Annotated in this window: 47 protein-coding genes, 15 tRNA genes, 2 pseudogenes and 1 riboswitch (1 of these 65 running past the window's edge); of the genes and pseudogenes, 53 read left to right on the forward strand and 11 right to left on the reverse strand. The window is 38.6% G+C overall.

The window, feature by feature from the left end; all coding sequences use genetic code 11:
* The 16 genes from IGL24_RS05165 to IGL24_RS05240 all read left to right on the forward strand — a co-directional run.
* Positions 1-52, forward strand: a tRNA-Asn gene (locus IGL24_RS05165); it begins 22 nt to the left of the window's first position.
* A gap of 39 nt (positions 53-91) precedes the next feature.
* Positions 92-180: transfer RNA gene (locus IGL24_RS05170), tRNA-Ser, on the forward strand.
* A gap of 16 nt (positions 181-196) precedes the next feature.
* Positions 197-268 (forward strand) — tRNA-Glu (locus IGL24_RS05175).
* Positions 269-283: 15 nt separating this feature from the next.
* Positions 284-356: transfer RNA gene (locus IGL24_RS05180), tRNA-Val, on the forward strand.
* Between the two features lie 9 nt (positions 357-365).
* Positions 366-438: transfer RNA gene (locus IGL24_RS05185), tRNA-Asp, on the forward strand.
* Positions 439-483: 45 nt separating this feature from the next.
* Positions 484-559: transfer RNA gene (locus IGL24_RS05190), tRNA-Phe, on the forward strand.
* A gap of 1 nt (position 560) precedes the next feature.
* Positions 561-641, forward strand: a tRNA-Tyr gene (locus tag IGL24_RS05195).
* 6 nt (positions 642-647) lie between these two features.
* Positions 648-721, forward strand: a tRNA-Trp gene (locus IGL24_RS05200).
* Positions 722-723: 2 nt separating this feature from the next.
* Positions 724-796 (forward strand) — tRNA-His (locus tag IGL24_RS05205).
* A 9-nt stretch (positions 797-805) separates the two neighbouring features.
* Positions 806-877: transfer RNA gene (locus IGL24_RS05210), tRNA-Gln, on the forward strand.
* Positions 878-915: 38 nt separating this feature from the next.
* Positions 916-986, forward strand: a tRNA-Cys gene (locus IGL24_RS05215).
* 16 nt (positions 987-1002) lie between these two features.
* Positions 1003-1087: transfer RNA gene (locus tag IGL24_RS05220), tRNA-Leu, on the forward strand.
* A 64-nt stretch (positions 1088-1151) separates the two neighbouring features.
* Positions 1152-1224: transfer RNA gene (locus tag IGL24_RS05225), tRNA-His, on the forward strand.
* A 9-nt stretch (positions 1225-1233) separates the two neighbouring features.
* A tRNA-Gln gene (locus tag IGL24_RS05230) sits at positions 1234-1305 on the forward strand.
* Between the two features lie 12 nt (positions 1306-1317).
* Positions 1318-1401, forward strand: a tRNA-Leu gene (locus IGL24_RS05235).
* Positions 1402-2263: 862 nt separating this feature from the next.
* Positions 2264-3262 (forward strand): hypothetical protein, encoded by a 999-nt coding sequence (locus tag IGL24_RS05240; RefSeq protein WP_207700457.1) that lies wholly within the window; start codon positions 2264-2266, stop codon positions 3260-3262.
* Positions 3263-3582: 320 nt separating this feature from the next.
* Here the strand turns inward: IGL24_RS05240 and IGL24_RS05245 are convergent, their stop codons facing one another.
* Positions 3583-5094 (reverse strand): helix-turn-helix domain-containing protein, encoded by a 1512-nt coding sequence (locus IGL24_RS05245; RefSeq protein WP_429968405.1) that lies wholly within the window; start codon positions 5092-5094, stop codon positions 3583-3585.
* Between the two features lie 700 nt (positions 5095-5794).
* Between IGL24_RS05245 and IGL24_RS05250 the strand changes: the two genes are divergently transcribed.
* A complete protein-coding gene (locus IGL24_RS05250; protein ID WP_207700269.1) occupies positions 5795-6643 on the forward strand; it encodes a discoidin domain-containing protein in 849 nt (282 codons plus the stop codon).
* A 3-nt stretch (positions 6644-6646) separates the two neighbouring features.
* Positions 6647-8320, forward strand: a complete 1674-nt coding sequence (locus IGL24_RS05255; RefSeq protein ID WP_207700268.1) for a heparinase II/III domain-containing protein — start codon at positions 6647-6649, stop codon at positions 8318-8320.
* A 132-nt stretch (positions 8321-8452) separates the two neighbouring features.
* Here IGL24_RS05255 and IGL24_RS05260 read toward each other — a convergent pair whose 3' ends face one another.
* Positions 8453-9508 carry a LacI family DNA-binding transcriptional regulator gene (locus IGL24_RS05260; RefSeq protein WP_207700267.1) on the reverse strand — a complete coding sequence of 352 codons (1056 nt, stop codon included), beginning with the start codon at positions 9506-9508 and terminating at the stop codon, positions 8453-8455.
* Positions 9509-9708: 200 nt separating this feature from the next.
* Here IGL24_RS05260 and IGL24_RS05265 point away from each other — a divergent pair, with 200 nt between their 5' ends.
* The 7 genes from IGL24_RS05265 (at position 9709) to IGL24_RS05295 (ending at position 16917) form a co-directional block, all read left to right on the forward strand.
* Positions 9709-10137: a hypothetical protein gene (locus IGL24_RS05265; RefSeq protein WP_207700266.1), complete on the forward strand. Its 429-nt coding sequence runs from the start codon at positions 9709-9711 to the stop codon at positions 10135-10137.
* Positions 10055-11842: a DUF2264 domain-containing protein gene (locus IGL24_RS05270; RefSeq protein ID WP_207700265.1), complete on the forward strand. Its 1788-nt coding sequence runs from the start codon at positions 10055-10057 to the stop codon at positions 11840-11842. Before IGL24_RS05265 ends, IGL24_RS05270 begins: the two co-directional genes overlap by 83 nt.
* An 11-nt stretch (positions 11843-11853) precedes the next feature.
* The gene (locus IGL24_RS05275) at positions 11854-12987 is read left to right on the forward strand and encodes a glycoside hydrolase family 88 protein (protein ID WP_207700264.1); all 1134 of its coding nucleotides are present in this window, start codon (positions 11854-11856) and stop codon (positions 12985-12987) included.
* Positions 12988-13022: 35 nt separating this feature from the next.
* A complete protein-coding gene (locus IGL24_RS05280) occupies positions 13023-14288 on the forward strand; it encodes an ABC transporter substrate-binding protein (protein WP_207700263.1) in 1266 nt (421 codons plus the stop codon).
* A gap of 207 nt (positions 14289-14495) precedes the next feature.
* Positions 14496-15392, forward strand: a complete 897-nt coding sequence (locus tag IGL24_RS05285; protein WP_206856399.1) for a carbohydrate ABC transporter permease — start codon at positions 14496-14498, stop codon at positions 15390-15392.
* 109 nt (positions 15393-15501) lie between these two features.
* Positions 15502-16242, forward strand: coding sequence for a carbohydrate ABC transporter permease (locus tag IGL24_RS05290; protein ID WP_422392102.1), 741 nt, complete (start codon positions 15502-15504; stop codon positions 16240-16242).
* A gap of 12 nt (positions 16243-16254) precedes the next feature.
* A complete protein-coding gene (locus IGL24_RS05295) occupies positions 16255-16917 on the forward strand; it encodes a DUF624 domain-containing protein (protein WP_207700262.1) in 663 nt (220 codons plus the stop codon).
* Between the two features lie 118 nt (positions 16918-17035).
* On the opposite strand, the gene IGL24_RS05300 is transcribed toward IGL24_RS05295, so the two are convergent.
* Positions 17036-18256: an MFS transporter gene (locus tag IGL24_RS05300; RefSeq protein WP_207700261.1), complete on the reverse strand. Its 1221-nt coding sequence runs from the start codon at positions 18254-18256 to the stop codon at positions 17036-17038.
* A gap of 465 nt (positions 18257-18721) precedes the next feature.
* On the opposite strand from IGL24_RS05300, the gene IGL24_RS05305 reads away from it, so the two are divergent.
* The 8 genes and pseudogenes from IGL24_RS05305 to IGL24_RS05340 all read left to right on the forward strand — a co-directional run bounded on the left by IGL24_RS05305 (position 18722) and on the right by IGL24_RS05340 (position 23200).
* On the forward strand, positions 18722-19129 hold the full coding sequence (locus IGL24_RS05305) for a hypothetical protein (protein WP_207700260.1): 408 nt from the start codon (positions 18722-18724) through the stop codon (positions 19127-19129).
* Positions 19130-19369: 240 nt separating this feature from the next.
* A complete protein-coding gene (locus IGL24_RS05310) occupies positions 19370-19777 on the forward strand; it encodes a hypothetical protein (protein ID WP_206856407.1) in 408 nt (135 codons plus the stop codon).
* Between the two features lie 55 nt (positions 19778-19832).
* On the forward strand, positions 19833-20240 hold the full coding sequence (locus tag IGL24_RS05315) for a hypothetical protein (RefSeq protein ID WP_206856410.1): 408 nt from the start codon (positions 19833-19835) through the stop codon (positions 20238-20240).
* Positions 20237-20517, forward strand: a pseudogene (locus IGL24_RS05320) (lipase); the annotation flags it as partial. The gene IGL24_RS05315 and the pseudogene IGL24_RS05320, both read left to right, overlap by 4 nt.
* A 74-nt stretch (positions 20518-20591) precedes the next feature.
* Positions 20592-20999, forward strand: coding sequence for a hypothetical protein (locus IGL24_RS05325; RefSeq protein ID WP_206856413.1), 408 nt, complete (start codon positions 20592-20594; stop codon positions 20997-20999).
* Positions 20996-22240 (forward strand): lipase, encoded by a 1245-nt coding sequence (locus tag IGL24_RS05330; RefSeq protein WP_207700259.1) that lies wholly within the window; start codon positions 20996-20998, stop codon positions 22238-22240. The genes IGL24_RS05325 and IGL24_RS05330 overlap by 4 nt, the downstream gene beginning before the upstream one ends.
* Before the next feature lie 9 nt (positions 22241-22249).
* Complete coding sequence (locus IGL24_RS05335; protein ID WP_206856417.1) at positions 22250-22555, forward strand: hypothetical protein; 306 nt, start codon at positions 22250-22252, stop codon at positions 22553-22555.
* Between the two features lie 381 nt (positions 22556-22936).
* On the forward strand, positions 22937-23200 hold the full coding sequence (locus IGL24_RS05340; protein WP_429968406.1) for a hypothetical protein: 264 nt from the start codon (positions 22937-22939) through the stop codon (positions 23198-23200).
* A 235-nt stretch (positions 23201-23435) separates the two neighbouring features.
* On the opposite strand, the gene IGL24_RS05345 is transcribed toward IGL24_RS05340, so the two are convergent.
* From IGL24_RS05345 to IGL24_RS05355, 3 genes are all read right to left on the reverse strand, one after another.
* On the reverse strand, positions 23436-24038 hold the full coding sequence (locus tag IGL24_RS05345; protein ID WP_207700258.1) for an alpha/beta hydrolase: 603 nt from the start codon (positions 24036-24038) through the stop codon (positions 23436-23438).
* Positions 24039-24052: 14 nt separating this feature from the next.
* Positions 24053-25033: a ring-cleaving dioxygenase gene (locus tag IGL24_RS05350; protein WP_207700257.1), complete on the reverse strand. Its 981-nt coding sequence runs from the start codon at positions 25031-25033 to the stop codon at positions 24053-24055.
* A 293-nt stretch (positions 25034-25326) separates the two neighbouring features.
* Entirely contained in the window at positions 25327-26049 is a 723-nt protein-coding gene (locus tag IGL24_RS05355) for a UTRA domain-containing protein (protein ID WP_206856428.1), read from the reverse strand.
* A 653-nt stretch (positions 26050-26702) separates the two neighbouring features.
* On the opposite strand from IGL24_RS05355, the gene IGL24_RS05360 reads away from it, so the two are divergent.
* From IGL24_RS05360 to IGL24_RS05385, 6 genes are all read left to right on the forward strand, one after another.
* A complete protein-coding gene (locus IGL24_RS05360) occupies positions 26703-28259 on the forward strand; it encodes an ABC transporter substrate-binding protein (RefSeq protein WP_207699923.1) in 1557 nt (518 codons plus the stop codon).
* Positions 28260-28449: 190 nt separating this feature from the next.
* Positions 28450-29379 carry an ABC transporter permease gene (locus IGL24_RS05365; RefSeq protein ID WP_206856431.1) on the forward strand — a complete coding sequence of 310 codons (930 nt, stop codon included), beginning with the start codon at positions 28450-28452 and terminating at the stop codon, positions 29377-29379.
* Between the two features lie 11 nt (positions 29380-29390).
* Positions 29391-30287 carry an ABC transporter permease gene (locus IGL24_RS05370; RefSeq protein WP_207699924.1) on the forward strand — a complete coding sequence of 299 codons (897 nt, stop codon included), beginning with the start codon at positions 29391-29393 and terminating at the stop codon, positions 30285-30287.
* A 6-nt stretch (positions 30288-30293) separates the two neighbouring features.
* Complete coding sequence (locus tag IGL24_RS05375; protein ID WP_207699925.1) at positions 30294-31721, forward strand: ATP-binding cassette domain-containing protein; 1428 nt, start codon at positions 30294-30296, stop codon at positions 31719-31721.
* 109 nt (positions 31722-31830) lie between these two features.
* Entirely contained in the window at positions 31831-32766 is a 936-nt protein-coding gene (locus tag IGL24_RS05380) for an ABC transporter ATP-binding protein (protein ID WP_207699926.1), read from the forward strand.
* Between the two features lie 321 nt (positions 32767-33087).
* Positions 33088-33582 carry a GNAT family N-acetyltransferase gene (locus tag IGL24_RS05385; RefSeq protein WP_207699927.1) on the forward strand — a complete coding sequence of 165 codons (495 nt, stop codon included), beginning with the start codon at positions 33088-33090 and terminating at the stop codon, positions 33580-33582.
* 105 nt (positions 33583-33687) lie between these two features.
* Here the strand turns inward: IGL24_RS05385 and IGL24_RS05390 are convergent, their stop codons facing one another.
* Entirely contained in the window at positions 33688-34341 is a 654-nt protein-coding gene (locus IGL24_RS05390) for a GntR family transcriptional regulator (protein ID WP_207699928.1), read from the reverse strand.
* 142 nt (positions 34342-34483) lie between these two features.
* On the opposite strand from IGL24_RS05390, the gene IGL24_RS05395 reads away from it, so the two are divergent.
* From IGL24_RS05395 to IGL24_RS05415, 5 genes are read left to right on the forward strand one after another with little or no spacing between them, the layout of a single operon-like run.
* Positions 34484-35404, forward strand: a complete 921-nt coding sequence (locus IGL24_RS05395) for a phosphate/phosphite/phosphonate ABC transporter substrate-binding protein (protein ID WP_207699929.1) — start codon at positions 34484-34486, stop codon at positions 35402-35404.
* Positions 35405-35406: 2 nt separating this feature from the next.
* The gene (gene phnC / locus IGL24_RS05400; RefSeq protein WP_207699930.1) at positions 35407-36225 is read left to right on the forward strand and encodes a phosphonate ABC transporter ATP-binding protein; all 819 of its coding nucleotides are present in this window, start codon (positions 35407-35409) and stop codon (positions 36223-36225) included.
* Positions 36212-37006, forward strand: a complete 795-nt coding sequence (gene phnE / locus IGL24_RS05405) for a phosphonate ABC transporter, permease protein PhnE (protein ID WP_207699931.1) — start codon at positions 36212-36214, stop codon at positions 37004-37006. Before phnC ends, phnE begins: the two co-directional genes overlap by 14 nt.
* A gap of 15 nt (positions 37007-37021) precedes the next feature.
* Entirely contained in the window at positions 37022-37807 is a 786-nt protein-coding gene (locus tag IGL24_RS05410; RefSeq protein ID WP_207699932.1) for a PhnE/PtxC family ABC transporter permease, read from the forward strand.
* A gap of 14 nt (positions 37808-37821) precedes the next feature.
* Positions 37822-38538 carry a tyrosine-protein phosphatase gene (locus IGL24_RS05415; protein WP_207699933.1) on the forward strand — a complete coding sequence of 239 codons (717 nt, stop codon included), beginning with the start codon at positions 37822-37824 and terminating at the stop codon, positions 38536-38538.
* Positions 38539-38776: 238 nt separating this feature from the next.
* On the opposite strand, the gene celB is transcribed toward IGL24_RS05415, so the two are convergent.
* The gene (gene celB, locus IGL24_RS05420) at positions 38777-40048 is read right to left on the reverse strand and encodes a PTS cellobiose transporter subunit IIC (protein WP_019723475.1); all 1272 of its coding nucleotides are present in this window, start codon (positions 40046-40048) and stop codon (positions 38777-38779) included.
* A gap of 153 nt (positions 40049-40201) precedes the next feature.
* Between celB and IGL24_RS05425 the strand changes: the two genes are divergently transcribed.
* The 3 genes from IGL24_RS05425 (at position 40202) to thiD (ending at position 43220) form a co-directional block, all read left to right on the forward strand.
* Positions 40202-41599, forward strand: a complete 1398-nt coding sequence (locus tag IGL24_RS05425; RefSeq protein ID WP_207699934.1) for a glycoside hydrolase family 1 protein — start codon at positions 40202-40204, stop codon at positions 41597-41599.
* A 192-nt stretch (positions 41600-41791) separates the two neighbouring features.
* The gene (locus IGL24_RS05430; RefSeq protein ID WP_206856444.1) at positions 41792-42232 is read left to right on the forward strand and encodes a universal stress protein; all 441 of its coding nucleotides are present in this window, start codon (positions 41792-41794) and stop codon (positions 42230-42232) included.
* Between the two features lie 172 nt (positions 42233-42404).
* Positions 42405-43220, forward strand: a complete 816-nt coding sequence (thiD, locus tag IGL24_RS05435; protein WP_207699935.1) for a bifunctional hydroxymethylpyrimidine kinase/phosphomethylpyrimidine kinase — start codon at positions 42405-42407, stop codon at positions 43218-43220.
* A gap of 82 nt (positions 43221-43302) precedes the next feature.
* On the opposite strand, the gene cls is transcribed toward thiD, so the two are convergent.
* The gene (gene cls / locus IGL24_RS05440; protein WP_206857695.1) at positions 43303-44754 is read right to left on the reverse strand and encodes a cardiolipin synthase; all 1452 of its coding nucleotides are present in this window, start codon (positions 44752-44754) and stop codon (positions 43303-43305) included.
* Between the two features lie 337 nt (positions 44755-45091).
* Here cls and IGL24_RS05445 point away from each other — a divergent pair, with 337 nt between their 5' ends.
* Positions 45092-47758: a cation-translocating P-type ATPase gene (locus IGL24_RS05445; protein WP_207699936.1), complete on the forward strand. Its 2667-nt coding sequence runs from the start codon at positions 45092-45094 to the stop codon at positions 47756-47758.
* 198 nt (positions 47759-47956) lie between these two features.
* Positions 47957-48679: a class I SAM-dependent methyltransferase gene (locus IGL24_RS05450; protein ID WP_207699937.1), complete on the forward strand. Its 723-nt coding sequence runs from the start codon at positions 47957-47959 to the stop codon at positions 48677-48679.
* Positions 48680-48711: 32 nt separating this feature from the next.
* Here the strand turns inward: IGL24_RS05450 and IGL24_RS05455 are convergent, their stop codons facing one another.
* On the reverse strand, positions 48712-49869 hold the full coding sequence (locus IGL24_RS05455) for a hydroxymethylglutaryl-CoA synthase (protein WP_429968407.1): 1158 nt from the start codon (positions 49867-49869) through the stop codon (positions 48712-48714).
* Positions 49870-50323: 454 nt separating this feature from the next.
* Here IGL24_RS05455 and IGL24_RS05460 point away from each other — a divergent pair, with 454 nt between their 5' ends.
* The 4 genes from IGL24_RS05460 to IGL24_RS05475 all read left to right on the forward strand — a co-directional run bounded on the left by IGL24_RS05460 (position 50324) and on the right by IGL24_RS05475 (position 57303).
* On the forward strand, positions 50324-52762 hold the full coding sequence (locus IGL24_RS05460) for a hydroxymethylglutaryl-CoA reductase, degradative (RefSeq protein ID WP_207699939.1): 2439 nt from the start codon (positions 50324-50326) through the stop codon (positions 52760-52762).
* A gap of 389 nt (positions 52763-53151) precedes the next feature.
* Positions 53152-53319, forward strand: a riboswitch (M-box (ykoK) riboswitch).
* A gap of 84 nt (positions 53320-53403) precedes the next feature.
* Positions 53404-54549, forward strand: coding sequence for an FtsW/RodA/SpoVE family cell cycle protein (locus tag IGL24_RS05465; RefSeq protein ID WP_206858819.1), 1146 nt, complete (start codon positions 53404-53406; stop codon positions 54547-54549).
* The gene (locus IGL24_RS05470; RefSeq protein ID WP_206858821.1) at positions 54539-55678 is read left to right on the forward strand and encodes an FtsW/RodA/SpoVE family cell cycle protein; all 1140 of its coding nucleotides are present in this window, start codon (positions 54539-54541) and stop codon (positions 55676-55678) included. Before IGL24_RS05465 ends, IGL24_RS05470 begins: the two co-directional genes overlap by 11 nt.
* A 20-nt stretch (positions 55679-55698) precedes the next feature.
* Complete coding sequence (locus IGL24_RS05475; protein WP_207115415.1) at positions 55699-57303, forward strand: phosphatase PAP2/LCP family protein; 1605 nt, start codon at positions 55699-55701, stop codon at positions 57301-57303.
* Between the two features lie 94 nt (positions 57304-57397).
* Here IGL24_RS05475 and IGL24_RS05480 read toward each other — a convergent pair.
* Positions 57398-57655, reverse strand: a pseudogene (locus IGL24_RS05480) (hypothetical protein); the annotation flags it as partial.
* Between the last annotated feature and the right edge of the window lie 16 nt (positions 57656-57671).

Genomic DNA, 57671 nt, shown 5'->3' on the forward strand with positions numbered 1-57671 from the left:
TAGCGCATGACTGTTAATCATGATGTCGTAGGTTCGAGTCCTACTGCCGGAGTTCTCATTTATGAGAAGAGTAATGAGCTTCTTTCACTCTGGAGAGTTGTCCGAGAGGCCGAAGGAGCATGATTGGAAATCATGTAGATGGTGCAAACTGTCTCAAGGGTTCGAATCCCTTACTCTCCGTAATTGATTTTTTACTGGCCCGTTGGTCAAGCGGTTAAGACACCGCCCTTTCACGGCGGTAACACGGGTTCGAATCCCGTACGGGTCATTAATTGGATACATTGGAGGTTTAGCTCAGCTGGGAGAGCATCTGCCTTACAAGCAGAGGGTCAGCGGTTCGATCCCGTTAACCTCCATAATGATTTGGTTCCGTGGTGTAGGGGTTAACATGCCTGCCTGTCACGCAGGAGATCGCGGGTTCGATTCCCGTCGGGACCGTCATTTCTATTCAATTAACAAACAATTTATTAATTTATTCTTTATGGCGCGGTAGCTCAGTTGGTAGAGCAACGGATTGAAGCTCCGTGTGTCGGCAGTTCGATTCTGTCCCGCGCCACCATGGAGGAGTAGCGAAGTGGCTAAACGCGACGGACTGTAAATCCGTTCCTTAGGGTTCAGTGGTTCGAATCCACTCTCCTCCATTTTATAGGGGCATAGTTTAAAGGTAGAACAGCGGTCTCCAAAACCGTTAGTGTGGGTTCAATTCCTGCTGCCCCTGCCATGGCGGATGTGGCGAAGTGGTTAACGCATCGGATTGTGGCTCCGACATTCGTGGGTTCGATTCCCATCATTCGCCTTTTTTCATTGGGGTATAGCCAAGCGGTAAGGCAAGGGACTTTGACTCCCTCATGCGTTGGTTCGAATCCAGCTACCCCAGTCCTATAAATATTAATTTATAGCTAAAAATAGTATAATGGCGGTATAGCCAAGTGGTAAGGCAGAGGTCTGCAAAACCTTCATCACCGGTTCAAATCCGGTTACCGCCTTAGTACTAATTACATTGCCGGCGTGGCGGAATTGGCAGACGCGCTGGACTCAAAATCCAGTGCCCGTTGAGGGCGTGCCGGTTCGACCCCGGCCGCCGGTATTAACTAAGATGACCACATCTTAGTTTTTTATTCGCAAATTAAATAACAGATTATTTTATCATGGCGGATGTGGCGAAGTGGTTAACGCATCGGATTGTGGCTCCGACACTCGTGGGTTCGATTCCCATCATTCGCCCTTTTTCATTGGGGTATAGCCAAGCGGTAAGGCAAGGGACTTTGACTCCCTCATGCGTTGGTTCGAATCCAGCTACCCCAGTTTCATCTATTTGCCGGCGTGGCGGAATTGGCAGACGCGCTGGACTCAAAATCCAGTGATCTCACGATCGTGCCGGTTCGACCCCGGCCGCCGGTATCACAATAACCTTTTAGTGTAGGTATATCTTACATTAAGAGGTTCTTTTTTTATATCAAAATGATAGTACCTATGTTGTAATACCATGTAAAAGTTGTATCTCTATTATAGGAGAAAGAAGTGGGCTTCAATTTTACTTAATCTTCTGTTATTCTCTTTTTAACGTAATTAGGAAGAAAGCTATCTAAAGCTATTAGCTTAGTCAGAAATCCCACCAAGAAGCAAGCGTACGCCATGTGTATTTCTAAGGATAAAAGTCTAGATTTCAAGTTTGTAGGATAGAAAGAACAAGCGGGAAATTACTCTCTAATGGAGAAAGCGGAGTAACTTGAAGAAAATCAGTGATTCTTCTGTTGGCGCAGAAAACCATCTGCTTGATGAAAAGAATCTGGTTTGCTACAGTGGCTAGTAGCCAAAACGAAAAAATAATTTCTGATTGATAACTTTTCGGAGTGATGCTGGCTGTTTCAAAGAGCCGAAAAAAACAGTTACCTGGGGCACGTTTTACACGACATCGAACCTTAGACATTCCTAGCATCTATATATAGTGAAAGTCAGTTTGAACCATTCATCGAATCAATGGGAGTACAAAATAGTATAGTGTTTACAACTAGTGGAAACTCATTTAAAATCATACATATAAACAGTTCTTATTTATCAAGAGCGAGTATCTAGTTGGTGTTTTTAGGTATTTATATACTTTATTTCATTTATTCAAAATTGAGTACAATTGATGGCTAAATGTTACTAAACAAGCTAGAGAAAAGCTATTAATAAAGGAGATGATGAAATTTTTTTAGTTTTAGTGTGGTTGCTCCCCATTGTTTATCTATGTATCGCTATAGTGCAATGGATCATTACTATGGTTTTACACGATATTATCATAAAAATACATATATATGATGTACTTGAGGGGATACATAAAAAATTTGATCTTAAAAAAAGCTGGAGAATCGTTGTTGCTTTAGGTTCAACTGCTATTCTTGCTCTTGGAACCGCTCAGGTGGCTCAATTTTATTTATTGAGTGGAGCATATTTTTGGTTTGTTTACTTGTCATTCGGGTTGTATTTGCTTGTATTCTTACTGCCATGGTTAAATCTACTATTACCTTATCAAAAGAATTTAAAGTCAAAATCTATGTTCTTTTTCAATATGAGTACTGGGACAGTACTACTTTGGATTATCGTATTAATCAACTCTTCAGCTATTATCTACTTAGATGAAGGGAGCGTAAATTCAAGGCCAGCAAATGTTCCTTTAAAGTTTGTTACTATCGGATTGTTGATCATCTATTATATTTTATCACTAATATTCATGATTTTGGCGAATCACATATACATACTTGATGAGGAGAGAACAGTCGTTAGTTTATATCGAATAGTCAAAGATATAAAAATTCTAAAAGTGAGTAATTGGACTAAAGGTGGATTAGGTTATCAGAAGAGTGCTGTAGTCATCTCGATCATTCCAACAATATTCTTACTGCTAGTTTTATCAATTGAAAATCTAGTTAAGTATGATAGTATTATGCAGTTTATTGATATTATACTGCTATTTGCTACTATTATAACAATAGTTGGTGGATTGATAAGCTTACTATTTTTAGGAAATCACAACAAATGGATCAAGCTCACTTCACTAATTGCTTATACGGTTGTTGTATTATTTAATTTGATGATAACATTCATGTATACTCAATCTGGTTTTACTCTTTTATTTGAGATGATAGGTGAAGGCCTACATTATGTTCCATTATATTTAATCGCAATAAAGCGGATAGTTGTACTTTTGTTAAATAGTTTAGCTTGTATAGTTCCATACGTATTGCTGTATAGAAAAAAGAAAAAATCCGTCGATTGATCTAGAGTAAAACGTATTTTAGGTCATTCATCTATGGTGGAAATAAATCATGTAATCAAACCTATCAAAGTAGATACAAGGGTGGCGATCATCTAAGTAAAACAAAAGGTTTTTAGCAAAACAAGAGTGCTCAAACTCAAAATCTACTCATCTCAGGATCGTGCTGTTTTATCCTGGATGCTGGTATTTTCTTATCAAACGTTGTCGGCATCGATACATACAAACAAACCAATAAGTTGAGCCACGAAGAATACCCAGTGAATTATTTGAGATCTCAAAATAATTCACTGGGTATTCTTCTATAAATAAAAATAAAGTGCCTAAAAATAACCTGTATTGTTTGCTGTAGAAGTAGCTGAATTTAAATAAGTGATTTTATCCATTAGAAGCGTCCAATCCTCTTTTGAAGGGATATTAGGTAGGCGGTGGATTGGACAAGGTAAATCTTCATTTAAGTGCAAATCATAGTTGCAGATGATCAGACTGGCTTGATGATCGTTGATCTCTTTTATAGTTACTGGTTGCTCAATCAAAAATTTGACAGAGATTTGTCGCAAGAAGAGTAATTCTGCTTCTTGAATGATGTAGTCATCCATCGATGGACAGCTTTGCAGCGCTACAATGACTCTAAGGGGTTGCTGTGACTTTATACGTAAAATCGTTGCATGAAACGTAGTCAAACTAGCAGCTAAGTGATCAAGATGAGTGAACTCAAATAGTGGATTTGCTTTTAAACGCTCTAATTGGCGAAACCAAAGCTGATAAATCTCTGGATATTTTTCTTTCATTAAATCGATCAAAGCAACGGAAGTCATTTCATAAGACGTACTCATATTTGAAAGTAATCTTGTATTGATCAAAAAGGCCTCCATTTTTTCTAAAGAGCCGTCATCTAGCATCTGCTTAGGGAAAACCTGTAATAAAAAACGGTGAACTGCTGCAACGACTGGCGCACTTTCTTCTCGGCGAAAAGCATATACTCGCTCTTCGTCTAAGCCTTGCCATTTTGAGTAAGAGACACAATGTAAAAACGCGAGATAGAGCCATAAAGATTCTGATTCAGGGATTGCTAGCTTGAATAGTGAGGAATAATATAAGGCAATCAATGGTTCGATGACTTGATATCCCCGATTCTTTTTAACTAATTCGGCTGTACTTTCCTTCAAATAGCAAAATTTTTTAGCTTGCCCTCTTACTTTAGCGATGGATAACCAAAGAGTGAAACGAAAATGACTAAAATGAAGAAAAGTGATCCCACTTTTTCGACCATGTTCAATAATCGTTTGTGCATGGTGATTACTATCAGAATCAATGATCTGACTATCGCCAAAACTAGAATAAAATGAAAAGAGTAAAAAGCGAATATCTTCTTCTTTACCAATAAAGGTTAGTGGACCTGTTGCGATCGATACGCGGTATTCTTTTAGCACTTCATTCATATGGCGTATAATGTTAAAAATCGAGCTGCGAGAAATCATTAAGTGTTCGGATAATTCTTCTGTAGTGTAGGCTTTATCATGGAGCAATAAATCCATCATACGATAAATCGTCGTGTCTTTTGCTAACCGAGTGATCACTGAATCGACAGAGATTTCTTGTTGAGTGATTTGTAAGAAACCTTGGTCATTGTAGGTTAATTGAAAATCGTTCGTAGGCAAAGAACTATTGATAATGTCGATATCTTTTCGTAAAGTTGGCTTTGATGTACCTAATTCCTGAGATAGATCACTAAGCGTTAAATTTTTATTCTGGTGCGTACGTATAAACTGTAACAAGTTATACTGTCGTTTGAATTGATTATCTAATTGTAATGTCATAGGTAAATTATTCATACTGGCAGCCTTTCTTTTTAGACAATGATAGGAGAAAAAAATAATTACATTTTTTTTAAATAAGAATTTAGTTATTACTATTAGTGTATTCGTTATTTAAAATTTAATCAATGTTTTTATCATTATTTTCACATTTTTATTTAACTTTTTTGCAAATCAAATATTTTTTGATGATTTTGATATATATACTATTCCTTTTTCCATGATTATCAGTATGTATTTGCAATATCATTTAGTTTTAATTTAGTAAGATATATTATTTTAATATGAAAAAACGTTATGTTGAATACGCTTTCTATTATAGTTTATAAAAGTGATAATTAGATAAATGTGATTTTAATTAGTTTTTAAAGGTTATTTATTTGTTTTTATCTAATTTTTCGAAATAAAAGAATATTCTCAGGGCGATAAATAGTAAAGTTCCATCCGATTGAAAAGGTACTGGGATACTAGCTTTTTTTAAAAGAGTAATTGGTGTTTAAAAAAATGGAAAGATATGAAGGGCTTGGCTCATTAGCTAACGTGTGGCTCCTGAAATGGATATTATGAAAAACGATTTTCAATTCTCTATCTTATTATTGAGGTCAAAACGCTTCTTTCATGTGTTTCAATTAAATTACTAAATATTTAGTAAAATAAATCGTTTTCTTTTCTTGCTAGTCACGTTATAATAGATAAAAATGCTCGTAGGAGGTAGAAAATGACCAAGTTAACAGTCGCAATTTATGATAATGAGGGTGTGCCAAGAAAGCATCTTCAAGGAGAAGAGGAAATCGAGAAAGACCTGGTGGAATCTGCGGAAAATTTTGTGCATTTGTCCATGAGAAAATTTGAGTACCAAGAAGGGGACCAGATCGTTGTTGAAACGGAAGAGTCAGGAAGTTATTTATGGGTTAAATTAGATGAAACGTTAGAACCTTCGCTTGTGTATTTACCAGAAAATAAATGGACGTATGAAGTTTCGTTTCAGTCGAATCGTATCAAAGCTAGACCGGAGACTCGTTTTTCTGGAGGACGTCATTACATCAGTGTTCGCTGTGCTTCTGAGGATGAGGTCAAAATGTATCGTAATTTAGCGCTGAATCCGCATGATCAAAAAGAAGAATCTGGGGCTTATCCTCATGCAAGTGCGAATGTGGAAACGAGGAATGATGCAACTTTCTTTGCTTGCAACGCAATCGATGGTGTTTATGCCAATCACTCTCATGGCTCATATCCGTTTCAATCTTGGGGGATCAATCAGCAAGCTGATGCAGCTTTGACGATCGATTTTGGGCGAGATGTCCAGTTGGATAAAGTTGTTTTCACATGGCGTGCAGATTTTCCGCATGATAGTTACTGGACGAATGTAACGATCGAGTTTGACGATGGTACAAGTGAAACATTTGCAACAGAGAAAACTGCTCATCCACAACATTTTTCATTTGTTCAGAAAAAGACCAGAACTGTACGTTTTTGTAAGTTGATCCAAGCAGAAGATCCATCACCGTTTCCGGCACTAACGCAAATTGAATTTTGGGGTAAGAATGATCAGCCAATGAAGGGATAGATAATGAAAAAGCGCTTTTTGATGCAATTATTAGAAGCAAAAAAAGAATATCTTGTGAATCCAACAGTACCTAATTTGCCAGTTTCGGGCTATAGGGATTTCTTACGGACTGGTGAGCGATTGTCTTTTGAGACTGCCTACTTTGCCAGACGTAAACAAGTAAGTGTCTTGACATTGTCCTTATTACAACAAAAAGAAGTAGAAGTTATTGAAAAATTGGAACAAGTCCTATGGGAAATCTGTAACGAATATAGTTGGAGTTTACCCGCTCATTTACCGATCGAGGGCGATCACTTTCGTTTAGATGCCGCCACATGGATCGATTTATTTGCTGCCGAGACGGGGCAAATGCTAGCAGAAATCGTCAGTCTTTTTTCGACAGAATTGTCTGAAACGTTGACTTTTCGAATCAGGACAGAAGTTGCTCAACGTTTATTTGTTCCTTTGATAAAAGAGACATGGTCGTTTGAATCATTGGAAAACAATTGGAGTGCGGTAATCGGTGGTTCGATCGGAATGGCGGCATTGGATTTATTAGAAAGAAATGCTGAGTTACAAAAAGAAATATTAGTGAAGGTTGATCGCTGTGTCCAATCTTATCTACGCAGCTTTGGAAATGATGGTGCCTGTGAAGAAGGTATCAGTTACTGGGCTTATGGGTTTGGTTATTATTGCTATTTTGCGGAAAAATATCAACAAGTTTACGAGGATGACCGCTATTTATCAGATGACAAAGTAAAAAGAATCGCGGCTTTTCCTTTTTACGTGATGATCGATGAAAAAGAGGGAGTACCGTTTTCTGATTATCATCCAGCAGAGCTGCCTAGTGGACTATTGAGCTTCTGTCATGAACGGTTTCGTGTCGAAATTCCAGAAATTAAAGCGATGAATGAGTTGGATTTTGATCATTGCTATCGCTTTGCTCCATTATTACGTAATTTACTTTGGACAAAGCAGTACAATGGAGATAGCTCAAAAGAAATCTTTCATTTTTTTGATGATGTGGCATGGGGTGTTCTTCAATCTGCAAAAGAAAATTTGGTTTTTACAGCCAAAGGAGGACGCAATGATGAAAGTCATAATCATCTTGATATCGGTCATTTCATTTTCGGTACAAAAGAAACGTTGTTTTTAACAGATCTTGGAGCGGGTGAGTATACAAAAGATTATTTTGACGAAAAAAAGCGCTATCGTTTTTTAGTTAACAATGCACTTGGACATAGTGTGCCGATCATTGCTGATGCTTACCAGCTTTCGGGTACCGTGTCAGCGGAAAATACGAGTTTTCAACGAACAAGAACTGGCGGTATTTTTAAGACCGAATTAACTCATATTTATCCTCGACAGGCAAGATTGCTTCAGATGGAACGAACGTTAGAAGTAGATCGTACCAAACGACAATTAGTGCTGAAGGATGTTTTCGTATCTGACAAAGAAAATCAGGAGGTAGTTGAAAATTTTATAACAACTCATCCAGTTGAAGTTAGAGAAGGAACGGTGTGCATTGTAGGGGAAAAGGAAAAGTGTGAGATGCTTTTTTCAAGACCTGTTCAGTTGATCAGACAGACATATTTCAATCATTACGGTCAAGAAGTAGAAGCTACGTTGATTCAAGCAACTTATCAGTTGGAGCGAGCAGGAACGATCCAAATCGAGTGCACGATTACAAGTAAATGACAACAACCCTATACGGAGGACGTCTAACGAGAAATAAAAAGGCATTCCAGAAGTAGCTTCGTAAGAAATAAGCCAGAAAACCCTAGATTCAAACTTGGGGTTTTCTGGCTTATTCTCGGGGATGATCACTGTTCAACGTCTGGTTTCAACAGGACGTGTCGTTGAGCCCCTGACGACTAATTCTGTATCTAAAAGGATGCGTTTTGCGATGCCCGGTGTGTGGATGCGCTCATGTAAGAGATTGATTCCTGTTTCACCCATTTCTTCTGTATAAGCTCTCACTGTAGAAAGGGGAGGCGTGATATAGCGAGAAATAGATAAATCATTGATGCCCATCACACTGATTTGTTCGGGAACTTGAATGTCGTGCGCATTCAATGTATGGATGATGCCGATAGCAAAAGCATCGTTTGCGGCTAAGATGGCAGTTGGTAAATCGCCTTGCCAATGTGCCAAGGCTTTTTCAGTTAATGCTTCACTTGTTTTAACGTCAAGTGAACTGTTTTCTTTTACAAAAAAATAGTTTTCATCAAACAAATGATGATGTTTCATCATGTCGATATACGTATTTGTTGTTGGTGTTTTGTAGGTTCGAAAACCATAGAGATTATCACTTTCTTCTGCACCGATATAAGCAATCTTTTTATGGCCTAAATCGAGCAGATGATGAAGGGCGACTTCCGTAGCTTGACCGAAGTCAGTATTGACACAATCATAATCGTGAAAAGGAAAATTTGATCCAACGACACAGAGATTCGGCGCAGTGGTATTTAATTCATCGATTTTTTCCTGTGTAAATTTACCGATTGCTAAAACGCCATCGACTGCTTGTAGTTGATGTTGTTCGTTTTGAGAGAAGTTTGTTACATGATAACCAAGTTCGACTGCGCGTTTTTCCGCAGCTAAACGAATGGACATGTAATAAATATCTTCTAATTCCTCGTCACTCGTGCGCCAAGTGATCAAACCAATGACACCATTTTTTTTTGAAAGTTCAGTCGCTGGATTTAAGCTGCCACTTTTTCTGGCTTTCTTTTTATATTTGGTGTAATTTAGCTTTTCTGCAATTTCGAAAACTTTTCGTTTGGTTTCTTCTGTTGCTGAGAGTGTGTCGTCATAATTCAATACGCGTGAAACAGTAGAGATCGATACGCCTGCTTCCTTTGCGATATCGGTGATCGTCGCCATAAGGTACCTCCGGATAATAGACTTTATTAATTATAGTATAGGTAATTTCAGTAAAAAGGCAAGTAAAAATATTTATTTTTTTACCAAAAAAATGTTGACTTTTTACTAATTTTAGGTAAAATTTAGTAAAAGAAAACGATTTCAATAAGGAGGATAGGACAATCAAACGATTTCTCTTTGGGGTACCATTCATTCTTATCATGAGTTTCTGTGCGGGGTGTCAAGCAAATAATCGGCAACAAGAGATCGCTTTTGAGGATCAAGTCAAAGAAGAAATACAACAAAAAGCACATGTTTTTACTGAAAAAGAATATCAATCAGGAGAAGTTCCCTTACATGTTTGGGTGAAAATCGAAGGAAAAATCATTCAAGCGGATAGGGGAAATGAAATAGAAAAAGGGGATCGCTTTATTCTTCGCAGTGGTTCGAGTGATTATCAAATATTTAATGAGCAAACAGCTAAAATCGATGTGGGCGATGAAGTCATCGTTTACGGCGAATATTATGGATTTATCAAAGGAATTTTAATTGAGAGGAAGGAAACAAATGCAACAATTTCGTACAAAACAACAATGGCAAGAAAATTTCTGCCAGCTAATGACACCTTTACGTCCTTACTACAAAAATGAACCAGGTAAATTAAAACTAGGAACACATGGGACGGTTTATTCAGAGGCAACAAGGGAGGTTGAAGCTTTTTTACGACCGTTATGGGGCTTTGGTCCTTACTTGGTCGATGAAGACGATGATGAATTGCTATCAGATTACTTGAAAGGGCTCATCGCAGGAACTGATCCACAAAGTGATGATTACTGGGGAGCCGTAACCGATTACGATCAATTGATTGTTGAGATGGCTTCTATAAGTACAACCTTGCTTTTGAATCCTGAAAAAATCTGGGGGCGGCTGTCTTCACTGGAACAGACGAATCTTGCGGAGTGGTTATTCTCAGTAAATGCGCGTCGAATCCCCAAAAATAATTGGTATTTCTTCCGTATTTTAGTGAATATCGCTTTAAAAAAATGTGGAAAACCATATTCACAGCAACAAATCGAGCAAGATTTTGATGTGATCGAACAGTTTTATAGTGGCAATGGGTGGTATTTTGATGGAGCTGAGACACAACATGATTACTATATCTCCTTTGCGATCCATTATTATAGTCTAGTATATGCCCATTTTATGGCTGATGAAGATCCAGTTCGCACAAAATGGATAAAAGAGCGGGCGGTTCTTTTTGCTCAAACATTCAAATACTGGTTTGATGCGAGTGGGGAAGCATTACCTTTTGGTCGTAGTTTGACCTATCGCTTTGCCCAAGTCAGCTTTTTTAGTGCATTAGTTTTTGCCGATGTCGAAGCATTACCTTGGGGTGAAATCAAAGGATTGATCAGTCGCCATTTAGAAAACTGGATGACTAAAGAGATTTTCTCGACGGATGGCCTACTGACAGTTGGTTATCATTATCAAAATCTAGTCTTCGGGGAAGGCTATAATGGACCGGGTTCTCCTTACTGGGCAATGAAAAGTTTCATTCTTTTAGCTGTTCCAGACGAACACCCTTATTGGCAAGCAGAAATCCAGCCATTACAAATCGAAGAAAAGACATTGGCGTTGCCGGAAAGTAAAAATTTTTACCAATATAATCAGTTATTGACACATCTGCAAGCTTTTCCAGCTGGTCAGTTTGTGAATCAGCAAAGCTTTCCTCATGCAAAATATAGCAAGTTCGTCTATTCAACACGATTTGGTTTTAGCGTACCGAAGTCTGATTATTGGTATTACGAAGGTGCGTATGACAGTACGCTGGCTTTAGCAAAAGATGGGCATTATTTCCGTCCCAAGGGATTAGATACAGCTTTCTCTGTTCTACCTGATCGTATCATCCATGAATGGTCACCGTGGGAAGATGTCAAGATTCGTTCCACGATCGTGCCACTGGAAAACTGTCACGTCAGAGTACATGAAATTGAAACAAAAGATATGATTCAAGCATATGATGGCGGCTTTAGTGTTCCTTTCGAACAAAGCTTGCCCAAAGCAACTGAGCAAAGTATTGAAGCAAAAACGAGTATAGGAACATCAACCGTCAAAGGAATGATCGGCTATGAAAACGCAGATATTGTGCGAACGGAACCAAACACGAATCTCTTTTTCCCACGTACGATGTTGCCTTTTGTTTCAGCTGAGTTAACACCAGGAAACCACTTGCTTGTGTCACTCATTTCAGGAACTTTACCAGATGAAACAGTGAACCAGCCAGTCATTGAACAAAAAGGACAAAAATTATTGATCCAACAAAAGAATCAAACGATCGAATTAACGATTAGATAATGGAGGTAGGAATGACACAATTTGAATGGTTGACACATGACATTGATTTTGTCGTTGATAAAATCAAAAAAAATCTGACACTTTTTCAAGAGACCGTACCACCTGCTGCGAGCGTAGACCTTGTCTATGCTCCAGAGGAAAATACGGATTGGACAGCTAGTTTCTGGATAGGGATGCTCTTTTTGGTCAAAGAACTGACGAACGATCCAGCAGTCGATCCAACGATTGAAAAGCAACTCGCCTCTTTTCGCCGACGTCTTGAAAAAGATATTGCGCTTGAAACACATGATATCGGCTTTTTATATACGCTCTCTGCCATCGCTGATTATCAAGTGAATCAACGGGAATCCTCAAAAGAATTAGCGGTCAAAGCCGCCGATCGTTTGATGGAGCGCTATGATCCAAAAACACAGATCATCCAAGCGTGGGGGGATTTGAATGATGAACAACAACGCGGCCGTATGATCATTGATTGCTTGATGAACTTGCCACTGCTATATTTTGCTTCAGCGATGACTGGAGAGGGCAAGTATAAAGAAGCTGCATATACACACGCCAAACAAACCCAGCGTTACATCGTTCGTGATAATTTTACAACATATCATACGTATTATTTCGATCCTAAAACTGGCGAAGCAATCGGCGGCAAAACGCAACAAGGCTTTGCAGACGATTCTTGCTGGGCACGTGGCCAAGCATGGGGGATTTATGGATTTACCTTGAGTTACAATCATACTGGCGATCATACTTTTTTAGAAACAGCGAAAAAACTCGCGGACTATTTCATTGATTGCTTACCGGAAGACAAGATCTGTTACTGGGATCTGGTGTTTCATGATGGCAGCGGAGAAGAAAGAGATACTTCTGCTGCGGCAATCGCCGTTTGCGGCTTATTGGAACTCGCAAAGCAACTACCTTTGACTGATCCGAAAAAAGAGGAATATCAAGCTGTTGCTGTGGCAATTATGAAAACGTTATCAAAAGGATATACAAGTGTGGATTCGCCACAATCGAATGGCTTGTTACTCGAAGGGGTGTATGACAAAAAATCAAATAAAGGAGTGAAAGAGTGCATGATCTGGGGCGATTACTATTATGTAGAAGCCTTGGTACGACTTACAACAGCTTGGTACAGTTACTGGTAAAAACGACGATTAAATGAAACGGAGGGATTTGGAACATGAAGTTTTTGAAAAAAAGTGTTATTGCTGCGTTACTTGTTAGTGGAGGGCTTTGGTTAGGTGCATGCGGAAATGAAAATCAAGCACAAGACCAATCAGAAGGAACAGTGTTGACAGTCAGTACGTGGAATTATGAAACGACACCAGAATTTGACAGACTTTTTCGAGCATTTGAAAAAGAAAATCCTGGAGTAACAGTGAAACCCGTTGATATTGCTTCAGATGATTATGATACAAAATTGACGACGATGTTAGCAAGTGGCGATACGACAGACGTATTGACGATGAAAAATCTATTGTCTTATTCAAATTACGCATTAAGAGATCAATTGGTTGATTTGTCTACGCACATCAAAGATTTAGATACAGCCCCTGCCATGGAAAGCTACGAGATGTATGACATTGATGAAAAAACGTATGCGCAACCTTATCGTACAGACTTTTGGGTGCTTTACTATAATAAAAAATTATTCGATGAGGCAGGGATACCTTATCCAGATAATTTGACTTGGGAAGAATACGAAGACTTGGCGAAACAACTTTCAAAACCGGAAGAGCAAGTATACGGTGCATACCAACACACGTGGCGCTCGACTGTTCAAGCAATTGCAGCTGCGCAAAATAATAAAAATCTAGTCGAGCCAGATTATGGTTTTTTAGATGAGTACTATGACCGTGTATTGCGGATGCAAGAAGAGCAAGCTCAAATGGATTTTGGTACAGCTAAGTCAACGAATGTGACCTATCAATCACAATTTGAAAACTCCAAGGCTGCCATGATGTACATGGGCACTTGGTACATGGGTGCTTTGTTGACAAATATTGATGCTGGTTCAACAGATGTGGAGTGGGGCATCACTCAAATGCCGCAAAATGAAAAAGGACAGGAAATCCAAACATTTGGTTCTCCCACAGCCTTTGCGATCAATAAAAACTCAAAACAACAAGAACTAGCGCAAAAGTTCCTTGATTTTTGCTCGGGAGAAGCGGGTGCTAAAGTGTTAGCAGAAGTAGGTGTCGTCCCTTCTTATCGAACAGATGCGATCAATGAATTGTACTTCAGCCGTCAAGGAATGCCAAATGATGAGATTTCACAAAAAGCATTTGAGCCAGATTATATTGCTATCGAGTTTCCAGTCGATACGAACGGCCCAGCGATTGACAGGATCTTACAGGAAGAGCATGAACTGATTTTGGTAGGCGACGAATCACCAACATCAGCGATTGACAATATGGAAAAACGAGTGAAACAAGAAAGCGAATAAAAAGGTCTGTGACGATGTGTTGTAAGTGAACAAGATTCACATCAAATAATCGAGGGTAAACGTTGATTTTCCCTTAATCGATTGCCAACTATATGCTGAAGGTGGGCATACTGCACCTTCAGTGTATAGCTGATATAAATGCCTGTCATTGCCTTTAATGAAAGGGGGAGCGTCAAAAGAACCAGTTGGTTTTTTTGATATCTAGCTATGGAAGTAACAAAGTCAGCTTCACATAAATTAAAACGTAAAAATACGTTGATTGCTTGGTCATTTATTGCGCCAAACTTTATTGGATTTTTGATTTTTACTTTAGTACCAGTTGTTTTTTCATTAGTGTTAGCCTTTATGAAATGGGATTCCTTTAGTACACCAGAATTTGTTGGTCTGCAAAATTTCACTCGAATGTTATCGGACGATACGTTTTGGATCTCGCTAAAAAATACTTTTCTGTACACGATTGGCGTTGTTCCGTTGACCTTGGTTTGTTCGTTGGGTTTAGCCATTTTACTGAATCAGAAAATAAGAGGAGTCAAGTTTTTTCGGACGGCGTTTTTCTTCCCCTATGTCACCTCATTAGTGGCAATTGCAGTGGTGTGGAGTATGTTGTTTCATCCTACGATGGGACCAATCAACCAGTTTTTACGTGTATTCATTGAAAATCCTCCAGGCTGGTTGTCTAGTTCAGATTGGGCATTGACAGCGATCATTATCGTTAGTGTCTGGCGAGGAATGGGCTATTATATGATTTTGTACTTAGCTGGATTACAAGGGATCTCGAAAGAATTATATGAAGCAGCAGCGATGGATGGTGCAAACAAGTGGAAGCAATTCCGACACATCACCGTACCTGCATTGCGCCCCACAACATTTTTTGTCACGATCATGTTGGTTATCAACTGCTTCAAGATTTTTGACCTTGTCCAAGTGATGACCGATGGAGGACCAGGTCGTGCAACAAATGTGTTAGTTTACCAAGTCTATAGTGAAGCATTCGTAAAATTCAATTTCGGTTACGCTTCAGCAATTGCTATGGTCTTGTTTGTGATCGTATTGGTGATTACGGTGATCCAGTTCAAATGGAATCAGATTCAAGAGAAAGTCTAAGGGAGGCGAACAGATGAACAATCAGTCAGACAAAAAATCATTTCAGAAAATACTCGTGTTTGTGTTGCTTGTATTTTTTTCAGTGCTCACGTTGATTCCTTTTATCTGGATGATCTCTGCATCATTCAAAGCGAACAATGATGTCTTTTCGGTTCCGATCCAATGGATACCTAAGACATGGCATCCAGAAAATTATTCAGTCATTTGGACACGCATTCCGTTACTGACTTTTTTCAAAAATACAGCGATTTTAAGTATTGTGATCACATTGATCCAACTCTTTACATCAAGTTTTGCTGCCTATGGCTTTTCGAAAATGCACTTTAAAGGAAGAAACCTCCTTTTTCTTGCATATATCGGTACGATCGCTGTTCCCTGGCAATCTTACATGATCCCACAATTTATCATGATGAGACAATTAGGGTTGTCAGATACGTTGCTTTCTTTGATATTGTTACAAGCATTTAGTGCATTTGGCGTATTTTTATTGAAACAATACTATAGTAGTATTCCCGATTCTCTTTGTGAAAGTGCAAGGATCGATGGGCTGACCGAGTGGGGCATTTATCGCCGGATCATCTTACCTTTGACTAAACCAGCTTTAGCTAGCTTGACGATCATCACTTTTGTCAATACATGGAATGACTATATGGGACCATTTATTTATCTGTCATCAACAGAAAATAAAACGATCCAATTAGGATTGAAAATGTTTGTTGGGTTGTTCGATACAGAATATGCTCTGATCATGGCGGCATCCGTTTTGTCTGTTTTACCAGTCGCAATCGTCTTTTTAGTCATGCAAAAATATTTTGTTGAAGGTATTGCTTCTTCTGGCGTCAAAGGATAGAAAGGAAAAGCTATGTTTAAAAAACAAACGTTTGAAACGAATGTTTATATGAAGCTGTTTCGTTTAGCTTATAGTTTTCTTGCGGGCAATCTATGTATTTTTCTTGTGAATCTTCCCTTTTTTCTGGTCGTAGTGACAACTGCGATCGATAGTAGAAATAGTCTCTTTTTCTTAGGGAGTATACTTTTTTTCTTACCTGCGATCTTAACAACTTTAGCTTGTTTCGCTAATGATATCCAAGGAAATGACGTACCAGTCAAAACGTTTTTCCAACTGTATCGCGGACTCTGGAAAAAAAGTATGTACTTAGGTGGTCCAGGATATCTTGTGATCGTGATTTCTTATGTCGATATCCTTTTTTTCATCCATCAACCAATGGGGAAATGGGTCATTCCTTTCTTTTTCTTATTGATCATTTTGGCGATTAGCCTGATAATCAATAACTTTTATCTCCAAGTAAAGAATCCGAAGACCTCCATACGAAAAATCTACCATGTATCACTATATTATGTATTGAAAAAATGGTACATCAGTCTATTGAACGCTGTTTTGTTGGTTCTTTTGCTAATCGTGATGGTCGTTAAACCACAGTTTGGCTTCTTGCTCACACCAAATTTATTTTTAGGTTTGGTTTATCTTAACTGTAAGCAGACATATCGAGAGCTAAATCAATAGCTATTGAAGAAAAAAATTGAAAAGAGAAGTAGCTCCCCAAAGTTCGATCAATCATCTGACTTTGGGGGGCTATTCATTTATCCATGGCTTGAAGAAACACGGAAAAGGTCAATCGATATTAGCATCGAAAGTTTTTTCCGACTACTAGCCATAGGATAAGTGGCATCAGTAGTAGTCCGCTTCCAATCATTATCCAATCGATTGAAACTATATCCGCTAATGGTCCCAGTACCAACATCGTAGCTGGAGAAGCACTACTGATCGCCATCGTGACTAGACTCATGATTCGGCCCATATGTTCGTTATCCGTTTTTGCTTGAAAGAACGAAACCATTGCAGTACGTGAAATGGGTACAACAAAACCAATTGCTATCATCATGGCGAAATACAGCCAGAAATTTGATGCCACACCTAACAAAATAAAAGGGATGACCAACAATGAATAGCCCAGTGCAATCGTATGGATTTTATTTTTAAAGCCTCCCCATGTACTCATCACTGATCCACCTACCAACATTCCTGAAGCAAACCCAATTTCAACTGCCGATAGTTGCCATATTCCATCATGGAAATTACGAGTGATTTGTAATGGTGCTATATTGGCAGCAGGTGTAGAAAACACACTTCCCATAAAACCAGCAACGATCAATGCAATCAGGATTTTGTGCGTACGAAGGTAACTGATACCAGTCTTTATTTCTGCTAAAACTTGTATTTTATTTGTTTTTGCAGATTTCATCGGTGGAACTTTTACTCGGAAAAAAAGGATAGTCACACCAATAGCCGCAGTCAAAAAGTCGATCAGCAGTATCGCATCTAAAGGCAAAATAGTAAGCAAACTTGCTGCCAATGCAGGACTTGCAAGCATCATCACTGCTTGGATCGTCTGATCGATTCCATTGATCCGTACCAAGTGCTTTTCTTGGGTGATTTGTGGAATGATCGAAGAAACAGCAGGCGTTTGAAATCCTTGGCCGACAGAGCGAATGAATATCAACCCCAATAATAAAAGAAGATTTTTCTCCATCGCGTTGTTCACAACGAACAGGATCGCCATGAATAAAGAAGCGAGTGCGACGCAACTATCAGATAAAATAGCGATTATTTTTCGATCGTAATGATCAGCAAGTGCTCCCGCAAAAGGCATGACCAAAACCATCGGCAAGATACCAATCGCGCTCATCAAACCAACCATCATTCCTGATCGTGTTGATAATGTGACATGCCAAATAATAGCATACTGTACCAACATCGTTCCGACCATTGAAATGGCCTGCGAGGTTAGTAAGTATGCTATGTTCTTTTTCCAATTCTTTTCATCATACATCATTTTTGACATTTTTATTCTCTCCCTTTGGATATAAATTAGATTTCTAACAATTTATATGCCCAAAAGGGTTTTTCGGAGAATGTGTCCTAATTGCTGAAACGAATTTATCATATTTGAAAAAATTTGTAAAGAATAAATAAGAGGGAAGTACTCATGTAAACGGTTATGATACTAAAAAGATCTTTTATTAGGAATGTAATAAATAACAATATAAAAATGATAGGATGAGTTACGTAATAAATTGATCTAAGATGTAGTAATGAAATTGAAACTTTGAACATAAAGATGGATCAATCGCATTGATTTTGGATTTGCAAAAAACGAGCAACTATTAAATAACGATTTATTTTGATAAGGAAGTAGCTGATAAAATGTTTAGAGGATGTTTCTCAGTTTTTCGTATTTTGATGGTCTTTGACGTATTTATTGAATAGAGAAGCGAAACTTTTGCTTTTGAAAGGAAAAGAGGGAGAGATGAGAAAACGAACGAACAAACAAGTTCTAATAGCTATGGCTGTGATTATCAGTCTAGTAATGATTCTCATTGTAATGAAAGTATTTATAAATAAAAGTGAGGAAAGAAGAGAGCAAGAATTGTTAGCAGTTGAGAAACAATCGGTACGAGTATTAAAAAAAATATTTGCGGATATTGCAGAGGTTAAATTTGAAGGTTCTGCTAAAAATGATATAACGGGTTCTTATAGGTTGTTTGTAACAATGAAGAATACCAAAGGTCAATCTGTTTATTTTTCATATGGTTTTTGGAAAGAAGCTAATCAGTTAGGAGATTTTGGGGTTGAGGATAGGGCGATACAGATAAAAGGTATTACGAAAAATAAAATTAGAGTAATTTACACAAGTGTGAATGAAGAAGAAATCTGACAATACCAAATCAAAATCATCGAACTTATAAGGCATCGTTTATTGGAGATATCTAACAATAAAAAGAAATATGACTCTAGCATAAAATAAGGAGTTTTTAGTAGTTTGTATGGGATTAAATTAAAATACTAAAACTCAAAGAAAACCCTAAAACAGATGGTATGTAAGTAGTAGCAGACACTCCACTTGATAAAACAGTCAGTCTTGTGCATTGATAATACTTTGAAAGGGAGAGGATATATGAAAGAACGAACGAGTAAGCAATTGCTGATAGTTTTAGCAGTAATGATCAGTTTGGTAATGATCGTAATCGGTGGGAAAGCATACATGGATAAGAGAGAAGAAAGAAAAGCGCAAGAATTGTTAGCGGTAGAGAAACAATCGGTTCAAGCTTTGAAGAACACTTTTGCGGATATTGCAGAAGTGAAAATTGAACAATTTGATAAAAATGAGATGACAGGATTTTATAGGGCAATGGTTACAATGACTAATACTAAAGGAGAGTCAGTCTATTTTGATTATGGTTTTATCGCACAAACCAATGAACTAGGCGCTTATGGAATAGAAGATATAGATATACAAAAAGAAGGAATAACGACAAGGAAAATAAAAGCAATTTATAGTAATGGTCAGGAAGAAGATGTTTGATCATGATGAAATAGGCAGATTGGTGTATTGGCGATAGTCTAAGAAAAGAGGACATATGAAAAAACGAACGAGTAAGCAGATGCTAATAGGTTTAGCAGTAATGATCAGTTTGGTAATGATCGTAATCGGCGGGAAAGTATACATGGATAAGAGAGAAGAAAGAAAAGCCCAAGAATTATTAATGGCAGAAAAAGAATCGGTCCAAGCTTTGAAAAATACATTTGCAGATATTGCAGAAGTGAAAATTGAACAAACAGGATATGACAATATGACAGGTTCGTATGGCATGCTCGTCACTATGAGAAACACAAAAGGACAGGCTGTTTATTTTTCGTATGACTTTTCAAAGAATAGTAGAGAAATTGATACATACGGAATTGAAGATAGAAGTATACAAGTTGAAGGAATTACTAAGAATAAAGTAAAAGTGATTTATTCCAATAGTAAGGAGGAGTATGTATGATAGTTACTGATAAGAACTATAATAAAATAAGTAATCAATATACCGACTAGATCCTAAAAACAAAAAATATGACCCTACTTTAAAAGAAGGAGCAATACGGAAATTTGGCGGAACTAGATTTAAAATACTAAAACTCAAAGAAAACTCGAAAACAGATGGCATGCAAGCTATGGCAGTCGCTCCGCTAGATGAAAAAGGGAATGTTGATACTTCCCAAGTAGTGATTTCTTATGCAGGAACAAATAAATCAGATTGTAAGGATCTAGAAACAGACTTATGAACGATTAGTGAATTTTTTTGATAAAATAGTGGTTCTAGTGTATTGATAATAGTTTAAAAGAGAGATGGATGATGAAAAAACGAATGAATAAACAATTGTTAATAGGTATCGCAGTAATGCTCAGTTTGGTAATAATCGGAATCGGAGGGAAAGTATATATGGATAAGAGAGAAGAAAGAAAAGCACAGGAATTGTTAATGGCAGAAAAAGAATCGGTCCAAGCTTTAAAAAAAATATTTGCGAATATTTTAGAGGTAAAAATTGAGCGTTCAGGGTACTTCAGCATGACAGGTTCTTATGACATGTTTGTTACTATGACAAATACCAAACAACAATCAGTGTATTTTTCATACGGTTTTGGAAAACATAGCCGTGAGATTCTTGATTACGGAATAGAGGATAGAAGTATACAAACGAAAGGAATTACGAAAAACAAAATAAAAGTGATTTATTCAAATGGTGAGGAGGATTATGTATGACAATTACGGATAAAAATTATAATAGTATAAGTAATAGGGTTTATCGAATAGATCCTAACCACCCTGAATATAATGCTGATTTAAAAGAAGGATCATTTCGCAATTTCGGTGGAGCTGAATTCAAAATACTAAAACTCAAAGAAAACTCGAAAACAGATGGCATGCAAGCTATGGCGTTAGCTCCGCTGGATGAAAAAGGTAACGTTGATACTTCCCAAGTAGTGATTTCTTATGCAGGAACAAATAAGTCAGATTTTAAGGATATAGAAACAGACTTACGAACGATTATTGGTCTTTTCGATGGCTCAGATAATCGAGTGGTTTCTTTAGTAACCAGACAAGCACGTTTTTTGGGTCAATTGACGTCTGCTACTGAGTTTGCGAAAGAGGTAAAGAATGAGTATAAAGATGCTGAAATTTCTACAACAGGTCATTCATTAGGACAGTATCTAGCCTTGTATGTCGCAGCTGAAAACCAATGGAAAAATGTTGGGTTTAATGGACCAGATCCGTACGAACTACTATCTCCAGAAGCAAAAAAATGGATAAAGGAAAATCCAGGGATGTTGACGAATTATCGGAACCGGGGTGATTTCATTGGTAATATTATGGGAAATCGAACAGGCGCAGAAATAAAAATAAGTATGGAAATGGGGTTAATAAATCCGTTTGATTATCATGGTTTAGATGTTTGGAGATTTGATAAACAAGGAAATCTGATCATTCCAGAGAACGACTATAATACGAAAGCAAGTATACAACAGGAAAAAAATAAAGCAATGAGTGATTTCTCAAGTCATTTGGATACGTTGAAAAAATGGCGTGAAAAGTTTACTGCGAGTGGAGGACGTTTATCAGCGAATGAGCGAATTTATTTGAATCATAGTCAAACAAAGGCAGTTGTAGAGACGATGGGACGAAAGATTAAAAATGCAATGGAGGAAGTTATACGAATCAATCAGAGCAGTATTGAGCGAATCGAAATGAATTGGGCAGAAGAAGTACGGAGAGCGGAACATGCTGCACCTTCTTTGGCTGCTTGGGAAGTAAAAGAAACATTGGCATCTGTGGGAGTGACATGGGAAACACACGTAATGACGCCAAAGGAAAAATGTCAACAACGAATCCAAAAAGCAAGTCGAAAAGGTGAACGTTATGATGAATTGGCAAAAGAGATCAAAAATAAAATCGATAATTTAGTCGCACGAGACCAAGAATTAGCCAATCAACTAAAGGGGTGAGAAAAGAAAATGACGATTGAAGAGTTGCAAGCGGATTATCAGAGAAAACGAATCAAACTAGAAGAAGAGGAAGACTTGTTGCGCTATTTCAACCGAAAAGGAGAAGAAGTGGTTGAACAATCTGAGCAACTGTTAAGGCGAAGTCTGAATGGTTTAGCCCTTGATAACGAACCGTTGATGAGAGCAAGGAAACAATATCAGATTGCAGAAGAGCGGTATAAGTCAGCATTAAATTCAGAACGACGTCTGTTACATCAACGATTTGATGATTTAGAACGAGAGTACCAAGCAGCTTATCGAAAATTAAGCCAGTGATAAGAAAGTAATAACTACATAAAACCATCTCAACATGTCGTTGAATTGGAACAATAGCACGTATCTTCTGATTGAGGAGAAATTATACTAAAAGTCAAACCTGCTTTCCTCGATAAAAGTGGATGAGAAAAAGTGAACTAGTGACATGCGAATTTGGCCTGTTTTACGATTTTTTCATATGAAGCAGCCTATAAAAAGTATCACTCAAGGGAGCAAACTAAGAAAGATTGAGGAACGTTTTCGTCGGTTATAGCGTAAGGTCTCTCAAAAATAAGAGACAAGGAGGGGAACTAGTTTGTCAAAATATATAACCTCTATAAATTAGATGTAAGATAACTTTATCTTGAAAAACTACTTATAGATTTTTGGCAACGGGAAGTCATGGTTGATTTGGAAGATTTGTTAAATGAGTTAAGAAAAACTTTAGAGAAATGGAATGTTCAAACCGTGGGAATTGCCATGCAGGAAAAATTGATGGCAGAAAAGAAAGAAACGGATAAAACTCATAAGAAAGCGGTAGAAGAAGCAGAAAAAGCGTTCTCGAGCAGTCGTGGTCAGTTGGAGGATTCTGTCAAAGGAGGGTTCGCAAAAAGAGTAATAGAAGTATTCGATGAGCAAGAAAAGGAATTAAAAGTATTCGAATAAGCCAATCTGTTTTATCATGAGGATGGAGAAACATTGGCGGGGAGTCTTGGTTAATCGATGTTTCTTATTAGGATTGATTTACTTCAACTAAAAGAAGATGTAGCGACATATTGATCAATAAATAGATTTTAAAAGCGAAAAAAAGAACTTGAGAAAACGATTTATTTTCCCAAGTTCTTTTTTCGATTCTGGGTAACGTAGTTGATTTCAAAACTTTGAAATAAAACGCAAAGGGTTAGTCTAAAGTATCTAGCCATTGCTTGGCGTGCGTCAACTCATCCATGGTCAATTGATGCCCTTGATCTGTGGTTTGTGTTGTTACTTTAGCGCCTCGTGAATCAAATTCGTTAACTAATTGACTAAATGAAGTGTTCGAAACGATCGGATCTCCATTGCCGTAAGATAACCAGACAGAAGTATCAGGTAGTTCTGTTTTCTCAGGATACTTGTCTAAAGACATCGGATGGAAGAAAAGTCCTTTTTTTAATTCTGTTTGTTGAGCCAACATGATGTGAGCGGCAATATTTGCGCCATTTGAAAATCCGACAACGATCCAATCTGTTAATGGAATCTCATGGGAGTGACTGATTGTTTTGATTTCATTTAACAGATTTGAGGATTCTTCAGCTAAACTGTCATAATCGAATTGATTCAATCCGTTTCTTTTAAAAAAACGATTCATCCCTTGCTCGTTGATATTCCCTCTAAAGGATAAAAGTGTACTTTCAGGTGCAAGAAACTCTGCAATTTCTAAAAGCGAGTGTTCATCTCCACCAGTCCCATGAAGTAAGATCAATTTTTTTTGTGTTGGTTTTCCTTGTCTGTAAAGATACTTCAAATGTTTCACTCCTGTCATTGATCTACCCGTTTTTGGTTGGCGTCTCGAGTGTCAAATGGTCGAACATAAGCTTCGATTTCTTTTCTTTTTCCTTCTAGTAATGGGGGCAAAGCAAGGATCTCTCCAGCTGTTTCAGCAGGCTCATCGCCAAAGAATCCAGGACCATCTGTGGCTAGTTCAAATAAGACGTGAGTAGAAGCTAAGAAATATTCAGATTCAAAGTAAAAACGATCAACAAATCCAGAACTAGGTAAAGAGGTTTGGTTGATTTTATTGATCCAAAACTGCAGTGCTTCATGATTAGCTACACGTAAAGCGAGATGATGGACGTTCCCATAACCTTCGATCGCTTTTGGCAGATCGGTACGATGTTCGACGATGATACTAGCACCATTTCCACCAGCGCCCACTTCAAATAAATAAAAGTCATCTGCACGATCGATTTCTTTAAAACCGAGTAAAGCAAGTAATACTGTTCGAATGGGCTCAAGATCACTTACACGAACGATGACTGGGCCGAGTCCAGTGATTGCCATGTCTGTCGGGATACTACTGTTTTTCCAAGGAACTCCCGCAGGAACGCCAGTATTTTTTTCATCCGAGATCAATTGATACGCTTGTTCATCGAAATCTTCAAATTCAAGATATTTCTTGCCAAAACGTTCTTTGATCGCAGAATGAGTGATTTGGAATTTTTCAAATCGGTCGAACCAATAGTCTAACGCTGTATCGGAAGGTACACGAAACGACGTACGAGCGATCGTATCCGTTCCTTTCGTTCCTTTTGGCTGGTTTGGGAAATCAAAAAAGGTCATATCTGTCCCAGCAGAGCCATGTTCGTCAGTGAAATACAAGTGGTAAGTCTCAATATCATCTTGATTGACTGTCTTTTTGATCAAGCGCATTCCTAGAATATCTGTAAAAAAGCGGTAGATCTTTGGTGCACTAGATGTCATTGCTGTGACATGGTGGACGCCTCGAATTGTTGTATCCATAATTCATCCTCTTTTCTTTAAACTTACAAAAAGTAAGTAAATGTTGTTAAGGTCAGTATAGGATGTTACGAGAGATATTGCAATAAATATGTCCTGCTACTTGAAAGAGAGGGGGTTTGTTTGTTTGATTTTAAAATGAGAAGACGAATAAGCTGGCTTAATAAAAAAAGCAACGGTCACGATAGTTGATGAAGTGCGCCCCCTAAGTTAGACCACAAGATCTAACTTAGGGGGCGCACTTCATGAATGTGGCCGTTGCTTTTTTGAAGTGAATACAGGATTCCTCACTTCATCTACTGATTTGCTCGTACATCTAACAGTGAATAATTGCGGACGTCGAAGCGATTGCGACTTGAGGAATATTCGATCGGTTGACCGTCTTTTAGGTAGACGACTTGTTGGACCTCAAGTACTGGGTCTGTTTCGGCGCAATTTAAATACTGTTGATCAAATGCGGAACTTTTGTCTGCTGAGATTGCACGATATGCTCCAGCAAAATGGACATTGAGTTCTTTGTGCAAATAATCATAGATGGATGATAAAAGATGCTCTTTCTTTAGTCCTGGAACAAGTTGGACTGGCATAAAAGTGTGTTCTAAAATATACGGTTCATCGTCTAAGATACGCAAGCGATGAATGTTATAAACTGGCTGTTCTGCATCGATCATCAAACGTTCTTGGATAAAAGCATTAGGGAACTCGACATCAAATTGAATGATCTGACTTGTTAGGGATCGTTGGCGTCGTTTCATTTGTAAACTTAATCCTTCGTATTCATTCGCAGGAGAAGTATCTTTGTTTAAATAAGGATGGCTTAAAATCTTAGTTCCTGATCCTCGTTGCGAGTAAACGAGTCCTTCCATGGCTAGAATGTTGATAGCTTTTTTGATCGTCATTCGACTAGCATTGAATTCTTCGACTAGATCCACTTGATTTGGTAAAAAACTATTTGGTGGATAAGTTTTTGAACGAATTCGATCTCTTAAGATATTTGCGATTTCTTCATATTTTGGCACGTTTTTCACCTCACTTTGAGTATAACGAAAGATCATAGCGCCGACAACCAATAAAAGCATGAGAAGTGTGGATGACCGTGTACATGAATTGATTTTATAAATTTGTAAAGGGAAGAGCAAAGATCGTTAATCTACGTGATCAAGAAAAACGCTGATTTTTTTATATAGTAGGTTTTGATCATGGATGGGACAAATGAACCTATAAATGATTAAACGATTATCTAAAAAATGCTAAAGAAAAAAGTAATTGCTACCTAAATTTCCCACTTTTAAACAAGCTTTATTAAGAGTTAAATTTCAAAAAAAACAAATGTAACAATACTCAGAAAAATCGCTATGTATGGATATTTAACGCATAAAATGTCATTTGAAAGTATTTTTAGTCAAAAGTATAAAGATTCAAAAAAAAGAAAAAATTCTAAAAATTATGTTTACATAAGAAAAAGATTAATATATAATGAGCTTTAATATTTTCAAGCAAACAATTTGACAGATTATCATTTAAGATAATAGCTGTTGTTTATTGGAGTATTGGCAAAAAGATAGCGCGTGGGTTTTAGTTAAATTAGAATAAGATTAAAAAATCCTCGGTATCGTTATCTTTTAAATGAAAAATAGGTTAGAGAAAATAAACTGTGAAATGGAGGATACGTATGAAAAATCGTAAAACAAGAGGATTCTTATTGCTGTTAACAGGTGCATTGTTTTTAGGTGCATGTGGAACTGGTGATGGAGACAGCGCATCAGGCTCAAGTAGTCCTGATCCCAATGTCTTAGTAGTGGCTACTGGTGCAGATCCGGTGACATTAGATATTCATCAAACAAACGATCAGGCGACAAGTAGAGTGGCAAGACAAATCTATGAGACGTTGATCAAGCAAACGAACGATTTAGAGTTGGTACCTGGATTAGCTACAGATTGGGAAGAAGTGGAAGAAAATATTTATGAGTTCATCTTACGGGAAGATGTTGTTTTCCATAATGGTGAACCATTAACGGCTTCTGATGTTGCTTATACGTTACACCGCGCAACTGAATCTCCTTCGATCAGTCATATCATCGGTTCGGTTGATCCTGAGACGATCGAAGTAATCGACGATCATACGATTCGTATCGGTACCCATGATTCTTTTGGGCCTTTCTTAACTCACCTTGCTCATCCAGCTGTCGGTATTTTAAGTGAAGTAGCTGTAGAAGAAGCTGGTGAAGATTATGGGATCAACAGTGTTGTAGGTACTGGACCATTTGAGTTTACTGAGTGGGTGACGGGGAGCCAACTGACGTTAGAACGCTTTTCTGATCATTGGGACGATGTTGATGGAGTGGAACGAATTGAGTTTCGCACGATCACAGATTCAAGTGTTCGTTTGATTGAATTGGAATCAGGAACCGTTGATATTGCTTATGATATTTCTCCTTCAGATAATAGTACCGTTGAGGAAAATGATGATTTGACTTTATTGAATACTGAAAACTTAGGAACAGAATATCTAGGTTTCAATTTACAAAATGACACGCCCCTTCAAGAGGTTGGCGTTCGTGAAGCAATCGCACATGCAATTGATGTTGAATCGATCATTGAAACGGTGCATATGGGGATTGGGACGCCGATGAGCGGTCCAATCAATGAACTAGTTTTTGGATTCAATGGCGATTTAGAAGCGACACCTTATGATATGGACCTTGCGAAAGAACTATTAGCAGATGCAGGCTATCCAGATGGTGGGTTCTCTCTCTCTTTATATGTCGGCGATAACAACCAAGAAAGAATTCGAGTTTCTCAAATTGTTTCAGAAGCTTTAGCAGAACTAGGAATTACGGTTGAAGTTCATCAGATGGAATGGGGCGCATTTCTTGATGCGACGGCTCTTGGAGAAGCGGATATGTTTTTATTAGGATGGACGACGATCACAACAGATGCCGATTATGGACTGCACCCGTTGTTCCACTCTAGTAATTTTGGTGAATCAGGAAATCGCTCTTTCTACCATAATGAAGAGGTAGATGAATTATTAGAAGCTGCACGTTACACATCTGAACAAGACGAGCGTGAAGTGTATTATCATACAGTACAGGAAATCATTAATTCAGATGTTCCTTGGGTATATTTGCAAACAAGGGAAAACGTGTCTGGTGTTCGTAATTGGGTCCAAGGATTTGAACACCATCCAACAGGAAGTTATTTCCTAAATGTTGTGTCAAAAAATTAAAGGTATGTTTAGAGGAGGGGCGGCGGCATTAGTCATCTTTTACCTCTGAAATCGAATAAACAGTGTTACAGAAGTAGTGCATGCAGAAATAAGTGCGAAAACCCAAAATTGGCAGAATCATTTTCGGGTTTTTGCGCTTATTTTCTAAAGATAAACCCTTCAGTAACTACCTCTTTAAGGAGATGATAAGATGTTCCAATACATTGTAAAAAGAATACTATGGTTGTTCCCGGTGTTGTTGGGGGTCACTTTTATTGTATTCACGATTATGTACTTATCACCTGGCGATCCAGTAACGATGGTTTTAGGTGAAGGAGCAACGCAAGAACAATATGAGGCAATGAGGCGCCAAATGGGACTCGATCGTCACTTTATCGAACAATTTTTCCGCTATATCAGGAATGTGTTCATCGATTTTGATCTCGGTAGATCGTATGTTTCAGGACGAGTGGTGCTTGACGAAATCCTTACTCGTCTACCGAATACGCTCAAACTATCGACGTGGAGTATTTTAATTGCTTCGTTGATCGGGATTCCGATGGGGGTCGTATCGGCGACTCGACCGTATTCAAAAATCGACAACGTCGTTATGTTCATTTCATTATTAGGCGTCTCAATGCCAACATTTTGGCAAGCCTTGTTATTGATCATTTTATTTACATCAACACTTGGCTGGTTGCCTGCAACGGGTTTTAGTAATTGGCAACAAATGATCATGCCTGTGTTTGCATTAGCCTCTTCTTCCATTGGAAGCATTGCCCGTATTACTCGGTCAAGTATGATGGATGTTTTAGATCAAGATTATATTCGAACAGCAAAAGCTAAGGGAGTCGGCGACTCGACGGTGACGTTTCATCATGCGTTGAGAAATGCATTGATCCCTGTCGTGACGATCATTGGGCTGCAATTTGGCGCTTTGTTAGGAGGCGCAGTTCTAACAGAGACTGTTTTCAGTATCAATGGGATCGGTACCTTGATGGTCAATGCGATCAGAACAAGAGATACGATGATCGTTCAAGGTGGGGTCCTGTTTATCGCATTTATTTTCACGTTGGTCAATCTATGTGTAGACATTCTTTATGCCTATATAGACCCACGAATAAAAACCTCATATGACTAAAGGAGGAAATTATGTTTCTTAGAAAAAATAATTTAGCAAAAACAGAATCGATTGCCGGCAAGTCTGAAGGCTCTAGACAAGAGATTTGGCAAGCGTTGAAATCCAATCGACGTGCTATGTTCGGCTTATTTTTTATCTGTTTATTGATCTTTGTTGCGATTTTCGCTGATTTTATTGCACCTTATGGAATGAGAGAGCAGGATCTTAGTAATGCTTTGCAGTCGCCCAATCGTACGCATTGGTTAGGGACAGATGATTTAGGTCGTGATGTTTTGAGCCGACTGATTTATGGTACACGTGTCTCATTGACAGTTGGGGGTTGCTCGGTCTTGTTGGCTTTGTTTTTTGGCGGGATCTTAGGCGTACTATCTGGCTACTTTAGAGGTTGGATCGATACATTGATCATGCGGTTTTGTGATATCTTGTTGTCGATTCCCTCCATCTTATTAGCGATTGCGATCGTTTCTTCCTTTGGTTCAAGTTTAATGAATATGATTATTGCGATTGGTTTAGCGAATATCCCCATATTTGCTCGGATCATTCGAGCCAGTGTAATGTCTGTCAAAGAAAAGCAGTTTATTGAAGCAGGAACCGCGTTAGGTGCAAATGCCAATTTATTGATTTTCAAGCATATTCTGCCAAATGTGATGTCACCAGTGATTGTTCAAGCTTCAATGGGAGTTGCAACGGCGATCTTATCAGCGGTCGGCTTAGGCTTTATTGGTTTAGGGATGGAAGCTTCTGTTGCAGAGTGGGGAACGATGTTGAATTTTGGTCGTAGTTATATTCGTACGCATTCTTATTTAACGATCTATCCAGGACTGGCGATTGTTTTGACAATCTTATCCTTTAATTTGATCGGAGATGGTATTCGTGATGCCATTGATCCGAAAATGAGAGAGAGGTGATTGGCTATGGAAACTATTTTGCGCATCAAAAATCTAGAAAAACATTTTCCTATCAAGAAAAAAAATCCTTTTAGTATTGGGAAAGATTATGTAAAAGCCAACAAGGATATTTCAGTAGATATCCTAAAAGGCGAGACACTAGGAATCGTTGGTGAAAGTGGCTGTGGCAAGTCAACATTTGGTCGTACCATCATCCAATTACAACGACAAACGAGCGGCTCTACTCTTTATTACGGAGAAACCTTAGAGGACTTTACACCTTTATATATGAAAAAAATCTATCAAGAACTTCCACAAAAAATGAAGTCTTTTGAGAAAGCAAGAAGTGTGATAGCTGAACTTGAAAATAAGCGTAGTAGAAAGAGCTCAGAAGCGGATCATGTAACGGAGCAATTACGTCTAAAAAAGGCTGTTTTTGAAAATGACTATGGCAATATGTTACGACTTGTAGGAGGATTGATTTTACACGAAGATCTAAAAAAAGTGAGTAAGACATTATTGGCTCACTATCAAGTGGCATCGAGTATTGCTAAAAGTAAAAGAAGTCTTACTTTCAACCAACAGAAACAATTAATGGGGGCATCTGTCGATCAGAAAGAAATTGACCGGATCGAAGAAACGCTTCAACAGCAACAAGAAGAGTTAGCGGTTATCAACCAAACAGTTTCACAACTGAGAAAAGAAGTAATGGGCAATAAAGATTTTGATTACTTTGAGCAACAGTTAGACTCAGGGATTGACCTTGCTAATTTAACTTCGAAGGAATCGCAAGCATTACGCAAGGATTTACAAATCATTTTTCAAGATCCATATTCCTCGTTGGACCCACGCTTGACTGTCGGGGAGATCATCGGAGAAGGACTATTGATCCATCAGTTTTTCAAAAATAAAAAAGATCCAAAGTATGAGGCGTATATCATTGATATTATGGAAAAATGTGGGCTGAAGAAAGAATTTATTGATCGATATCCACACCAATTTTCCGGTGGGCAACGTCAAAGGATCGGCATTGCAAGAGCACTCGCTCTTAAACCGAAATTTATTGTTTGTGATGAGGCAGTCTCTGCATTAGATGTTTCTATTCAGTCGCAAATCATCAACTTGCTTCAAGAGTTACGTGAGGAACTTAACCTGACCTATTTATTTATTACGCATGACCTCGGTGTCGTGAGATTTATTTCCGATCGTATCGCAGTCATGTATTTTGGACATATCGTAGAAATAGCACCGGCAAGCATGATCTTCAAAAATCCTGTCCATCCTTATACAAGACAATTGCTAAATGCGATCCCGACACTTGATGAGGATCAGCAGCAGTGGGATCTTCAAGAAACCTACCCTGAGTTTGCCTTTTACTATTCAAAAGAGCAAGATACAGATCCCGATTGGGTCGAAGTAGAACCAGATCATTTTGTAAAATGCACATTAAACTAATGACAGAAAAGAGACAATCGATACCATTCGAAGTAGAAATAATCTGTGTGGCTGAAATCTTATAAGAAACTGGTTGGCATTGTCACAACAGATTAAGAAGGAGGTTTGGATGAAGTTACTCGAGGTAAATAATCTACACACCTATTTTGATACAAAACGTGGAACAGTCAAAGCGGTCAAAGGTGTTACTTTTTCTCTTGAAAAAGGAAAAACGCTGGGCATCGTTGGCGAAAGTGGGAGTGGGAAAAGTCAAACTGCGATGTCGATCTTGCAACTCTTTCAGCGCAATCAATACATTGCTGAAGGGGAGATCCGCTTTGAAGGTAAAAATATTCGGGATTTTTCAAAGAAAGAGCTTCTACAGATTCGCGGAAATGAGATTTCGATGATTTTCCAAGAGCCAATGACGAGTTTGAATCCGGTTTTCACAATCAAAGCACAGTTGATCGAAGCGTTGAGGTTACATCAGGATCTAAGTAAAAAAGCAGCATTAATGAGAGCGTATGAGTTGTTAGAAGCAGTCAAGATCACCGATGTCAATCGGGTGGCAAAGCAATATCCGCATCAGCTTTCAGGTGGGATGAGCCAGCGAGTGATGATTGCGATGGCGTTAGCTTGTAATCCGAAACTATTGATTGCTGATGAGCCGACGACTGCTTTAGATGTCATCATCCAAGCGGATATATTAAAGTTGATGGATGAGTTGAAAAATAAGCTAGGAACGAGTATTTTATTCATTACGCATGACCTTGGTGTCATCAGTAAAATGGCAGATGATGTGATCGTCATGCATGGCGGAAAAATCGTAGAAAGTGCATCAATCGAAGACATTTTCAAAAATGCACATCATCCATATACACGTCGCTTATTAGCAGCGTTTTTAAGAACGGATATCCAACAAAAACAATCTGAACCAATTGATTTTTATAATAAAGAAAATAAACGATTTGATTTCACAAATTTCAAAGCAACTGAATCTGTTGATCCTGATTGGGTAAAAGTCGGAGAAAACCATTATGTCGCAGCAAGTTTGAAAGAAATTTGATTTTCTAACTTTTACGGAGAAAATTTAAAGGTAAGCGAGACAGAAGTGTTCCCCTTGAGTTAGATCAAAAATCTAACCAAGGGGTATTTTTGTAGGGATAGCTCTGAAGGAGAATATCAACATATATTGTTGCAGAGTGTTTGAAGGAAATCTTATGTTAAAACATCCTTTTTCTCTTAAATTAACTAGTCAAGACTGGATCATAATTACGACTTGAAACAGAGTAACCAATTGCTATATAGTTGATAAAAAACACCGATTTGGCACATGCTATAATTTTTTAAGCAGACGATTTGAAATATATTCCTAGGGATGATAAAAATGACAACCTACGTTTTTGAGAAAGTTACAGCTGAAAATGAACAGGAAGCATTGAGTGTATACCTGAGTAATAAAGCTTATTTTTCTCTCACTGGACATACAGCATCAAAAGAATCGTTAAAACACGATATGAGCGCGAAGCCTGATTCAGTTCCGATGGATCGAAAGAAATTTTACATTGTGCGAAGAGGAACTGAGCTTGTTGGAGTGATCGACTATTTGTTAGGCTATCCTTCAGAGAAAGCAGTCTATGTTGGGTTACTGTTGATCAAAGAAAAAGGGAAAGGTCATGGTAGAGCAATAGTGGACGATTTGACAAGAGAGTTTTTGAAAGACCAATATACTCTTTTGGCATTAAGTGTTTTGGAGAACAATGCGGGCGCACATAGATTCTGGGAAAAAGTCGGGTTTAGGAAAGTAAGCACAGCAGTTACAGAAGTGTCGGGAAAAGAGGTTAGCGTGGATTATTATGAAAAAAGCTTAGTTGAAAAATAGAAAAGTTCAACAAATTTGAATAAATCAAAACACCTGATATTTATGTCAGGTGTTTTGATTTTCTTTCCCCCTATTACGAGTAAAAATGACTTCATAAATCTTCTATTATAGATAACCATAATAAAGAATTTGATTGTTGGCATATTGTTGGTATTCATTCAAGCAACGAATGGCTTCGGTATAATCAGCTGACCGGATATGTTCGATATACTCCTCGAAGAAATGAACAGTCGAAAGAGTTTTTTTAGGCGAATTTTTAGGATCCGCGATTTTTTTATAGATGGAAGTACTAATGACACGACTACTGAGCCATTGATAAGTTGTGACAAGAAGCTCGTTGGGGCTAGCTGACATGATCGCCATGTATACTTCCGGCATTTTATTCATGTAATTCACGTAGTCCATCTTTTTACGATAAGCTTTTGCTTCATTTAGTAAGTGTTCGATATTCCCAATATCGAAGCTCCCTAATCCTTCAGACACTTGGTTCGTAGTTAAGATTAGCCAGTTGACACAGATTTGAGTGATGTCTGCTAATTCCTTGATGGACGCTTCTCTTAAAACGACGCCACGATTTTTCTTGTAAGTCACTAGTTTTTCATGCTCAAGTTGTTTTAAAGCAGAGCGAATAGGACTACGACTGTATTTAGTCGCTTTCGATAACGATGCTTCTGAGAATGATTCTCCAACTTTGATATTTCCTGAGAGAATCTCGTTTTTGATTTGTTTATAAACAATGGTTTCAATGGTTTCTTCCAATGATGTTTCCTCCATTTCGTGGTTTTACAATACCTTAACTTAGATTTTACACGTTCTTGATGACGTCAACTCTTTAATCAAAGTATACTACATTTAGTTAGTAGTATACTACTAAACAAATAAAAAAGTGAGGGTTTTTGTTATGAATAAGAAACGATGGGTTTTGGTTGGTGTGATACAAGTTTTTGCACTCGGTATATTCACAGGTTGTGGTACAGCATCAGATTCTGCTGATGCCAATGAAGCAGGCGCCATTGATCAATTAACAATCGTTCAAATACAAGATGAAACAAATCCCAATTCTGGACAGAAAAATGAAGAGTTTCGTTCAGACATGTCAGAAGCTTTAGGAATTGAAATCGAAGAATTAGAAGGTGCTGATTATTCAGTAGGAATCGAAGCTTTAAAAGCTGGGAAATTGGATGTTCTGTTAGTTAGCCCAATGAGTTATTATCAAGCAAAACGAGTTGCTGGTGCTGAGCCATTAGTGACAACGACGTCAATGGGAGAAGAAGATTATCGCACCCTTTTTGTGGTAGGAAAAGAGGATACGACAACTCAAACATTAGCTGATTTGAAGGGCAAAAGTTTTGCTTTTGTTGATCCTGCTTCGTCCTCTGGGTACATGTATCCAAAGGCAAAACTGATCAAAGAATTAGGGTTAGATCCAGATCAACTAGAAAATCCTGGGTACTTTTTTGATACGGTCGCTTATTCTGGGAAACATGATTCAAGTTTGATTGGTGTAGCCAAAGGTGATTACGATGCAGCTGCTGTTGCTGGGCAAATGATCAACCCACTTATAGAGGCTGGTATGATCCAAAAAGATGACATCCGCATAGTTGGTGAAACAGATATCATACCGAACGCACTGTTTGTCGTTCGTGCAGACTTACCGGATGAGGTCAAAGAGGAATTGAAAGAATTCTACCTTTCTTATGATAATGAAGACTATTTTGAAACATTTTACGGCAGTGCAGATGTTCGTTTTGTGGAAGCAAAGGATGAAGATTATGAGGTTGTCCAAGAAATGCTTGAGATCCTTAACATAGAGGAGGAATAATAATGCCTGCAAAACTACTAGAAATCAAACAGTTAAGTAAGACCTATGATAAAAAGAAATATGCGCTCTCTGAAATCGATCTAACCGTTGAAGAAGGCGAATTTATTGTGGTGATTGGTCCATCTGGTGCTGGAAAATCTACTTTTATTCGAACAATCAATCGGATGATCGAACCTTCAAGAGGGGAAGTTTTGTTTGCTGGTATGGATGTTACTCGTGCGAAAAAGAAGCAATTAAAACAGATTCGTTCAGAAATCGGTATGATTTTTCAACATTACAATTTGATTGGACGTACCAATGTGATCAAAAACGTCCTTCATGGACGATTAGGAAAAACGCCTTTTCGTAAAACGATTTTTGGACTTTATTCAGAAAAAGACAAGCAAGAAGCTGTTGACCTTTTAAGTAAAGTTGGTTTGAAAGACCATATGTACCAACGTGCGAGTGCATTATCTGGAGGACAAATGCAAAGAGTCGGGATTTGTCGAGCAATCATGCAACAGCCGAAGTTGATTTTGGCAGATGAGCCGATTGCCTCTTTAGATCCAAACTCGGCTAAAGTAGTGATGGAGCATTTGCAAGGAATCACTCACGAGCGCCAAATTACTTGCATCATCAATCTACATCAAGTCGATTTCGCTAAAAAGTATGCGACTCGAATTTTAGGAATCAAGGATGGGCGAATCGTTTTTGATGGACCGCCTCAAGACTTATCAGAAGCAATAATTGCTCACATTTATCAAGGAAAAGAGGAGCAAAAGACATTATCTGAAGAAGCCATCCCAGTCTTAAAGGAGAAATTGTCATATGGAGAAGCCTAGATTAGTGCTGCCTTTGAGTAATCACTCAAACAAGCGACGGCTGTTGAATAGTCTTTTGATACTACTTGTCATTCTTCTATCGTTTGGTTATTTAGAAATCGATGTGATAGAGAGTTTTCGGTCAATGCCAGACTTTATTTTGTTTTTTTTCCAAAATTTTTTTCCGGCGAATTTTACTAATTTGCCTAGTTACTTACCTTTAGTCGCGGAAACGATCTTATTTGCGATCGTGGGTACGTACATCTCAGCTGTCTTAGCTTTCGTCTTTGGGCTGTTGATGTCTGAGCAGACAAATCCATATCCCTTAGTACGAACCGCGTGTCGAATGGTGATCTCTTTTTTGAGAAATATTCCTGTATTAGTGTGGGCATCCTTATTCGTCTATATATTTGGTATTGGCAATATGGTTGGTCTGTTAGCACTAACAGTTGCGACTTTAGGATTTCTTGCTCGTTCTTATGCAGATTCAATTGATGAGATCGGCAGCAACAAACTTGAAGCACTTCGCGCAACGGGTGCATCTTATTGGCAAATCCTTTTTCATGGTTTGATCCCAGAGTTCATTCCTTCATGGATCAATTGGACGTTGTTTTCATTTGAGATCAATATCCGTGCCTCTTCCATTTTAGGGATGGTTGGCGCTGGTGGGATGGGAATTATGATTCAGACAAATATTCGTTTGTTCAAGTACCGCGAAGCATTTGCACTGATTATTCTTTTAGTGCTACTAGTGTTGTTGACGGAATTTGTAGTCAATCAGTTAAGAAAAAGAATTGCCTAATTTATGGAGGAAAAAATGACAAAAAAAATTGAACTATCTACAAAAAAAGAACGATGGTTGATGCTGACAACAATCTTTGTCTTAGTTCTCTTGCTCTTCACTAGTGTTTTATTACTAGATTTGGAAATTGCTCGGTTTCTTAGTCGGTTTAAAGATGCGGGTAGTATTCTTTCTCAATTTATGACGATCGACTTCTCAAGATTGAATGTGGCCATAGGAGAGCTGTTCGTTTCCTTGTGCATGGCTATCTGTGGCTTAGTTATCGGTTGGCTCATCTCTTTTGTGCTTAGTTTTCTAGGGGCACGTAATACCACACCACATGTGATTATTTCCATGACCATTAAAGGTATTGTTGCCATCATCCGAGCGGTTCCTGCGCTTGTCTGGATCTTACTTGTTGTCGCTAGTCTGGGTTTTGGCAATACTTCTGGTGTTTTAGGATTAGTTTTCCCAACAGTTGGGTATTTGACAAAATCATTTATTAGTTCAATTGAAGAACAAGATCCAGCAATCATTGAAACAATGAAAGCGACAGGTGCTGGTTGGCTTCAAATAATCACTGAAGGATTATTGCCAAATTTATTTAATCAGTTTCTTGCTTGGACCTCGATTCGCTTAGAAGGAAATCTGGCAGAATCGATCTCTTTAGGTATGGTTGGAGCGGGTGGCATTGGCATGTTGATGATGAGAGCCATCGGACAATACAATTATGGTGAAATCTCGATGCTGATCATACTGATCTTTTTGACAATCGTCAGTGTGGAGTTAGGAATCGGGCAAATCAAAAAACGTTTAAGATAAGGAGAGGGACGACAGTGTATACACGTTTACCATTAAGAGGAACCTATAATACAAGAGATTTAGGGGGATATGCGAGCAGGAATGGCGTAACTGCATGGAAGCGTTTCTTGAGAAGTGATAGTCTGACGAATCTTGAAACAGAAGACGTTGCTATTTTGCAAGAATATAATTTGACAACGATTATCGATCTGCGAACCACGTTAGAAATCGAAAAAGAGCCAACCCCTGAGATCAAAGGCGTTGAAAATTGGCAAATCTCATTGATTCCAGAAAATATCGGCGATGTGACGCAATTGGATCAGCCGTTTACAATTAGTATGTCAGAGATGTACATCCAAATAATCGAAGGGCGCAAAGAACAAATCAAGCATGTGTTTGAAACGATGGCAGCAGCAAATGGCTGTGTCTTATTCCATTGTGCAGCTGGAAAAGACCGCACTGGAGTGATCGCCATGCTATTGCTCCAATTGGCAGATGTTGCAAAAGAGGATATCATTGCTAATTATCAAACTACGAATACTTATTTATTAGCTAACCCTGAGGTAGCGGAGCAAATTGAAACGGTGGCTAATGAGATGTGGCTCTCAGTTCCAGAGTATCTTGTACCAGTACTGACTCATCTTGAAGAAAAATATCAAAACACTCATCGCTATCTAACAGACATTGGGCTGTCACAAGAATCAATCAGCCATTTGAAAAGCAAACTTATTGATGTCACTTTACCTGTTTAAAAAGGGAACGAAAAAAAATCGGTTGGAGTACGAATATTCGTACTCTAACCGATTTTTTATTACCTTGATAGCCAGGTGGTCGATCGTGTTAGTAGAAACACACACTTATGTAGTTTTAAAACATAAAGAAACACCCGGGAAAATACTAAAGAAAAAGTTTTTCGCGGGTGTTTCATTTTAGTGTTGATTGTAAATCATTCTATTTCGACTTCAAAAATCAGCTTCTGATCTCGTCAAATCAGACAACATCCATATCAGGTTGTTTATCCAAAATCATCAAGAACGGATACCAGATGACAGCGACGATCACAAAATCGATGACTTGTAGCAAGCCGCCTAACCATGAGTTTGTAGCTAACACACCGCTCGCAATGATCGGTACTGTCCATGGAACGGAGACACCAGTTGGAGCGGGTACGATTCCTGCTGCCATCACTAGGTAGTTGAAAGTTGTTACGACTAATGGTGCGACAACCCAAGGAATCAAGATCGTTGCATTCAATACGATCGGTAAACCGAAAATGGCTGGTTCATTGACGTTGAAGATCCCTGGAGCAAGAGCTAAACGACCAACATCACGGTATTGTTTTTTCTTCAAAACAAATGCCATCAATAAAACGACTGCTAAAGTCATCCCTGAACCACCGATTCCTACAGTGAATGTTTCCATAAATGGTTTTGTGATGATATGAGGCAATTCTTGACCATTTTGGTAAGCTTCTAAGTTATCAAGCATCAACGTGTTCCAAATAGGGTCCATTACAGAGTTGACGATGATTTGACCATGAAGACCAAAGAACCATAGGAATTGTACAAAGAACAAAGCGATCAAAGTAGCAGGTAAACTACTTCCTAAACCAGTCAATGGTTTTTGGATGACTTCATAAACGACATCATGTAAGTTTGCATGGAAAACGCCAGTCATAACTGCATTGATGATCAAGAAAACAGTCAAAGTCACAACCGCTGGGATCAATGCAGCAAATGATTTTGTTACAGCTGGTGGGACACTTGCGGGCATTTTGATCTGCCAACCACGTTTTGTGATGCGGCAGTAGATTTCACCTGCGATGAAAGCAGCGATCATACCGATGAACATTCCTTTTGCGCCTAAGCGATCAAGAGTCAACACACCAGATACTTCTTCGCCACCGACAGTTGTCATGACGAAAGGCGTTAAGATCAAGAAGCTGGCAAATGAGACAGCGCCTCCAAAAATACCTTCAACATCATATGATTTAGATAAATAATAGCCAATACCAAAAGTAACAAAGACTGACATGATACTCATTGTTGCATTTTGCCCATTTCCAAATAAGCTTGATAGCGTTCCTTTAGTTGCATCACTAAAGAATGGTAAGTTATTGAAAACGACAACAATCGATCCGAACATTGTTAAAGGGAAAGATAACATAAATGCATCCCGTAACACTGTCAAGTAACGATTTTGCCCTAGAAGGTTCGCTAAAGGCATGATTTTCTGAGCTAGTTTATCCATAAAACCGTTCATTTTATTCACCTCTATTATAATTTGCAATCGATTACAAAATGAGTATAACTTCAAACTAGATAAATGTCTAGTCATTTATTTAAAAAGTATTGATTTATTTTTGTGGTTTGGTATGATTACGTTATCAAAAGAAAATTAAGTGAGGGACAAAACATGACAAAATATGTATTTCCAGAAAATTTTTGGTGGGGTTCAGCTGCTAGCGGTCCACAGACAGAAGGACGTGTTACAGGAGATGGCAAAGGAGAAAACATTTGGGATCATTGGTACGACTTGGAACCTGAGAAGTTTTTCAATCAAGTAGGACCAAGCAAGACTTCTCAAGTGTATACGAAATATAAAGAAGATGTCGCATTGATGAAAGCGACTGGTCATAATACGTTCCGTACATCGATCCAGTGGAGCCGTTTGCTTCCTAATGGTACAGGAGAAGTAAATGAACAAGCTGTGACTTTCTATCGCACGTACTTTGAAGAACTGATTGCACAAGGTATTGAACCATTCGTCAATCTTTTTCATTTTGATATGCCGATGCCTTTACAAGAAAAGGGTGGTTGGTTAGCAAGAGAAACTGTCGAAGCTTATGCTGAGTATGCCAAAACATGTTTTGAATTGTTCGGAGATCTCGTGAAGAAATGGTTTACGCACAATGAACCAATCGTACCTGTAGAAGGTGGCTATCTATATCAATTCCATTATCCTAATCATGTGGACTTCAAAGAAGCAGTTCAAGTAGGGTTCCACGAAAACTTGGCAAGTGCAAAGGCGATACAAATCTACCATGAAACAGGACAAGATGGAGAGATCGGTATTATCCTGAACTTGACACCAAGTTACCCACGTGATGAAAATAACGCTGAAGATGTGAAAGCTGCGGCAATTGCGGATGCCTTTTTCAATCGTTCATTCCTTGATCCAGCTATTAAAGGTGAGTTCCCACAAGAGTTGATCGATATCGTTAAAGAATTGGATATCATGCCTGTCATGGAAGAAGGAGATTTGACGATCATCCAAGAAAATAAAGTGGATCTTTTAGGGATCAATTATTATCAGCCACGACGTATCAAAGCGAAAGAAACGCCAATCGACAAAGATCGCGCACCATTACCAGATGATTATTTTGACAACTATGATATGCCGAATAAAAAAATGAATCCTTATCGCGGTTGGGAAATCTATGAAAAAGGTATCTATGATATCTTGACAAATACGCGAGAAAATTACGGAAATATCAAATGTTTCATCTCTGAAAACGGCATGGGTGTTGAAGGAGAAGAGCGTTATGTCAATGAACAAGGAATGATTGAAGATGATTATCGCATCGAGTTTGTGACAGATCATTTAAAATATGTGCATCAAGCGATTCAAGAAGGCACAAATTGTTTAGGGTACCATATGTGGACATGTATGGATAACTGGTCTTGGACAAATGCTTATAAAAACCGTTATGGCTTTATCGCGGTCGATCTAGATCAAGATGGTAAGCGGACGATCAAAAAATCTGGTCATTGGTTCAAAGACGTAGCGGATAATAATGGCTTTGACGCGTGATCGATCATTAAATAAATAAGAAACATCACTGAATAAATACGATAAATTGTTTGAAATAAGGCGGAAAATCCCAAAATAAGATTTTCCGCCTTATTTTTTATGTACTCGTTCACTCTTATTATGCAATATCCTTAAGAATTGTCCTTCGGTTCTAATCGTGCTACACTAAAAGTAAAGAAGGAGGCGGTTCCAATGGTAGATACGTATAAAAATATTTTAGTAGCAATCGACGGTTCAGAAAAATCAGAAAAAGCATTTATTGAGGCAATTGCCACAGCAAAACGCAATCAAGCGAAATTGCATATTTTGTATGTGAATGAGGTGTCAGGAAACTATTTTGGTGATTTTGCTTTTGTCACAACAAGTTTACAAGAAGAATTAGATGAAGTGGCAGATAAACAAATGAAGGAACACCAAAATTTAGCGATCGAAAAAGGATTGACCGATATTAAAACGTATGTATTATACGGTTATCCAAAAACATTGATCGCAAACTTCAACGAGTCAGAAGAGCCGATCGATTTGATCGTCATGGGCGCGACTGGTTTGAACGCTGTCGAACGTGCATTGGTAGGTTCAACCACTTCTTATGTGGTCAACCATGCGCCATGTAATGTGTTAGTTGTAAAATAAGTGATGGTGAAGCGAGGACTTCTGCATGATCCTTGTAGGAGCAAGCTTTCTCATACGATTTATCTATTTAAGGGATGTCGCGTGACCCAACGCACATCCCTTTTTTTGTTTTCCAACAGAAAATGCGTTAGGATAAAAAAGACAAACGTATTTCAAATAGGAGATGGATAAAATGGAACAACAATATGTCCAAGTAATGACGATCGCTGGATCAGATAGCGATGGAAGTGCAGGCATGCAAGCCGATCTGCATACGTTTTTTACCAGAAAGGTCTATGGAGTATCTGTTTTGACTGCATGTGTAGCTGGGAATTCTTATGGGATCGGTGCGAGTGTCCCTTTACCAACGGATTTTATCGACAAAGAGTTTGAACTGATCGCAGAGGATTATCAGGTCAAAGCAGCAAAGACCGGGATGTTGGCGGATGCTGCATTGATCAATACAGTGGTCAAAAATGTTCAGAAGTATGATTTTGGTCCTTTAGTCGTTGATCCAGTGATAATGACGAAGCATGGCAACCAGTTATTAGAAGAAGAAGCATTGAGTACGTTGAAAATAGCACTTTTACCACTGGCGGAAGTAGTGACACCTAATTTCTATGAAGCGGAGAAACTGACGGGTCTCAAATTGAATACAGAAGAAGATTATGCCAAAGCGGCTCAAATTCTCCAAAAGATGGGACCTAAAAATGTTTTGATCAAAGGCCATCATGCGAGCGATACAAACCAACAAACAGTCAAGGATTATGTTCGTTTGGCTTCAGGAAAAACATTTTGGTTGGAAGCTCCGTTTTACGCAACCGATCGCATCAATGGCACGGGTGACTCTTTGTCTGCCTGTATTGCTGCTGAATTAGCAAAAGGTAAAACTGTTGAAGCGGCAATTCGTATGGCGAAAGAATATGTCAATCAAGCAATCAAAGAAGAAATTTTTGTCGGACATAAATATGGCCCGATCAATCATTGGGCGGCTGAAGCGGTCGAATAAGATGAAAGTATGATGCGACAAAACAAGCTGGACTGCTCAAAAATAGTTTGAGTAGTCCAGCTTGTTTTTGCCGTATCAAGGATTACAAAATCGGTGAGAAAAGCCTTGAAATCTGTTGCTTGAACAACAACCAATTTGACATTTCTTTGACTGTTTCAGTGGTCATCGGGATACTTGCTTTTTCATCAAGTACGAATTGATCAGCTAATTGTTGTAGGAAAGCTGGATCATAGATGATCGCACTACTTTCAAAATTCAAGCGGTAGCTGCGGATATCCTGGTTGGCTGAGCCGACCATGCAGATTTCGTCGTCCATGATCAGTGTTTTTGCATGTAAAAAACCATTCTCATAAACCAAGATCTGGATATTTTCTTTGATCAGTTGACGCGCATAGTACTGAGTCGCGCGATAGATGAATGGATGATCTGGCTTATTTGGGATCATGATTTTTACTTCTACACCTGAAGCCGCCGCGATTTTTAACGCAGCAATCACACTTTCGTCAGGAACTAAATAAGGTGTTTGGATCCAGACCCGTTTTTTTGCTGAACTGATCAGCTTGATAAATGATAACTTGATTTGTTCACGCTCATTGTTCGGTCCACTAGAAACCAGTTGGATCGATGTCTGGTATAGTTGATCCTGATCTTTTTTGTCGACTTTGTAAAAATAATCTAAATGATAACCGACTTTTTTTTGATCTGGAACAGAGACGTTCCAATCCATTAAAAAGCGTAGTTGTAGTAAAGAGGCTGCGGCACCATAGATACGAATATGTGTATCACGCCAGTAGCCGAATTTTTTTGTATGATTGACGTATTGATTGGCAATATTGAAGCCACCGGTGTAGCCGATCTTGCCGTCAACCACAATGATTTTTCGGTGATCATGGTAATTCAAACGAAAGCGTAAAAGTGCGCGTTGCGAAGTGATGAACGTGTGGACATGCCCACCATTTTCGACCAACTTCTTGAAATCTTTTGTTTTTGTGCCATGTGAACCAAACGCATCGTAAAGTAAGCGAACTTCCACGCCTTCTGCGGCTTTCTTTTCTAATAGTGTCAAGATCTGCTGTCCGATATTGTCAGTCACGAAAGCATAATATTCAATGTGAATGGAATGCTTAGCTGCTTCAATATCCTTTAGCACAGCAGTTAATTTTTCTTGACCGTCTGTCAGCAGTGTGACTGCATTTTTTCGAGTGAGGGGCATTTGATTCAAAGATGAGAAGAAATCAACGAAATGTTGATGTTCTTCATTTTGGATGATGGGATCATAATGTTCTAAGGTATCTCCCTTGAAGTCTTGGAAATTTTCCAGTTCTGTTAGATCACTCTGACGAAGGTGGAATTTTTTCTTGTCAGTCAATCCGCGACCAAAGAAAAGATAGAGAACGAAGCCAAAACCAGGTAAAGCGAACAAAACGAGCAACCATGCCCAGATCGCAGCGACATCTCGAGGCTTGATCAAGATAGTTACAAGTGCAATAAGTGCGTTCAGTACATATAAAAAAGTAATAATGCTTCCTACCACGAGTGAAACCTCCTTTATTTAATAACATCAGTATAGCATGAGAAAGGGGAGAAGCCTATTATCAAGAAAATATAGATGGAAATTTTTTGAAAATATCAGGCACGATAAGCGAAAGTTGTTGCATTTTAAAAATGAATCATGTAGTATAAAAATACAGTTGAATATCTCCTTAGGGGAGTAACCGACAACATTTGTTGTGATAATATCAACAGTAAGTTAACCAAATGGTTTTCTGGTATTGTATGAAATGGTGAGACCTAAGACAAATCCGCATTTGTCTTAGGTCTCTTTTTTTTCAGGCGATAGCGGAAACACTAACTAAAATGGGGGATGAAAGTTGGAAAACAAGGAACACACTCAATCAACGGTCTACAAAGAATCGATCGACACGTTGATGCAACAAACGCAAAGCTCACCTGACGGGTTGAGTAGTACGCAAGCAAAAGAAAAATTAGAAAGAGATGGCTTGAACCAACTGAAGGAAGCACCTAAGAAGCCAACCTGGAAGCTGTTTTTGGAAACATTCAAAGATGCTATGGTCATCGTGTTACTCGTGGTTGCATTGATTCAAATGGTAATGGGCGACTACATCGAATTTTTCGTTATCTTTGCCGTGTTGATGTTGAACTCAGTGATCAGTGTGATCCAAACGAAAAAAGCAGAAGGTTCACTTGAAGCATTGAAAAACCTGTCTGCACCGGATGCAAAAGTGATCCGTGACGGAAAAGAAATGACGATTCCGGCGAATGAATTAGTAGTTGGCGATATCGTTTTACTTGATGCTGGTGACTATGTGCCGGCGGATGGACGTCTATTAGAAGCTGGTTCATTGAAAGTCGATGAAGGTATGTTGACTGGTGAATCGACATCAGCAGAAAAAGAAGTCGTAGAAATCACTCAGACTGTGCCGATCGGTGATCGCTCGAACATGGTGTTTAGTGGAACGATCATTACTTACGGTCGTGGGAAATTTTTAGTTACGGCAACAGGAAACAACACCGAAATCGGTGAAGTTGCTGGTTTGTTAGAATCAACAACGGAACAAGTTACACCATTACAGCGTGGTTTAGATAAATTCAGTAAGAAGTTAAGTTTAGCCATTTTAGGCTTATCATTGGTGATCTTAGGTATCCAGTTATTCCGTATCTACATGGGTGGCGGAACTGGAGATATGACAGCGGATATCGTTAGTGCGATCATGTTTGCTGTAGCGGTTGCGGTAGCAGCGATCCCAGAAGCATTGCAATCGATCGTAACGATCGTGTTGTCATTAGGAACAAATAAAATGGCGAAGCGACATGCGATCATCCGTAAATTACCAGCGGTGGAAACATTAGGTTCAACGAGTATCATTTGTACAGACAAAACAGGAACATTGACGCAAAACAAAATGACGGTTGTTGACTATTACTTAGCGAATGGAGCAACGGGTGATTTTTCAAATGATCCGAAAAACTGGTCGGTCGATGAACGTCGTTTGATTGAAATCAGTGTGTTAGCAAATGATGCATCGATCAGTGAAGATGGTTCAAAATTAGGGGATCCAACAGAAGTTGCTTTTATTGACTTCAGTGAAAAATTGAATCAACCTTACCGTGAGATCCGTCAAAGCAATCCTAGACAAGCGGAATTGCCGTTTGACTCCGATCGAAAATTGATGTCGACTGCCCATGAAATCGATCAAGACAAATTCTTATTTGTCAAAGGTGGACCAGATATCGTCTTTGGTCGCAGTACGAAGGCATTAGTAAATGGCGAAGTCGTGCCAATGACAGATGAATTGATGAAAAAATTCCAAGAACAAAACGAAGCATTTTCAAAACGTGCATTGCGGGTTTTAGCCTTTGCTTATCGTCCAATCAATAGCTTGGACTTATCATTTGATGATGAAGATGATTTGATCTTAGTGGGGATCATGGCAATGATCGATCCGCCAAGAGACGAAGTCACTCAAGCGGTCAAAGAAGCGAAAAGTGCTGGGATCAAAACGATCATGATCACTGGAGACCACAAAACGACTGCGGTAGCCATTGCAAAAGAAATCGGTATTTTTGCTGAAGGTGACCAAGCATTGACTGGTACAGAATTAGATGATCTTACAGAAGACCAATTAAATGAAGTGTTAGAAAAAGTAACGGTTTATGCACGTGTATCACCGGAAAATAAAATCCGTATCGTGCGTGCATGGCAAACAAAAGGCCATATCTCTGCAATGACTGGTGACGGAGTAAACGATGCGCCAGCCTTGAAACAAGCAGATATTGGTATTGCCATGGGTACAGGTACTGACGTAGCGAAAGATGCTGCGGCAATGGTTCTGACAGATGATAACTTTGCATCGATCGTTAGCGCGGTAGAAGTAGGACGTAATGTTTTTGATAATATCAAAAAAGCCATCTCTTACTTGTTCTCAGGAAACTTAGGTGCGATCATCGCAATCATCTTTGCTTTAGTTGCGGATTGGTCAAATCCATTTACAGCGTTACAATTGTTGTTCATTAACTTAGTCAATGACTCGTTGCCAGCAATTGCCCTAGGAACAGAAAAAGCAGAACCTGCGACAATGAAACGTCCGCCAAGAGATCCAAATTCAGGTATCTTTACGGATAAAACATTGATCTCTGTGACTTATCGTGGGATCTTGATCGGTATTGCGGTTATTTTTGCTCAATGGTTAGGAATGCAACATTCACCTGAATTCGGTGTAGCAATGTCATTTTCTACCTTGATTTGGTGTCGTACATTGCAAACATTCCCTGCACGTTCAAACACGCAAACAGCGATCCAAGCTGGTTTCTTCTCAAACCGCAGTGTGTTGTTAGCGGTGGTTGTATGTAGCGCACTATACTGCATTGCCATGATTCCAGGATTAAAAGAAGTCTTCTCGATCCCAGCAGCATTTGGATTGACTGAAGTATTCACTTGTATCGGAATCGCGCTTGTAACGATCGTATTGATGGAAATCACTAAGATGATTTTGGTACGTGTGCAAGGAAATAAATAATCACGGACGAGAGGGATTTTTCTCGATAACGTGTAGCCGAGACTAAAACAATCGTTTCAGCTTCTATAATCAAAAAGAAATCCACGGAGATCATTCGATTTTCGTGGATTTTGGTTTATACTTATACTTGAAATGTTTCTTTTCTGCATCAAAGACATTTATTCCGAAAAGTGAAAACGAAAGGAGTAAAAACCTCCAATGAATAAAGAAGATTGGAATGAGTTTGCACAAGACTATTATGAGTCGCAGAAAGAATCCAATACGATGATCGTACAGGATCTTGCTGCTTATTTACGAGATGAAGAGTTATTGCCAGCGAAATCCTTCGTAGATGTAGCGGGTGGCGCAGGGCGCTATCTTCCATTGGCAAAAGAAATAGAGCAATATGAGTTGATTGATTTTTCAGAAGAAATGCTTTCTTATGCAAAGCATGAAGCAAGGCAAATGAGTATCACAAACTGTCAGTTCATTCTTCAAGAATTTACGGAATTTTTACATGAAAATAAGACGTATGAGCTTGTTTTTTCAGCAGCAAATCCTGCGTTGGTGGCTTGTGAGCAATTGGAAAAATTACGTAGAAAAGCGACGAAAGCATGTTTGATCTTACGAATAGTTTTATCAGAAGATGATGTGTTCGTGCCGCTTGAAAGGGATTTTTATATTGAGGAATCCGATCCTAACAGTTCACCGGTTGTAATGGACCGATTTGAAGAGTATTTGTCCAAAAAGCATATTCCGTATAAGAGGAAAGATTTTACTTATGTTTCCCAAGAAGAAATAACTCCTTCATTTTTGCGCGCTTATTACGCAGAAAACCAAGATGATCTACGCTTTCAATCGTATCTTCAAGAACTATTTCAATCTGATGAAACAATTCTAAGTACAAATAAACTGACCTATCGATTATTGACTATCTATTAGTCAATGATCAAGGTCAGTTTTTTTATTATTAGTTATTTCTCTTTATAGAAACGAATATCATTTTCAACTTTATAGATCGAATAAGGTAGCTCTGAATGATATTCAGCTGATTCACCGTGTCCAGGTAATGTTTGGTTAAAGATTTCTTCATATTGGTCAACCGTTAATGCTTCACGGTTATCTAACATTGCTTGATTCTCTTCTTTGAATAAGAAGTTTTGATAGTCTGCTTCTAGATAGCCAGAGAAAAATTCACTCACAGCACCAGAGCCATAGCTGAATAAGCCAATGCGGTCACCGGCTTTTAATGCTTGGGAGTTTTCTAGTAAAGAAATCAAGCCTAAATAAAGTGAACCAGTGTATAGATTACCTATCCGACGACTATAGGTGATGCCTTCTTCATAACGGGACATCAAACGTGTTTGTGTTGCTTCATCTGTTTCTTCGATCACACTTTGTAACGCTTTTTTCCCCATTTTTGTATAAGGGATATGGAACGTAAGCGCATCAAAATCAGCAAGTGTTCGACCGGTTGTTTCTTTATATCTATTCCAAACTTTTTGGAAAGATTCAATATAGGTAGAGTTGGATAAAGGGCCATCAACTACCGGATATTGGCTATAACTTGGACGCCAGAAATCATAGATATCTTCGGTCAAAAAGACACTATGGTCTTCAAGAGATAAAATTCGAGGATTTTGTGTGATCATCATCGCGACCGCACCAACACCTTGAGTCACTTCACCACCACTTGCTAGACCGTAGCGAGCGATATCGCTGGCAATCACTAAAACTTTACGATCTGGATGATTTTTTACATATTCTTTTGCCATATGCAAAGCTGCTGTTCCCCCGTAGCAAGCTTCTTTTACTTCGAATGAACGAGCAAAAGGTTGGACCTTTAACAAATGATGGATGATTACAGCACTTGCTTTTGACTGGTCGATACCTGACTCGGTACCTACAATGACCATATCGATTTTCTCACGATCTTCTTCTGTGACGATTTTGCTGGCTGCGTTTGCTCCTAGCGTGACGATGTCTTCAAAAACCTGATTGACAGCCATTTGATCTTGACCGATCCCAATATGGTATTTGGCAGGATCATCTCCACGTCTGTTTGCTAATTCAGCCATATCTAAAAATAAATTAGGAATAAAAAAGGAAAGACGATCAATCCCTATTTTCATTTCAACACCTCTTTACTCATGATAAAAAACTTACTTTATTAAAGTATCACAAAATCCTAAAAAGAAATACAAAAAAGCTAATTTTTAAGGATTTGTAAAAAAATATAGCGCTTTTTTTAAAAGGTGTATGTTATATTTGTATTTCCGGTAAAGAATGGTATATTTTTGTAGTAGACAATCGATAGTTAGCATAGTGAGCAACTGTCCATTTTTTCCTGTTATATAGGAAGTGTCTTTTCATTTTTTACGAAAATATTAATATTTTTTCTATCCATTTGATATAGATAAACATTTTTTGAAGGACGTCTCGTCGGTTACAGCGTGACGTTTTTCGTAAATCTGAGAGAAATAAGGAGGAAATCCGTTTGCTCAAAAGATTGTAACACCTATAAATCATCAGTACATTTTAAGATACATTTAGACGATTTATAGTTTTGGCAACGGGTGGCTTAACTTGAAGGAAGTCGTTATTATAGATGCTGCACGAACACCAATTGGAAAGTATCGTGGCAGTTTAAGCAGTTATTCTGCTGTTGAGTTGGGAACAATGATCACCACAGAGATTCTTGAAAGAACGGGAGTCAAAAAAGAAGCAATCGATCAAGTCATTTTTGGTAATGTGCTTCAAGCAGGAAACGGTCAAAATGTTGCAAGACAGATTGCGATCAATAGCGGGATTCCTGTGAGCGTGCCAGCAATGACAATCAATGAAGTTTGCGGATCAGGTATGAAATCTGTGATTCTTGCACGGCAACAGATCCAATTAGGCGAAGCGGATCTCGTAGTAGCCGGTGGCGTTGAAAGTATGACTAGAGCGCCAATGTTACAAGTGGCAGATCTAGAAAATGAGAAGACTGAAGAAATCTCAAGCATGGTGAATGATGGGTTGACTGATGCATTCTCCAATACACATATGGGATTGACTGCAGAAAATGTGGCACAACAATTTTCTGTGACAAGAAATGAGCAAGATCAATATGCACTCAACTCGCAATTAAAAGCGGCAAAAGCGAGTGAAGCAGGGATTTTCAAGGAAGAGATCGTTCCAATCTCAAAAAATGAAGAAGTATTTGCGACGGATGAAGCCGTACGAGGCAATAGTACGTTAGAGAAATTAAGTACGTTACGGACCGTTTTTGCAGAGGACGGTACGGTTACTGCCGGCAATGCTTCTCCTTTGAACGATGGAGGCTCTGTCTTGATTTTAGCCTCTAAAGATTATGCAATTGCGCATGGGTTACCGTATTTAGCTACGATCAAAGGAGTGGCTGAAGTCGGTATCGATCCAAGTATCATGGGCGTTGCACCAATCAAAGCAATCAATACGTTGTTGGAAAAATCAGAACTTTCTATTGATGAAATCGATCTATTTGAAATCAACGAAGCGTTTGCGGCGTCATCGATCGTTGTGAATCGTGAATTGAATATCCCAGCAGATAAAGTCAATATTTATGGTGGCGCGATCGCCTTAGGTCACCCGATCGGCGCTAGTGGTGCGCGTATCTTGACAACGTTAAGCTATGCGTTGAGAAGAACACAACAACGCTATGGCGTTGCCTCTTTATGTATTGGTGGGGGTCTTGGATTAGCGGTTCTTTTAGAAGCCAATCTGCAAGAAGCTGGTGACGATCAAAAAAAAAAGTTTTATGAGCTGACACCGGAACAACGTAGACAGCGTTTAGTTCAAGAAAAAGTGATCTCGCAAGAAGACGCGACACATTTGAAAGAATCTGTGTTAGCAGAAGACATCGCCAATCATTTGATCGAAAATCAAATCAGTCAAGTAGAGATCCCATTAGGTGTCGCATTGAATTTCCAGTTGAATGGACAGAAAAAATGGATACCAATGGCAACAGAAGAGCCTTCTGTGATTGCGGCAGCGAGCAATGGCGCAAAGATGTGTGGCGATATCAGCGTCCAAATCCCGCAACGCTTGATGCGTGGGCAAATCGTTATGACCGGACGTTGTGATTATCGAAAAATCACTGAAGTCATTGAAGAAAGAAAAGCAGAACTATTCAGTTGTGCAAACGAAAGTTACCCTTCGATCGTCAAGCGTGGCGGAGGTGTGCGTGAAATCTCTACTCGTGAATTTATGGGAAGTGAACATGCCTATCTTTCATTGGATTTTTTAGTTGACGTCAAAGATGCGATGGGTGCCAATATCATCAATTCGATTTTGGAAGGTGTTGCCCTTCGACTGAAAGAATGGTTTCCGGAAGAAGAAATCTTGTTTAGTATCTTGAGCAATCTAGCGACAGAATCTTTAGCGATCGCCACTTGTACGATTCCTTTTGAGCGGTTAGCAAAGAACAAAGAAACGGGTCAGTTGATTGCTGAAAAGATTCGTCAAGCAAGCGAATATGCTAAGTTAGATCCGTATCGGGCAACGACCCATAATAAGGGAATCATGAATGGTATTGAAGCGGTCATTTTGGCAACAGGAAATGATACACGGGCAGCTGCAGCGGCAATCCATGCGTATGCTGCCAGAAATGGGCATTACCAAGGATTGACCGACTGGCAGATCAAAGAGGATCATTTAGTAGGAAAATTGACTGTTCCTTTGGCTGTGGCAACTGTCGGAGGGGCGTCTAGAGTCTTGCCTAAAGCGAAAGCTTCTTTAGACATGTTAGCGATCGATTCTGCACAAGAATTGGCGCAAGTGATCGCAGCAGTCGGGTTAGCGCAAAATCTTGCTGCATTACGTGCTCTTGTTAGTGACGGCATCCAAAAGGGACATATGTCGTTACAAGCCAGAGCATTGGCGATCACAGTTGGTGCAAAAGGGGAAGAGATCGAACAAGTAGCAGCAAAACTGAGAGAATCAGGCAACATCAATCAACAAAACGCTTTAGCTGCCTTAGAAGCTCTTCGTACGGATAAAAAGTAGCGGTCAGTTCACGCAAGGTGGACAGCAAGGCAATGATTGCAAATAATTATCATTATTATAACGGCTCACCTTGGATGAACAAAAACATCAACGAATACTTGGCATCAAATGTTTATCATCTGAATTTAAGGTTTTTCATAAACAAACATAACATCTTTTTTGTTTTATCATCTTTGGTGAAGTTTCAATAGTTCTGATTAAACGTAACAGTCCTTGTTATTACAAGGATTTTGTTACGTTTTTTTGTATATTTCAACCAGAAATTATAGAACAGTTATTATTAAATTTTAAAAATAATTTATATTTAATTAAAAAAAGCTAAAGTTTCATATGGTTATTCGAGCTTTTCTTGTGAATGAATAATCAAACAGGTATACTTTTTTTCAAATAGAATAACTTGTTAGGCGAGACTCCTAAACAAACATAGGCTATTGCGCAGAAACGTCGAAAGACGCCAATGTGTAAAACAGGAATTGTCGGATTAAGGCTCTTCATAAGATAGCTAAGAGAAATCTTTACGTTGTTTAGTGTCAAAACTCACACGATGAGACTGAAAAGCCAATCGTATTTTTCGTTTGGCTTTTTTTATTCAAGATGGGTAAGTGACGTATCTCCGCTGTAACACAAAGGAGAAATATAGGATGGGTGTAAAAGATATTAAAAAATTAGACTTATATTTACTCGTACCATATTTGCTGATCAGTGTGATCGGTCTGCTGATGATCTATAGTGCGAGTACGTTTCGTCTGATGTCATTCGATCAAAGTACGAAACAGCTTTTAGTTCGACAATTGGTATTCGTAGGACTGAGTTGGGGAATGATTTTTTTCATTTATCGAATCAGACCTGCATTCATACTCGATCATCGAATCGTAAAAATAATGATGGGGATCGGTATCGTCGGATTGATGTTGACGAAAGTACCAGGAATCGGTGTCAATATCAGTGGGGCGCAACGGTGGATCTCCATTGCTGGTTTTCAATTCCAACCCGCAGAAATCGTGAATGTCGGTATGATCTTTTATTTAGCTCATTATTTTAGAACATCGAAGCAATCATTGAATGAACTGAAAAAACCATTTTTGATCATCTCTTTATGTACTCTGCTGATTTTATTCCAACCAAAGGTAACTGGTGCAATTTTATTGATTTTATTAGCAGCAATCATGATCACCACGGTGCAATTACCAGTTCGTTATATCTTAGTGTTTTTTGCAGGATTACTCAGTCTTTTTTTGGTTCTCGGAGGAATCATCTACTTGCTAGGAAGCAATGATTTATTACCAAGCCTTTTTGCACACACATATGATCGTTTGACGATTGCATTTAATCCCTTTTTAGATCCATATGGCAAAGGATTCCAGATGAGCCAATCTTATTATGCCATGTATAACGGTGGACTTTTTGGGTTAGGGCTAGGGAATAGTATTACCAAAAAAGGATATTTACCAGTAGCGGAAACGGATTTTATTTTTTCGATTATTTTGGAAGAGTTAGGGCTGATTGTTGGCCTACTGATTTTGGCATTGCTATTTTCAATCATCTTGCGCTTATTTGTTTTAAGCGCCAACGAGCCAAACCAACAAATCGGCTTGATCTATTTGGGAACAGGAATGCTGCTATTGTTACAGACGAGCATCAATATTGCGAGTATCAGTGGCATGATCCCAATGACCGGTATCCCATTACCTTTTATCAGTTATGGGGGATCAAGTTATTTGATTTTATCACTGCTATTAGGAGTGTGCCTGAAACTGTCTTCACGAGGTGCCAGAAATGAAATTTAAATTCAATGAATTCAACTACGCACTATTTTTACCGATTTTTCTTTTTTATCTATTGAGTGTTGCCGTACAATATGGTGCAGCAGTATATGATCAAGTTCCAGTCAGAAGTGTTGTGTTCAAACAAATCGTTTTTTGTCTGATGTCCTTAGCGTTGTTATTGATCATGCAGCGCGTGAAAACAGTTGTTTTTTTAAAATATTCTCCGTATTTTTATGCTTTTTCTCTAGTAGTGATGGCACTTTTGCATCGCTTCTATGACCCGGTGATGTTTCAAATCACAGGAACAAAACGTTGGCTAAGAATCGGTGGTTTCTCCTTTCAGCCTTCCGAGCTAGTAAAGTTGACGTTTATTCTAGTCGTGGTTTATGTGACGTTGATCTATGAACAAAATGTCAAGCACCGGACTGTCAAAACAGATCTGTTTTATGTCGGCAAGATTTTACTCGTTAGTGTGCCGACCTTCTTATTGATGTACATGCAAAAAGATTTTGGAACAAGTTTAGTCTTTGTCATTTGCTTGGGGGCATTATTCATGATCGCTGGGGTCCATTGGAAGATCATGACGACAATGACTGCTGTTCTAGTGATTCTCGGGGCCATTTTGATTGCATTAGTATTTACTGAATACGGCAACCAGATTTTATATCGTCTGAATTTTAAGACTTATCAGTTAGATCGGGTACGGGCATGGGTCGATCCATTTGCGTATAGTCAATCAATTGGCTATCAGCAATCACAAAGTTTGCTTTCGATTGGGGCAGGCGGATTTAGTGGACGAGCTTCATCGATCAATCCAGTATATGTACCGGTTCGTGAATCAGATATGATCTTTACGGTAGTTGCTGAGTCATTTGGTTTTTTAGGGAGTGTTTCAGTACTCTTTTTATATTTTTATCTTTTTTATCAAATCATTTATAGCGCAATCGAAACAAACAATAAAGGAAACGTATATCTCGCAGTCGTCTTTGTTTTCGGGTTGCTATTCCAAGTGTTTGAAAACATAGGAGCGGCGATTGGTTTACTTCCACTAACAGGGATTCCTTTACCATTTTTAAGTCAGGGAGGAACTTCCCTTTTGGTCATTGGTTGTGGACTGGGTATTATTTTAGGGTTTAAAAAGTATGATTGAGAAGTAGAAGGGAAGTTATTATGAAACAGATACCAAAAGGAACATTGGTGGTAGCACTTGTATCATTCGTCTTATTGGCGACTTTATCCACACTAGTTATCACAGAAAATACTGCATTCAACCAACTCGATTTAGCGATTTATCAGCGAGATCATTTAATAGAAATCCCCGGATTAACCACTTTTTTCAGCAATTTTGCAAAGCTTGCAACGATTTTACCTACTTTATTTTTCACTGGCTTGCTTGCGATAGTTAGTTGGAGGAAGCAGTACCATAAACTGGCGGTTTGGTCAGTTTCTATGGTTTTAACAGTGAGTTTTGTCGGTTATGTTCTGAAACAAGCAATTCATCGGACGCGACCGGATGTGGAACAATTGGTTTCTAGATCGTCTTACTCCTTTCCAAGTGGTCATTCGATTTTGTCGATGACATTATTCTTAGTTTTTTTGATCACGATGTACATTATTTATCGAGAACAAAAGGTAAGTAAATTCGTTTGGGTAGCTGCTCTTTATCCAGTATTGATCGCTTGTTCTAGGATCTATTTGCGCGTACATTATCCAAGTGATATCTTCGCAGGTTTCCTGCTCAGTTTTTTAGTCGTTTTCTTATGCTATAGTTTATTTTTCTCTTTTATCACTAAAAAAACGGTCAGAAAAAAACATCAGCAAAAACGAGTGTTCAGTAGAAAGCAAAAAGGGTTGTTAGCCTTCATGTTGGTTCTTTTTTTCTTGGTAGCTTCTGGCGTCGCCTATGGTGTTCGCTTTTATTATGATGCAAAACAGACGGTGACCTCGATGCAACAGCCATTGAAAAGAGAAACCGTCCAACGTGAAAAAGATACGCCAGTTAGTATTTTAGTTTTAGGTATCGCCAATAATTCCATCCGAAAAACGGATTATCGGGCGAATACGATCATGTTAGTCACTTTGAATAATCAAAAGAAAACAACAACGATCACGAGTATTCCTAGAGACTCGTTTGTTGAGCTTGCAGATATGGACGGGAAGATCGACAAAATCAATCACGCCCATTCATATGGCGGGATCGATAAGATGGTGGATACCGTTGAACGTTACCTCGAAGTACCGATCCATCACTATGTGTCCTTGAATATGGATGGATTAGAAGCCTTGATCGATGCTGTGGGAGGAATCACTGTCAATAATGCGTTTGAATTTACAGCAGAAGATATCCATTATCCGGAAGGTGAGTTGGAATTAAATGGTTGGGAAGGCTTGCAATATGCGAGAATGCGGGCAGAAGATCCAGAGTCGGACTACGGTCGACAAAAAAGGCAAAGAGAAGTGGTCAATATTCTCGTCAATGAGTTTCTATCCGTTAAAAGTCTGTTCAACTATCGTCAACTCTTAGAAGTAGTAGGTGAAAATGGTACGACAGATATGTCCTTAGATCAAATGATCGAAATGATGAATGACTATCATACCGCGTTATCAAATATCACCAATCATCAGTTACAAGGGGAGCAGTATATTGGCGATGGAATCTTAGGAGAAGCAGGGATCTACTATGAAAAGATTCCAGAAGAGGAACGGATGAGAGTGATGCAACTGCTTCATGAACAATTAGAAATAAATGGCCAGAGCCTCTCTTATCAAGAGTAACTCTTGATCAAACCTGTGAAAGAAAAAAAGCAACGGAAATGACCGATTTTTGTCATTTCCGTTGCTTTTTAATTAGAAATCTATTTGTTCACGTTTATCTTTCGTTGATCGGTGTAGCAGCAAATTGTTCGATCAGTGGAACGAGTGTCAATTTCACTTTGTATTTGCGTTCCAACGCTTTTTCGATCGTAAACTCATTGACTGCGGACATAGAGATCTCCGCTAGTTTACGTGTGTCATCTTTGACTGTTTCGTTGATCACGACAGCATCTGCTGTTTTTTCAGCAGAGAATTTTGGATATTCTGCTACTTGTTTGGCAAAGTCATCAAAAGTCAACGCATCTGTCGAAGCTTTTTCGTCACTTGCT

Source organism: Enterococcus sp. DIV2371 (assembly GCF_050498525.1).
In the GTDB taxonomy this organism is placed as follows: domain Bacteria; phylum Bacillota; class Bacilli; order Lactobacillales; family Enterococcaceae; genus Enterococcus_B; species Enterococcus_B mangumiae.

Bases quoted from the DNA above. Each gene is read 5' to 3' on its own strand.
- IGL24_RS05305 (WP_207700260.1), top strand. From the start codon at position 18,722: ATGAGAAAACGAACGAACAAACAAGTTCTAATAGCTATGGCTGTGATT.
- IGL24_RS05315 (WP_206856410.1), top strand. From the start codon at position 19,833: ATGAAAAAACGAACGAGTAAGCAGATGCTAATAGGTTTAGCAGTAATG.
- IGL24_RS05350 (WP_207700257.1), bottom strand. From the start codon at position 25,033: ATGGATACAACAATTCGAGGCGTCCACCATGTCACAGCAATGACATCT.
- IGL24_RS05475 (WP_207115415.1), top strand. From the start codon at position 55,699: ATGAAACAGATACCAAAAGGAACATTGGTGGTAGCACTTGTATCATTC.
- IGL24_RS05335 (WP_206856417.1), top strand. From the start codon at position 22,250: ATGACGATTGAAGAGTTGCAAGCGGATTATCAGAGAAAACGAATCAAA.
- IGL24_RS05270 (WP_207700265.1), top strand. From the start codon at position 10,055: ATGCAACAATTTCGTACAAAACAACAATGGCAAGAAAATTTCTGCCAG.
- celB (WP_019723475.1), bottom strand. From the start codon at position 40,048: ATGAACGGTTTTATGGATAAACTAGCTCAGAAAATCATGCCTTTAGCG.
- IGL24_RS05340 (WP_429968406.1), top strand. From the start codon at position 22,937: ATGGTTGATTTGGAAGATTTGTTAAATGAGTTAAGAAAAACTTTAGAG.
- IGL24_RS05410 (WP_207699932.1), top strand. From the start codon at position 37,022: ATGACAAAAAAAATTGAACTATCTACAAAAAAAGAACGATGGTTGATG.
- IGL24_RS05360 (WP_207699923.1), top strand. From the start codon at position 26,703: ATGAAAAATCGTAAAACAAGAGGATTCTTATTGCTGTTAACAGGTGCA.
- IGL24_RS05300 (WP_207700261.1), bottom strand. From the start codon at position 18,256: ATGTCAAAAATGATGTATGATGAAAAGAATTGGAAAAAGAACATAGCA.
- IGL24_RS05310 (WP_206856407.1), top strand. From the start codon at position 19,370: ATGAAAGAACGAACGAGTAAGCAATTGCTGATAGTTTTAGCAGTAATG.
- IGL24_RS05375 (WP_207699925.1), top strand. From the start codon at position 30,294: ATGGAAACTATTTTGCGCATCAAAAATCTAGAAAAACATTTTCCTATC.
- IGL24_RS05370 (WP_207699924.1), top strand. From the start codon at position 29,391: ATGTTTCTTAGAAAAAATAATTTAGCAAAAACAGAATCGATTGCCGGC.
- IGL24_RS05265 (WP_207700266.1), top strand. From the start codon at position 9,709: ATGAGTTTCTGTGCGGGGTGTCAAGCAAATAATCGGCAACAAGAGATC.
- phnC (WP_207699930.1), top strand. From the start codon at position 35,407: ATGCCTGCAAAACTACTAGAAATCAAACAGTTAAGTAAGACCTATGAT.
- IGL24_RS05455 (WP_429968407.1), bottom strand. From the start codon at position 49,869: ATGAAAATAGGGATTGATCGTCTTTCCTTTTTTATTCCTAATTTATTT.
- IGL24_RS05280 (WP_207700263.1), top strand. From the start codon at position 13,023: ATGAAGTTTTTGAAAAAAAGTGTTATTGCTGCGTTACTTGTTAGTGGA.
- IGL24_RS05285 (WP_206856399.1), top strand. From the start codon at position 14,496: ATGGAAGTAACAAAGTCAGCTTCACATAAATTAAAACGTAAAAATACG.
- IGL24_RS05240 (WP_207700457.1), top strand. From the start codon at position 2,264: ATGGTTTTACACGATATTATCATAAAAATACATATATATGATGTACTT.
- IGL24_RS05465 (WP_206858819.1), top strand. From the start codon at position 53,404: ATGGGTGTAAAAGATATTAAAAAATTAGACTTATATTTACTCGTACCA.
- IGL24_RS05450 (WP_207699937.1), top strand. From the start codon at position 47,957: ATGAATAAAGAAGATTGGAATGAGTTTGCACAAGACTATTATGAGTCG.
- IGL24_RS05250 (WP_207700269.1), top strand. From the start codon at position 5,795: ATGACCAAGTTAACAGTCGCAATTTATGATAATGAGGGTGTGCCAAGA.
- IGL24_RS05255 (WP_207700268.1), top strand. From the start codon at position 6,647: ATGAAAAAGCGCTTTTTGATGCAATTATTAGAAGCAAAAAAAGAATAT.
- IGL24_RS05425 (WP_207699934.1), top strand. From the start codon at position 40,202: ATGACAAAATATGTATTTCCAGAAAATTTTTGGTGGGGTTCAGCTGCT.
- IGL24_RS05380 (WP_207699926.1), top strand. From the start codon at position 31,831: ATGAAGTTACTCGAGGTAAATAATCTACACACCTATTTTGATACAAAA.
- thiD (WP_207699935.1), top strand. From the start codon at position 42,405: ATGGAACAACAATATGTCCAAGTAATGACGATCGCTGGATCAGATAGC.
- IGL24_RS05470 (WP_206858821.1), top strand. From the start codon at position 54,539: ATGAAATTTAAATTCAATGAATTCAACTACGCACTATTTTTACCGATT.
- IGL24_RS05245 (WP_429968405.1), bottom strand. From the start codon at position 5,094: ATGAATAATTTACCTATGACATTACAATTAGATAATCAATTCAAACGA.
- IGL24_RS05260 (WP_207700267.1), bottom strand. From the start codon at position 9,508: ATGGCGACGATCACCGATATCGCAAAGGAAGCAGGCGTATCGATCTCT.
- IGL24_RS05395 (WP_207699929.1), top strand. From the start codon at position 34,484: ATGAATAAGAAACGATGGGTTTTGGTTGGTGTGATACAAGTTTTTGCA.
- IGL24_RS05430 (WP_206856444.1), top strand. From the start codon at position 41,792: ATGGTAGATACGTATAAAAATATTTTAGTAGCAATCGACGGTTCAGAA.
- IGL24_RS05275 (WP_207700264.1), top strand. From the start codon at position 11,854: ATGACACAATTTGAATGGTTGACACATGACATTGATTTTGTCGTTGAT.
- IGL24_RS05330 (WP_207700259.1), top strand. From the start codon at position 20,996: ATGACAATTACGGATAAAAATTATAATAGTATAAGTAATAGGGTTTAT.
- IGL24_RS05325 (WP_206856413.1), top strand. From the start codon at position 20,592: ATGAAAAAACGAATGAATAAACAATTGTTAATAGGTATCGCAGTAATG.
- IGL24_RS05295 (WP_207700262.1), top strand. From the start codon at position 16,255: ATGTTTAAAAAACAAACGTTTGAAACGAATGTTTATATGAAGCTGTTT.
- phnE (WP_207699931.1), top strand. From the start codon at position 36,212: ATGGAGAAGCCTAGATTAGTGCTGCCTTTGAGTAATCACTCAAACAAG.
- IGL24_RS05385 (WP_207699927.1), top strand. From the start codon at position 33,088: ATGACAACCTACGTTTTTGAGAAAGTTACAGCTGAAAATGAACAGGAA.
- IGL24_RS05365 (WP_206856431.1), top strand. From the start codon at position 28,450: ATGTTCCAATACATTGTAAAAAGAATACTATGGTTGTTCCCGGTGTTG.
- IGL24_RS05290 (WP_422392102.1), top strand. From the start codon at position 15,502: ATGATCTCTGCATCATTCAAAGCGAACAATGATGTCTTTTCGGTTCCG.